The organism is Dawidia cretensis, from assembly GCF_018598175.1.
GTDB classification, from domain to species: domain Bacteria; phylum Bacteroidota; class Bacteroidia; order Cytophagales; family Cyclobacteriaceae; genus Ohtaekwangia; species Ohtaekwangia cretensis.
Genome location: NZ_JAHESE010000034.1, coordinates 1 through 57,671 on the forward strand (window position 1 = coordinate 1; position 57,671 = coordinate 57,671).

Sequence of the window (57,671 nt, forward strand, 5' to 3'; positions counted from 1 at the left end):
CAACTCTCATCATTTGTGCAGTATCCAATAAACTTATGGTTCGTTCATACGCCTATCTACGTGACACTCAATAGCCATCATTCTGCCCCAAGTTGGAGTTCGTCTCCCGCTGCGGCTGGGGTATGGGATAGACCTCCCGAAACTTCGCGCTTGGCTTATGCGTCAACCACGACTTGGCGATGTACACAGATTTGCTCTCCTCCGTCGTCTTAAAGCGAATGAGGTCCTGCTTCCGGTGATGCTCTCCCACAAACTCCCACGCCAGCTCGTCCAGGAACCGGCCATAGATGATATCCTCGCCGCCTTCTTCCTCCGTGATGACACCCGCCTCGTACGGCCCGTAATTATACCGGCTTCCTTCGAGCAATTCCGCGCCCGTCACTACTGCTTTGTCAGGATCGTTCCGGAAAGCGCGGCGGCGGATCTCCGTCACGATGGCGGCGGCCTGATCCGCACCCGCGGCGCCACCACTGCGCAGCAAACATTCAGCCTGGATCATGAGTGCATCGGCGTAGCGGTAGAACGGAACGTCGTTGCCTTTTCCGTCAAGCCCGGCAATCTCATATTTAACAAACCGGAATCCCTCGTTATACTCCGCGCCGTCCGCGCTGGTGACGGAATTGACGTAGGTAAAATGCTCACCATTAAACATGATGGGCTCGCCACTGCTGGTATACTGCGGGCCACCAAGCCAACAGTCGGTGAAACGGCTGTCGTCTTCATCGTAGGTATCGATAAATTGGGGGATGCCGCAGCTGCCGCCCCAGGGGGACTCGCGCATGTTGTAGGTCGGCTGACTCAGGGCGTGCAGGGTTTTATACGGATAGTACGAGCCGGGGGCGTTGATATCGTCGAAGGGAATGGTAAAGATTTGCTCTTTGTTGCTGACCGCGTCGTTTGCGACTTTGAAGTTGTCGGCGTAGCTTCCCTGCAACGCGAAGTTGCCGCTGTTGATGACGTCTTCTACCTGTGTAAGGGCGTCGGCCCAGCGGGCAGTGCCGAAATATACTTCGGAGTTCAGATACAGCTTGGCCAGCGTCATCCTGGCGGCCCACCGGGTCACGCGGCCATACGTGGATCGATCAACCGTTTCGGTGAGCAGCGGCATAACCTCTGTCAGCTCGCTTTCGATAAAGTCGTATACTTCCTTTGCTGTGTTGTGTTCGGGCAGGTAGCCTTTGGGTAAATCAAACGTTGTCACCAGCGGTACACCGCGGAAATTATCGAACAAGATGTAGTAATAAATGGCCCGCAAGGCCCGCAGCTCCGCCAGCGCAAACTCTTTACCCTCTACATTGGGTATCGTCTCGATGGTCAGCATTGCTTTATTGGAATAGGTAATGCCATTGTATACCGCAATCCAAAGATTGTTGGCATGCTCGATGAAAGGTCCCCATTGATGTTTGTGCAGGTCGAGGTAAAGATCGCCCCAGCCGTTGCCGATGCGGTACGGCGTCACGATGAGGTCGGATGATTCTTCGTATACATCAAAGAGACCGTTCCAGCCCCAATATACGGCCTGAAAGCGCGTGAAGGCGGGGGCGATGATGGTGTTCAGGTCGTCGGCCGTGAGCTCGGTTTCTTCGGCTGTAATGAGATCATAGAGATTCTCGTCCAGGTTGGTACAGGAAAACATTCCGGCGGTAAATACCAACACGGAGAGATAGCGTTTTATCGTATGTGTCGTCATGTCTGTTGCTGTTAGAAGTTTACATTTACGCCTACCGTGTAGGTGCGAATCGACGGGAATTTGTCGCGGTTGTCGTTGCCCTGGAACATCAGGTCGTCGCGGCGGATCTCCGGGTCGACGCCTTTATACCCGGTAATGGTTGCCAGGTTGGAGCCTGAGACATACAGGCGCACGGCACGGATAAACTTGAGCTGTGCCACGTTGAAGTTGTAGCCCAGCGTCGCGTTGTCCAGCTTCAGATAATCGCCGTCTTCGATGTAGTAGCTCACATAGGCCTGGCGGGTGTAGGCCAGCAGCCGCTTGCCGTAGACATTGTCAAAGGCGGACTCCAGCACGTTGTAGTTGATGTTGGGGTTCTCGTAGAACATGCGCTGGAAATTCAGGATCTGGAACCCGAAGGCGCCGTTCATGACCACGCTCAGGTCGAAGCTTTTGTAGCGGAAGGTGTTTGTCCAGCCCAGCCGGAATTTGGGAATGCCATTGCCGAGGATCTGGCGGTTGGGGTCTTGTGACATGACGTTGTCGTCCATCACCTTACGCTCGCCGCCGGGCAACTCGATCACCCACAAACCATCGTCGCTGATGTCGATTGACTTTAAGCCCCAGAAATTACCGAGGGGTTGCCCCACCTCGACACGGTGCGTGGTCATGGAAATAGGATCGCCCGCATCGCCGGTGTTGATGTAGTCGCCGTCGATCTGGTATAGATCGTTGGACAAGCTCAGCAGCTCGTTCTTGTTACGTGACATTGTGACCATCGAGTTCCACTCGAAGTTGTTGGAGCGCACCGGTGTGCCGCGCAACAATACTTCGATGCCGCGGTTCTCCATTTTGCCGACGTTGGCCAGCGTGCGCTCGGCCAGGTTTGGCGGCTGCGGCACCCTGTACTGAAACAGCAAGTCTTTGGTCTTTTTTACATAGCCGTCTACACTCCCCGTGATGCGCCGGTTAAACAGCTCGAAGTCGACACCCACGTTAACCTCTTGCGACTTCTCCCACCGCAGGTCGGGATTGGGATTCCAGGCATTTTGCAAGGGCGGTACCCACTTGCCATTATTATAGAAAAAGCTGCCATCGTAATTCAGCGCCGTCTTCGATTGGTAGGAATCCCTCGGAATGACACCGGTCACACCGTAGCCCGCCCGTAGTTTCAGCAAGGTGAGCCCGTTTACATTGGCCAGAAAGGGTTCTTTGTTGATCAGCCAGCTGGCCGATGCCGAGGGGAATGTACCCCACTTGTAGTTGGCTCCAAACTTGGACGAGCCCTCGCGCCGTACGCTGGCCAGCACATTGAATTTGTCACGGAAGGTATACGCTGCCCGGCCAAAAAAGCCGATCAACGCGTTATCGTTCTTATAGCTGGCCATACGGGCCAGGCCGTCGCGCATGGCGTTGCCGGCCTCCAGGTTGCTGTAGGAGTATTTGTCGGTGGGAAAGTCGTAGTTGTTTACCCAACCCCCTTCGTTCACATTGTATTGATAGCTATAGCCGCCCAGCAAGGTGACATTGTGGTCACCCAGGGTGTGCGCATACTGGGAGGTCAGCTCCAGGTAGTTGGTTTTGTTGTGGTCGTCGCTGCGCGAGGCAAAGCCATTGCGACCGTTGCGGGTGGTGGAGTAATGTTTTTTGGTTTCCGCATAGCCCATAAGCTCCTCCTTTATTTCCTGCGCCAGCATCAGGTTTGTCTTCCAGCCGCCGATCGGCTCTACCGTGAGGTTAGACGTAAGGCGTGTCCACGAATTGTTGATGTCGCCCCCCGCCTCTTCGATCATCGCCAGCGGGTTGTAGTATTGGTACTTGGGAAAGTCGATCCAGTTGCCTTCTTCATCTTTTACATGGAGCAGCGGGTTCCGGATCAGGGCGTTGCGATAAATAAGCGTATTGAACGAATTGCCGTCGCCCATGGCTTCGCGTTTCTGAACACCCCGCAGCACGTTGATGTTTAGTGTAACTTTATCGTCGAGTAAATATTGATTCAGGTCCAGCGATACCCGGAACTCATCGTTGCCTGACTTCAGGAAGATGCCCTCTTGTGAGATATAGTTCACGGCCAGGGCATAGGTAGATGATGCTCCGCCGCCCTGCAGCGACAGGTTGTGGTTTTGCGTATACGCCGTGCGGGTGATCAGATCCAGCCAATCGGTGTCGCCGATGCCGCCATGCTGTTCCGCTTCATTTACGTAGTCACTCACGAAATTGAATGTCTCTGCACGCTGGAGGTATTCGCCGGCCGTGAGGAATTCGGGCTTGCGGGCGATGTTGGAAACAGCGGAGTAATGTGTATACGCCAGCGACGGCGCCCGGTCGCGCGCGCCACCGCGGGTCGTGATCAGGATCACCCCGTTGGCGCCCCGTGTACCGTAGATGGCTGCCGCCGATGCATCTTTTAATACCTCGATCGATACGATGTCTGCCGGCGCTGCGGTATTAAAATCACCGGGTACACCGTTGATCAGGATCAACGGTGTAGTCGACCCGCTGATGGTGGCGACACCGCGCAGGGAGATGTTGGGCATTTCGCCGGGGTCGCCGGAGCCGTTGTCAATCACCAGACCGGCCACCTTACCCTTGATGAGCTCGGAGGCATCGCGCATAGCCCCCGTCGTGAAATCCTTTTCCTTCACACTGGCTATGGCGGTGGTAACGTTCTCTTTCTTCTGCGTGCCATAGCCGATCACGACAACCTCTTGTAATGACTGCAGGTCGGGCACCAGCCGGATCTCCAGGGTGGTTTGATTGCCCACCGGTACTTCTTCGCTTACATAGCCGACAAAGCTGAGGATCAACACCGATTCGGATCCTGGTACCGCTATAGTAAAGCGTCCACCGGCATCTGTCGTCGTTCCCAGTAATGTTCCTTTCAACATCACACTCACGCCCGGCAGTGACTCGTTATCTTCGGAAACTACCTTTCCGGAAACGGTCACCTGTGCCATGGCCTGCTGATACAGCAACGCCGACGCCAAAAGCGCCAACGCCGCCACCAAGCGTTTGGTAAAATACTTTCTCATGCAATCTTGGGGTTTAATTAGGTCTGTTACGATGCATTGAAAGTAGAGAAATAGCACACGCACGTTTTTCCTGAAATTATCCTGACGTAATACGATTTATTCTGGATACAGGAAGTATACCCACGAACGTGGGAATATATACCTTACGTTGCGGGAGAATTCATAAGTATATACCACAAACCGATACCCGGCGGGTATACTTTTTCATGCCCGGAGATCGCCGGAAACGGGAGCCCGCGGGCGGCGAACGGATGAAAAAAGACAACCGGCGATGTAAATCGGGGGGTGTGACACTTACAAAAAAAGGTCCCTCCGGGCTAAATTGACCGAAACCCAACCCAAATCCATCTCCTTATGACGGTTGAGATGTTCACGCTTCAATCCCGAAGCCAAATATCTCAACCCGAAATTTTGTGATCTCCAGGTTATTTACGAGATTCAATAACGATTATGAGCCCATCACATAACCTCTTGGACAAAGAGTGTGTGATGGGCTTTTTCTATTGGCTTTACTCTAACTTCACTATGAGCTCCAAATACCCCCGGGGACGTCGTCGCCATGCTGACACACGGCCTCAACAACATATCCACAATGCCAATCAAAAAAGAGATTTGCGCCTCTCTTCTCTCCAGGAGAAGGTACACGGCGTCCTCAACGACAAGTTCGGCGACGTTCTGAAGCTGGTCGTACTGGGATTTATCTCGTTTGACTTTTTTCATCCGCTCACCTTCAAATTTATCGCCGAGCTCTTTAAGGACGCAAACGATCGTGCCAACCTTTTTGTCACCTTTAAAATCTGCTACCTTACGCTACCCCTTCTACTCTATGTTGTTTATCTCTACGCATCCAACAAAATCCAACTCCCAAGGAACATACTAAAGGGTGGGCTACGGATACGACCACCCAAAAGCAAGCCCATTCAAATCGTGATACTGCTTTTTATTCTTGTGATCGTGTGTATCGATGTCTGTGTTCCGTCTCAATTTCAACGATATCCATTCGTTATTACCATTGTGGCGCTTTGGATGCTATTGCTGCTGGTTCACTTTACAGATCAGCCAACGGTGGCATCGCAAGACGGAGATTCATCCCGATCACCCTTCGTCCAGCGTGTGATGATCACCCTCCGTGCAGTGGCGGGGGCAAAAGGGTTATCGTTTGTCACGTTGTGCATGGCTGTCGTCTTCGCCTGTGGGCTCTATGCTATGCATGCATTACCAAAACCGGAAAAGCCTGCGAAGGATCAGAAAGCGCCATCCAAGCGTAGCGGAGAAGTAGCGATGACAGTAAAAGCAAGTAATACGATAGCGCTTCCGGCTAAAAATATATCGACAAAAGATTCTGTAAAGATTGATTCATCCCCCTATTGGCGCCTCTATTTAAAACCCTTTGCTTTACAGAATTCGCTCAAAGAAGATGAGAAACACTATACAACATTGAAGGAGACCGACCAGCTGATCCATCAAGGCGCCCTTCGAACGGAATACCTACTGAATATAGCCATTGCCGATTCAGTGTCCAGGGGCGTAAATCCCTTCGAAAACTTTAACACGCAAAATCTTCAGGAAATCACGCCGGCTGTGGTGGCTTCGCTCAAACATGAATTTAGTGATACAACGCGGCGCATACACCGTCTCCGGGTCATCGGCCAGCAATTCCTGGCTACCCGTTCCTATACCTCTTATTACCGGGCAAACCTGGAACTCACCATCAGCAAACGGCAAAAAGAGTCCATCGATGCGGCCTCCAACCTGCTGAAACACGTACAGAAAATTGATCTCCTGACGATGTTCTCCATCACCTTTGCCTTACTCGTCTTATATCAGGCAACACCACAGCTGCAGAATGCCGGATTAAAATCGCTTATCCTCCTCTATTTCCTCATGTTTCTGCAGGGATTAAAACCGGTCGATCCGAATCATATCAACCTGAGTGACCCCGCATGGCCTTATACGTATGCCAACTGGTACATTCCGGGGTATATCAGCGAGATTGGAAGTATCGGCAGTATTGACAACTCCCGGACCGTTTATGGTAGCGACAATATAGACAACTCTACCCGCACAACAGAAACCGTCTATGGAGACGATGGGGATCTGGTCATTGGAGGCCCGGGGGATATCTATGTTACCACGATCCATGAAATTGAGGCAAATTTGCAGATCTTACTCATGAGAACCGACAGTATCAATCGACGAACACATAAGATGTATAACATGAACTACCAAACACCCCCATTATGATTCGCTTCACTTCCGTCCTACTCACCACGCTTTGTCTCTGCTACGTTCAAATGTCACATGCGCAAAGCCGCATTAAACGTCTACGCAACGCCTTAGAAGCTCTTCAGCAACGACAAGAAGTACCGCTGGACATGATCTACTCCCGGTCAACCGAGAGCTTGCTAAGAAACTACAATCAGGAGATTAAATTTCTTGATTCCTTAAAGGTGTTGAAGAAGGAAGGTTGCGTTCAGGCGGATCCGAATATCACGTTGGATATTGATTATCCATTGCGCAAAAATCCTGACCCTTGCAAAATGCCCATTTATACTGGCAAAAAAACACCCGCTTTCAAATCTTTAAGATTTCCCGATCTCAAATACGTCATGGAATCCTTTAACGATATGATTAAACACGTCGAAAATCTTACCACTGCGGCTCATTCATTCCAGTCACGTGTAAACGCCAACGACCTTGAATACAGGACGGCGATTTCCGACTATAACAAACGTTTCAGGCAATATGCAGAGAATGAGCTTACAAAGCAGATTCAGAAGAATTGCGAAAATCGTAACAAAAACGTTCAGATCCTGATCACGCAACAATATCAACACCTCGAAACGGCACGCATACAGGCAGCTACTGCATTACGCCCTAATTTCTTCCAGCGTTTTTTCTCGAAGAAGTGTAGCGCTGCTTACAGGAATGTCTGGAAAGAATATATACCGGATAAGAATCCCGCCATTCCTGTAAACAGCACACAAGTCACATCAAAATAGTCCGGTTACGCCATTTCGTGCTCCTGCTTTTTCACCAGGTGATCGATATATTCTTCCAGGGTAATATTACCACGTTTTGGTGCCTTGCCTATTTCAAAATCCTGCTCCAGTGTGACGGCCGTCATGTTGGCCATAGAGGTGGCGGACGCTTCGGAGAAGCCGGCTTTCATCAGGAACTCCTGCCATTTGGGACGCTCTACCGCGACCGCTTCTACCGGGCGACCGAGGGCTTTACTGAAAGCGTTGGCTACGTCACGCGGTGTATAATCCTGTGGACCTGTGATGTAGTGCAGGGCGGTATTTTCTTTGGCTTCCAGCAAGAGGTCGGCGGCGAAGTGCGCAATATCCGCAGGGGCAACCATCGGGATCTTAAAGTCGACGGGGAAAAGTGTATAGATCTTACCTTCGGAGCGGGCCGTGCCCAGGTCCATATCGAAGTTGCTCATGTAATACGAACCCCGCAGAATGGAAACGTAACGTGGAGTCATGGCCAACGCTTGTTCCATGCCGTATAATACATCGAGGTCACCGAGCTGATCGCCTGGCTGTGCGCCATAGGTCGATTCGGCTACGATCTTTTCAATAGGTGAATCTTTCAATGCCGACAGGATCGAGCTGATCGACTGCTTTTCCTCGGCAAACGAATCGGCCGCAAAGTTGCCCGGAGGATTGAGCAAGTAGAGACGCGTACCTTTTTTAAAAAGTGCGCGTAGCCCATTCGTATCCTGCACGTCGACGACCGCGGCTTTTGCGCCGGCGGCTTCGATCTGTGCTACATTACCACGGTTACGTGTCACGCCTGTGACCTGCTCGCCCCGTTCCGCCAGCAGTTTGATTAACACCGACCCAATGTGGCCGGTGGCTCCCAATATGATATGCATATGCGTTCGGTTTAATGTTCAACCGCATACATTAAAAAACCGTACCGCCAACCCCTATTAATGATGGTGTCCCTCCTCTTCGCTATTGTTCATTTTCGACAACAGGTCGTAGGCGCCTTTCAACACAATGTTGCGCGTGTTGCGGTCGAAACCTTCCGGCAAGAGGATTTCTGTAAAACCATCGTCGCTCACACCGGTACCCACCTCGACGGCCCGGAAGTGAATTTGCTCACGTTCCGCCTCATCCGTATGTTCTTCTGCAGGGTTTGTTGATGCACCTTTCTCTTCTACGGTCTGTAGAAAAATATAGTGCTTACCGGCTGCGCTCACGACTGCCTCGCCTGGCAACGCATCGGTCTGACCACCGGTAGTTTCAATGGTCGCTTTAACGTACATGCCCGGCAACAGGTCTTTGTCTTCTTTCAGCAGGTGACAATGCACACGCACCGTGCGCTCGGCGCTGATCTCGCGCCCAATGAGGTGCACTTCGGCTTCGCGCGATGTCGACTCATTGGCGAGTATAAACCGTACTTTCTGGTCTTCGCGTAGCTTGGGCACATCTTTCTCGAATACCATCAGCTCGACGTGCAGGTGACGTGTATCGACAATCTCGAAGATCACTTCGTTGGGCTGTACAAACTTGCCGATGTTAGCGTTGACCTCGGTTACGTAGCCGCTGATGGGCGAGATCACCGGGACAGACGATTGCAACGTCTCCGTTGTCAGGCTCGCCGCGCGAATGTTCAGCAAAGCCAATTTCTGACGCAGTGACTCTACGCGAACGCGCAAGGAGTGATAGTCGGCCGTAGTTTTTTCAAAGGTCTTGGCGGCGGTCACATTCTCGCGGCTCAGCTCCTCCTGGCGTTTATACTCTTTTTCCAGATACGACAGTTGGCTGGCGGCATCCAGGTATTCCTGCTGCATCTGAATGTAGTCGGGATGCTCCATACGGGCGATGACCTGCCCCTTATTAACCCACATGCCTTGTAACAGGTCGGTATATTTCAGAATGCCGCCGTAGGGAATGGATATGCTCACCTGGTTCTGCGGGGGCACATCGAGCACGCCGTTGACATGGAGCTGGCCGCTGAGCTGCCGGGATTCGATGCCACCCAGCACAACGCCCACGGATTTATACTGTAGCGTGGAAAGCCCGACCTTGCCTTCGGCCTCTTCATGCTCGTGCGCGGGTTCCTCGGCGGGCGCTTTGTCACGACAGCCGGTGAGGCTACCGGCGACGGCCGCGAGGATAAAAAGAAAATGATTGGTTCGTATGGTGAATGTCATGATGGTCTTGATCGTGTTACTCTATTGCCAGTAAATATTCCAGTTTGACAACCGCCTGGTTGTATTGATTGAGCGTGCCCAGGTAGCCGTGTTGCACGTCGGCCGCCGTTTGCAACGACTGCACCAACTCCACATAGCCGATCTCGCCGCTGCGAAAGGCCAGGTTGGCCTGCTTGAGAATGAGCTCCGCGTGCGGCAGCGCACCGCCCGTATAGTAGTCCAGCGCATCGCGCAGCTTGGTCACCTCTTGCGAAAGCGCCGTGAGCTCGCCGGTATAGTTGCGTTGTTCCTGCGTGTAGCGACTTTCGGCTGCCAGGCGGGTATATTCGGCTGCTTTCGCACGGGCCGCTTGCGGACGATACCATAGCGGCACGCTGATGCCGACCATAAAACCCTGAAAGCGATCACTTTTGGTCGTCAGCGCCGTGGTGTTCTCGCCTACGGGCATGCCGATCAGGGTCTGGTTGAAATACCCGACAAGCAGGTCCGGCGCCAACTGGTTCTTTTCGACGGCGCGTTCCTTTTCTGCAATGGCAACCTGCTGACGGTACCACTGCAGCTGCGGGTTGTTGCGCACCGTGGCGGTGTCGGCCAACGGTGTGGGCCGGGGCGCGAGTGCCGCCGGCGGTACATCCACCGGGGCGCTGCTGTTCAACAACATTTGTAAACGCTCGCGGTACACGGCGAGGTCTGCTTCGTTCTGACGCAGGGCCGTCTGCGATTGGCCGTAGCGGCTTTCCGCCGTCGCCTTTTCCAGCAGGTTCGCTTCGCCCGTGCGTTGCCGTACGTTGCTGGCGTCGGCCAGTTTTTTATACAGGCTATCCTGGCGGATATACCACGTATGCAGTGCGTGTAGGTACGCCAGGTGGCACCACGTTGATTTTACCTGAAATACCAATTCATCTTCTGTTGCCGCCAGCTTCAGCTCGCTGCCTTTCACCTGTGCTTGTCCCAGGGACGCACGTGCGCCAAAGACCGTCGGAAACGGAATGGATTGAGAAACCGTTATGTTGTTATCAGACCGTACATAACTGTTGTATTGCCCCACCATGCCTGTTACCGATAGCTTGCCGATATCCGACGCGGTGCGTTTTAAGGTTTGCCGGGCCTCTACGTCATACCGGGCGGCCTGTACGTACTGGTTTTGCTGCAGGCTCTGATGTACGGCTTGCTCGAGGGTGATCGTCGTTGTCTGCGCCTGCGTTACCAGGGGCAGCCATACCACCCACGCCAGCATTATTATTCTTTGCGAGAATCTCATATCGATGATTTCGTTTGCTTTCGTTCTACATAACTATATAACACAGGCAACACTACCAGCGTGAGCAAGGTAGAGGTGACCAATCCGCCAATGACGACGGTCGCCAATGGCTTTTGTACTTCCGCGCCGGCAGATCCCGACAGCGCCATGGGCAGGAAACCCAGTGAGGCCACCAGCGCCGTCATCAACACCGGCCGCAGGCGTTCAGCCGTACCGTGCAATACGATCTCGCGCAAGTCCGTCATGCCCTCCTGGCGTGAACGGTTAAACTGCGCAATGAGTACGATGCCGTTTAACACCGCCACACCAAACAAGGCGATGAAGCCGATGCCGGCCGAGATGCTAAAGGGCATGCCCCGCACTACCAGCGCAAAGACCCCGCCGATCGCCGCCAGGGGTATAGCCGTAAAGATGAGCAGCGACTGCCGCACCGAGCCGAAGGTGAAGTATAACAACAGAAAGATCAGCAGCAGCGCCACCGGCACCGCGACCGACAGTCTGCGTTGCGCTTCCTGAAGATTCTCAAACTGGCCACCATACGTTACGTAGTAGTTCGGCGGAAACTTCACGTTTGCGGCAATCTTTTCCTGTACCTCTTTTACCACGCTCGCGATGTCGCGGCCGCGCACGTTAAAGCCGACGATGATGCGGCGTTTGGCATCTTCGCGCTGAATTTGGTTTGGACCTTCTTCAAAGCGCACGTCGGCAAGCTGCTGCAGCGGCACCTGGAGACCGTTGGGACCGCTGACGTACAGGTCCTGCACATCTTCAATGCGTTGCCGGCTTTGCTCGGCTAGGCGCACCACCAGGTCAAACCGTCGCTCATTCTCGTATACCAACCCCGCCGCCTTCCCCGCGAATGCCGCACTGACCGTTTCGTTTACCGCCTCCACGCTGATACCAAAACGCGCCAGCGCGTCGCGGTTGATCTTGACAACGATCTGCGGCAGGCCGGTGATCTTTTCCAGGTAGGGATCCACCGCGCCATCGACGGTCCCCACGATGCCGCCGATCTCCTGCGACAGGCGCGTGAGCTGATCGAGTTCTTCGCCAAAGATCTTGATCCCGACATCCTGACGCACACCCGAGATCAGCTCGTTAAAGCGTAGCTGAATGGGTTGCGAGAACCCGAAGTTTACACCCGGTACCGCCTCCAGGGCTTCGGCCATCTTCGCCGCCAGCTCCTCGCGCGTGGCCGCCGAGGTCCATTCACTTTTGTCGCGCAGGATGATCGTCAGGTCGCACGCTTCCATGGGCATGGGATCGGTTGGGATTTCGGCAGCACCGATCTTGCCCACCACGCGTTTGACCTCCGGAAACTGCTTCAAGAGTATATCGGAGGCTTGTGTTACTTTATCCACGGTATGGGTAAGCGAGCTGCCTGTCAGCAACCGGGTCTCCAGGGCGAAATCGCCTTCCTCCAGGGTGGGTATAAATTCACCCCCCAGGCGCAAAAAGGCGATGACCGATACGATCAACATCCCCGCGGCCACCGCGACCACCAGGCGCTTTCGATCAAGCGCGCCGCGGATGACGGGCGCATAAATCCGCTGGAAAAAATCCATGATGCGGTCGGCCACGGTACGCTTGTGCGATACTTCCTTGCTGAGGCACAAGGCCGACATCATGGGCACATACGTAAGCGATAGGATCAAAGCCCCCAGGATAGCAAAGCTTACCGTCTGGGCCATGGGCCGGAACATCTTGCCTTCAATGCCTACCAGCGCCAGGATGGGCAGGTATACGATCAGGATGATGATCTCCCCAAACGCCGCCGCACTGCGGATCTTGCGGGCGGATGTATATACCTCTTCGTCCAGTTGAGTTTGTGTCAGGCGGCCGGTGGTGCGCAGGGCCAGGTGGTGCAGCGTCGCTTCGACAATGATGACAGCACCGTCGACGATGATTCCGAAGTCGATCGCGCCCAGGCTCATGAGGTTGCCCGACACCCCAAAAGCATACATCAGCGCAATGGCAAACAGCATGGCCAGTGGAATGACCGACGCGACGATCAATCCAGCCCGCAGGTTGCCCAGGAAAAGCACCAGTACAAAGATGACGATCAACGCCCCCTCTATCAGGTTCTTGGTCACGGTGTGTACCGCACGCCCAACAAACTCGCTGCGATCGAGGAATACTTCAATCTCCACACCTTCGGGGAGTGTCTTACGGATCTGCTCCATTTTTGCGCGCACGCGCTTGACGACGGTGTTGGAGTTCTCGCCTTTCAGCATCATCACAATGGCCCCTACCCTTTCACCCTCGGCATCCCATGTCAGGGCGCCATAGCGACTGGCCGCTCCGAGGCGTACTTCTGCTACGTCGCGAATCAGCACCGGCAGGTTTGCCGAGGTGGTGGTGACGACAATCTTGCCGATGTCTTCCTGTGATCCGATGAGGCCTTCGCTTCGGATGAAATAGGCGTATGGTTTTTTATCGATATAGGCCCCACCGGTGTTCTGGTTGTTGCGCGCCAGCGCCTCGAGTATATCGCCGATGCTGATGTTATGGCTGCGCAGCTTGTCGGGGTTGAGGGCGATCTCGTATTGTTTGAGCAGGCCACCAAAGCTGTTGACTTCGGCAACCCCCGGTGTGCCGAGCAGCTGGCGACGTACGATCCAATCCTGAATGCTGCGCAGCTCCATGGCATCGTACTTCTCTTCATAGCCCGGCCTGGCATGCAGCACGTACTGGTATATTTCGCCCAGGCCGGTCGACACCGGCGCCATTTCGGGCACACCGATCTCTTCGGGAATGTCGGTGCGGGCTTCGACCAGCTTCTCGCCGACCTGTTGCCGGCCCCAGTATATATCCACATCGTCGTGGAAGACGATTGTTACCACCGACAGGCCAAAGCGTGACATGGACCGAACTTCGGCGATGTTGGGGATAACCGACATGCTTTGCTCGATGGGAAAGGTGATGAGCCGCTCTACTTCTTGCGCCGCCAGCGACGGCGACAGGGTGATAACCTGCACCTGGTTATTGGTAATGTCCGGCACGGCGTCTACGGGCAGCCGCGAGAGCGCATAGACGCCCCAGGCCACCAGCCCGAGCGTGAGCAGGCCGATGATAAGCTTATTGCGAATGGAAAAATAGATGATCTTGTCTATCATAACGTTTTACAAGGCACGATATAAAGCATGGTATAGATATCCCCGTCGCCTGTGTACAGCGAAATACATACGATCCTGCCGTTGCGTTGCAACGGTATACCGGAAAGTGATATAGGGATTAGTAAGACAGGCAGTATGAACGAGCTGCCGTGTAGATGATTTAGGCTACCCTGGGCGGCTGCCAGATGGCATAGTCAATGGCCTGCACAAAAGGCAGGTTGACGCTCGACCGATGTGCCATCAACAATGGCGTATGGGACTCAAAAGAAAAAGCAACCGGCAATTGTACGTGGGTGCTGCAGCAGCTACAGGCACACAAAGGCGAGCAGATGTCGGCTGCGCCGGCATCGGTGTGATGCTCGGAAATGGTAACGGCGTGAGCGTCGGGAGCGTCATGCGCGCAAAGATCGCCGTCTGAGCATGGGAAGCATGTCAGCACGGCAAACAGTAAGGCGACGATATAACAGCCGAATTTCACGGAACGAAGGTAGGGGTAAAACTTATGCAACAGGTTGTCAAAAAGGCTTTTTTCTACAAAATGCACTTTAAATCGATTCCACACCATTCCAGTGGCCGGCCACGGACCGTGCGGTTGCCGGACCGTGTCTGAATAATGCCCATCTGCCCCACCCTCTCCCTTCCCGAGATCTACGAATGATCCACGGATGTTCTACTTCTTTAAAGGGTAAGGACATCCGTGGGTCATCCGTAGGACATCTATAGAACATCTATGTGGATCACTCGAAGTATACTGGGCAAAGAGTGGCTCTTACCGGGGCCGGTTTCGCATTCCGGCCGACTTCCGTCGCCACGCTCGAACGCCTCCTGGCAAAATTTTCGAACCCTGTGAAACAAACTAACGGAATTTATTTCAATACAATCAAACAAAAGTGATACTACAGGTGGTTAACATGTGATACAGTAGAGGCTTTCCGTTTCTGCACAGACCCTTCGGATTCCGAAGGGTCTGTATCCCCTATCCAAAACCAAAATGCTGGCTTTCAAATAATTGCAAATCTCGCACAATCTTTGGCGTAAGGGCACTCGAGTGTAAATAACTACGACTGCGCCAGCTGTATGCCCCCGGTGAGTAACAACGTAACCATAAACCATAACTATACAGATATGATCACGATCATCCTTTTATTGGCGGGCCTGGTGTGCTTCGCTTTGTTCTACAAATCGGTCGATTACTTCGAAAACATTTAACCTATGATGATGTTCCTGTTTTTCATCGCCATTACCGTGTTCTGCTATTTGCTGTATGCATTGGTGAACCCGGAAAAATTTTAATGTATAACTATCATGAATACTGAAATCTTGGGTGTGATCGTCACCTTTCTTATCACGGTCCTGCTGGCATACCCGCTGGCAGTATATATTGCCCGGGTATTTAGCGGCGAAAAAACGTTCTCCGACTTTCTATTGCCGATAGAGCGATTTATATATCGCCTCTGTGGTATTAACCCCCAGGAGCCTATGAACTGGAAACAATTCCTCAAAGCCATGCTGACCATCAACCTGGTATGGTTCGTCTATGGCTTCTTCCTGTTACTCTTCCAGGATCGCCTGCCACTGAACCCCGACGGCAATCCGGGACAGACGCCTGATCTGGCTTTTAACACAGCCATCAGCTTCCTGGTAAACTGCAACCTGCAGCATTACTCCGGTGAATCGGGCCTTACTTATTTTACGCAATTGTTTGTGATCACCTTCCTGCAGTTTGTAAGCGCTGCCACCGGCATCGCGATGCTGGTCGGCGTACTCAACAGCCTACGTGAGAAGACCACCAACAACCTGGGCAACTTCTGGGAGATCTTCCTGAAGACCAACACCCGCATCCTGCTGCCGTTGTGCATCGTGGTGGCGGCGCTGCTGGCCTTTAACGGAACACCCACCAGCTTCGACGGCAAGGACACCATCACCACGCTGCAAGGCGACGAGGTACAGGTGTCACGTGGCCCGGCCGCGGGTATGATCGCTATCAAACACATCGGCACCAACGGCGGTGGCTGGTTTGGCGTCAACTCGGCACATCCACTCGAAAACCCCACCTACTTCACCAACATGCTCGAGCTGATCATGCAAATGATCATTCCCATCGCGGTGATCTTTGCGCTGGGCCTCTATATCCGCCAGAAGAAGTTTGCGTATGTGATCTTTGGTGTGATGACGATCGGCATGCTCTTGCTGCTGATCCCGACGATGGTCTATGAGATCAACGGCAGCACGGCCATTGCCAACCTGGGGGTGTCGCAAACCGCCGGTGCGATGGAAGGGAAGGAAGTACGCTTCGGTCCCGCGTCTTCGGCATACTGGAGTATTGTCACGACCATTATTTCTACCGGTTCTGTGAATTCCATGCACGATAGCTCCATGCCCTTGTCGGGTATGATGCAAATGCTGGGCATGATGGTGAACGCTTTCTATGGCGGCTGCGGCGTGGGGATTCTGAATTATTACATCTACATCATCATCGCCGTCTTTATCTCCGGGCTGATGGTCGGCCGTACACCCGAGTTTATGGGGCACAAGGTGGAAGCACGCGAAGTAAAGATCGCGATGACGGTAACATTGCTATCGGCCTTCCTGGTAAAAGGCATGACGGGTATAGCAGCTTATTTTGTCGCGAACCAACCGGACATTGCCTGGGCGGTGAAGCCGTCGGCCTGGTTAAACAACCCGAGCTTCCACGGCTTCTCGGAGATGCTGTACGAGTATACTTCGGCCAATGCCAATAACGGCAGTGGTTTTGAAGGGCTTGGCGACAACAATATCTTCTGGAATGTGACTTCGGGCGTTGTGCTGATCTTTGCCCGCTTCCTGCCCATCATCGGCCCCGTGGCGATTGCCGGTCTGCTGGCCCGCAAAAAGTATATACCCGAAGCGGCCGGCACCCTGCGCACCGACTCCTTTACCTTCGGCATGATGACCTTTGCAGTGATCGTGATCGTTACGGCCCTGTCCTTTTTCCCGCCGCTGGCCCTGGGTCCGCTGGCCGAATATTTCTCTCTTAAATAACCTGAGTCATGTCACGTAAACGCACTATAAAATTATTTGAGCCGGCGTTAGTCGGCACCGCCCTGCGGCAGTCGTTTGTCAAGCTGGACCCACGACTGATGTGGAAGAATCCCGTGATGTTTGCCGTCGAAATCTGTACGGTAGTCATGCTGGTGGTTGTACTGAACCAGATGATTACCGGCGACGCCACCCAGGGTGCGCTGTGGTATAACATTACCATCTTTATCATCCTGCTGATCACCGTGCTCTTCGCCAACTTTGCCGAAGGACTGGCCGAAGCCCGCGGTAAAGCGCAGGCTGAGAGCTTACGCAAGACACGCGAAGAGACCCGCGCGAAAAAGATTACCGACGGCACGGGCCATATACAGGTCGTGGCTTCGTCGCAGTTGAAAAAAGGCGACCTCTTCGTCTGCGAAGTCGGCGATATTATCCCGATCGACGGTGAGATCGTAGAGGGTATTGCCACCGTGGACGAATCGGCCATTACCGGTGAGTCGGCCCCTGTGATCCGCGAGGCAGGTGGTGACAAATCGTCGGTAACGGGTGGTACAAAAGTACTCTCCGACCGCATCCAGGTGCGCGTAACGACCGCGCCAGGCGAAACCTTCCTCGACAAGATGATCGCGCTGGTAGAAGGCGCTTCGCGTCAGAAGACACCGAATGAAATCGCGCTGACAATCCTGCTGGCGGCCTTTACCATGATCTTTCTGATCGTGTGTGTGGCGCTGAAGCCTTATGCCGACTATGCCGGCACACCGATTACCATTGCCGCCTTTATTTCGCTCTTTGTGTGTCTGATCCCGACCACTATCGGTGGTCTTTTATCCGCCATCGGCATTGCCGGTATGGACCGTGCGCTGGGCGCAAACGTGATTGCCAAAAGCGGTAAAGCCGTAGAGACAGCGGGCGACGTAGACGTGCTGCTGCTGGACAAGACCGGTACTATTACCATCGGTAACCGCCGCGCCACGAAGTTTCACCCGGCCAAAGGCATTACCGAAGACGACCTGATCGAATGCGCTACGATCGCTTCGCTGGCAGACGAAACGCCCGAAGGTAAATCCATCGTAGAGCTGGCTGCTGCGCGTGGGTATAAACATCCTGCACTGGTGGGTAGCAGCAGCGACCTGACCTATGGTGTGCCGAATGCCCGCATTATCAAGTTCTCGGCCGAGACGCGTACATCCGGCATCGACCTCGACGGCCGCACGATCCGCAAGGGCGCGTATGATGCGATCCGCAAACTGGTGGAGAAAGCCGGTAACCGGGTGCCCGATGATATACACGCGGCCGTAGAGAAAATCGCTGCAAACGGCGGTACACCGCTCGTAGTCGCGCAGAACGACATCGTATACGGCGCCATCGAGCTGCAAGACGTGATCAAGCCCGGCATTACCGAGCGCTTTGAGCGCCTTCGCAAAATGGGTGTAAAAACGGTGATGGTTACGGGCGACAATCCGCTAACGGCAAAGTATATCGCCGAGAAAGCTGGTGTCGACGACTTCATTGCTGAGGCAAAGCCCGAGGACAAGATGGAGTATATTAAAAAAGAACAAGCTTCCGGTAAGCTGGTTGCCATGATGGGCGACGGTACCAACGACGCTCCCGCCCTGGCACAAGCCGACGTAGGCGTATCGATGAACAGCGGTACACAGGCGGCGAAAGAAGCCGGTAACATGGTGGACCTGGACAACGATCCGACCAAGCTGATTGAAGTGGTGGAGATCGGTAAGCAGCTGCTCATTACCCGTGGTACGCTGACAACCTTCTCGGTCGCCAACGACGTAGCGAAATATTTTGCCATCGTGCCGGCGTTGTTCATTACCTCGATCCCGGCCTTGCAGGCACTAAACATCATGGGCCTGAAGAGCCCGGAGTCAGCGATCCTGTCGGCGATCATTTTCAACGCCTTCATCATTCCGCTGCTGATACCCCTGGCGTTGCGCGGCGTGGCGTATAAGCCGATCGGCGCGTCGGCGCTGTTGCGCCGCAACCTGCTGATCTACGGCTTTGGTGGTATCGTGGTGCCTTTTATCGGCATCAAACTAATCGACCTGGTCCTGGGAGTGTTCATTTAACCACAAAAAATATTGGTATGAAAAAGAATCTGTTAATATCCCTGAAGCTGACGGCGGCCCTGATCATTGTGCTGGCCGTGCTTTATCCACTCTTTATTGCTGCCGTGGGCCGGTTGACCCCGGGTGGTGGCCGCGGTGAGACGCTGTCTACCAACGGTAAGGTTGTGGGCTATGCCCGCATTGGCCAGAAGTTTACCGACGATAAATATTTCTGGGGCCGTCCCTCTGCCGTGGACTATCATGCGGCAGGCTCTGCCGGTAGTAACAAGGGCCCGAGTAACCCTGACTACCTGTCGGTAGTAGCGGCGCGCATCGATACCTTCCTGGTGCATAACCCGGCTGTCACGAAGGAACAAATTCCCGCCGACCTCGTGACGGCTTCCGGCAGCGGCCTTGATCCACACATCTCGCCACAAGCAGCGCGGGTACAGATTGCCCGTATCGCACACGTGCGGGGCATGACACCGCAGATACTCGAATCCCTGGTGGACACCTATACCGAGTCACCGCTGCTGGGTTTGTTTGGACCGGCACGTGTGCACGTACTGCGCCTGAATATTGCCCTGGATCAATTAAAACCATAATTCATCACACGTATGAAAAAATCGTTCGTTATTGCCCTTCTATGTATTACCACAGCGGCTGGTGCGCAAGAAGCACAGGATACACTCAAGCCTTCGCCCTTTACAGTAAGCGGTTACGTAGAAGCCTACTACTTATATGATTTCAACCAACCCGGTAACAATACGCAGCCACCGTTCGTATACTCGCACAACCGGCACAACGAAGTAAACATCAACCTGGGTTTTATACGGGGTGCCTATACAACCGAAAACGTACGCGCCAACCTGGCCATCATGAGCGGCACGTATGCCAACGCCAACCTGGCCGCCGAACCGGGTGTACTCAAGAATATCTACGAAGCCAATGCCGGTGTCAAACTGTCGTCTACCCGAAACCTATGGGTCGATGCCGGTATCTTTGGCTCGCACATCGGCTTTGAAAGTGCCGTCGGTAAAGACTGCTGGGCGCTGACGCGCAGCATCATGGCCGACAATACGCCCTACTACGAGGCGGGTGCGAAGGTTTCGTACACCACCGACAACGGTAAATGGTTTCTGTCGGGACTGATCTTAAACGGCTGGCAGCGCATCCAACGGGTGGAAGGAAACTCACTGCCTTCCTTCGGCACGCAGATCACCTTTAAACCTTCTGATAAGATCACGCTAAACAGCAGCAGCTTTATTGGTACCGACAAACCCGACAGCGCCCGCCAGATGCGGTATTTCCATAACTTCTATGCTATCTTCCAGGTATCGAAAGCAGTAGGCATTACTGTGGGGCTCGACTACGGGATGGAAGAAAAGAACCCGGAGACCAGTTCGACCAACTTCTGGATTTCACCCATCGTTATCGCCAGGTTTGCCCTAAGCGAAAAGCTGGCGCTTGCGGTGCGCGGTGAATATTACCAGGATACGAACGGGGTGATCATTGCCACGGGCACGCCGAACGGCTTTAAGACTACGGGTGTCTCCGCCAACTTCGACTATCAGCTGAACGCCCAGGCCGTGTGGCGGGTCGAAGTCCGTCACCTTACCGGTACAGATGCAATTTTCGAAGATGGCAACGATGTTTCAAAAAACAATACCTTTGTGACTACCGCGCTGGCGATAAGTTTTTAGCACATGATATACCCGGCATGAATAACCATTATACTACTGACTCCATCATGCGCGAAAAAGAAGAATCCGTTCAGCATTTTCTGGGTCTGATCCGAAAGTCGCGGCGGGGCAAGTTCAAGATATACATTGGCATGAGCGCCGGTGTCGGGAAAACGTATCGCATGTTGCAAGAAGCCCATAGCCTGATGCGCAACGGCGTCGATGTGCAGATCGGATATGTCGAGACGCATAACCGACGCGAGACGCATGGGCTGGTCGATGGGCTGCCGATCATCGCGCGCAAGACCCTTTTCTATAAGGGTAAGGAGCTGGACGAGATGGACCTGCAAGCTATCGTAAACCTCCACCCTGAGCTCGTCATTGTCGACGAGCTGGCGCACACGAACATTCCCGGTAGCAAGCATGAAAAGCGCTGGCAGGATGTGTTGGAAATTCTCGAGGCCGGCATCAGTGTCATCAGTGCGGTAAACATTCAGCACATTGAAAGCATTAACGAAGAAGTCCGGTCGATCACGGGCATTGCGGTTACCGAGCGTGTACCGGATAAAGTATTGCAGCTGGCCGACGAGGTTGTCAATATCGACCTGACGGCCGACGAGCTGATCGCCCGTCTGAAAGAAGGCAAGATCTATGAAGCTTCGAAGATCGAGACGGCGTTACGCAATTTTTTCCAGTCCGATAAGATCTTACAGCTGCGCGAGCTGGCGCTGAAAGAAGTAGCCTCACAGGTCGAGCGCAAGGTAGACTCGGAAGTTACCATCAACGCGCGGCTACGGCATGAACGCTTTCTGGCCTGTATCAGCAGCAATGCCGACAATGCCCGGATGATTATTCGCAAGACAGCGCGCCTGGCCAGTTACTATAATTCGAAGTGGTGTGTACTCTATGTTCAGACCAGCGCCGAAGATGTAAACCGCATCAAGCTGTCGGTGCAGCGGCACCTGATCAACAACTTTAAGATGGCGACGGAAATGGGCGCGGAAGTGATCCAGGTAAAAAGCGACAATATACCATCGTCTATCATCGACGTGGCGGAGCAACGAAAGATCACCACGATATGCATGGGCATGCCCCGGCTGCGGCTATGGAAGATTCTGACGCGTACCTCGTCGTTTACCCGACTGGTCAAAAAACTTTCCGGTTCGGATATAGATTTAGTGATACTATCATGAGCATTAAAACCAAAGTAGCCTGGGGTGTTACCTTCCTCTTTGCGCTGATCCTGACGATTGGCGGACTGGGCCTGTATTACCTGCACAACCTGGCGCGGTCATCGCAGCAAATCCTGGTGGACAACTATGAGTCGATGGAGTATGCGCACCAGATTCTCGCGGCGTGTGAGTCGTTGCGTACGGACTCAGCAGTCGCCATGAAAAGTATCGAGACCAGCCTGACCCTGCAAGAGACTAACGTGACCGAGCCGGGCGAACGTGAAGCAAGCCTGGCCCTGCGGTCGGCCTTTGAGAAGCTGCGTAACACCGGATTATCCGACAGCGTGGTGGCGCGCATCCGCCATGCATCGCTCGCATTGGAGAACATCAACATGAAAGCGATCGTGCGCAAGAATGGAACCACGCAAGAGACGGCACACGATGCTTCTACGTATCTTATTATCATTTGTACATTGTGTAGCCTGGCGGCCTTCACCTTTATTGTAAACTTTCCAGGCTATATCGCCAACCCCGTTATTCAGCTGACGAATAGTATCAAATCTATTGCGGGCAAGAATTACGAAGAGCGGTTGCACTTTGATCGTCGCGACGAGTTTGAAGAGCTGGCTGAAGCGTTTAACCAGATGGCGGAGAAGCTGGACGAGTACGAGCACAGCAACCTGGCGCGGATCCTCTTCGAGAAAAAACGCATCGAGGCCATTATTCACCGGGTGAGCGACCCCGTCATTGGTCTTGACGAAAAGAGCCGCATCATCTTTGCCAATGAGCGGGCACTCGATATCCTCAACCTCTCGCGTGCCGAGCTACTGGACCACTATGCGCCCGACGTAGCGGTCAACAACGATTTGTTCCGCAGCCTGATCAAAAGCGCTGCGAGCGACAACCAGGAGAAGACGTTGATCAAAGCCATGGTGGGGCATAAAGAAAACTTCTTTACCCAGGAGAGCGTTCGCGTGCGCTACTCGCCTACCGGCGAAAAAGAACGCGTCGATATTGGCACCGTTATTTTGCTTAAGAACGTTACGACTTATAAAGAGCAGGATCTGGCGAAGACCAACTTTATTGCGACCGTATCACACGAGCTTAAGACACCGATCGCTGCTTTGCAGATGGGTGTGAAGTTATTACAGGATACGCGCGTGGGTGCATTGAATGATGAGCAGGCGAATATTACCCGTACGTTACACGACGAAATTTTACGGCTGTCTAAGATCACCCATGAGCTGTTGGATTTATCGCAGGTAGAGACGGGTAATATTAAGCTCGACATTCGTAAGACTGCGCCCTTCGATATTGTACGAATGGCTACCGAGGCTGTACAACTGCAAGCGGAGCGCAAGCCGGTATACCTGGCGCACGAGCTTGCGGCAGACTTGCCTCCCCTCCTGGCGGATGCGGATAAGACCACGTGGGTGTTGGTGAACTTCCTGACGAATGCTATTCGCTATAGTCCGGAGCGGGGGACTATCCTGATCCGTGCAGCACGTGTGGGAAATCATGTGCGGCTGTCGGTGCAAGACAACGGCCCGGGTATCGAGGCGCGGTATAAAGCGCGGATCTTTGAGAAATATTTTCAGGTGCCGGGTACGCCGATGGGTACGGGGTTGGGACTTGCTATTTCGAAGGAGTTTATTGAAGCGCAGGGCGGTGGTGTGCAGGTGGAAAGTGAACCCGGTAAAGGGAGTACGTTTTCTTTTCATCTGCCGGTAGCGGTGGGATAACGTTTAATGGAAATTCCTTCCCTTTGGAAATATACTGCCTTGTATAAGGGCTTGCTTGTCTTTGGTCACACCGGCAGGTTCTGTCGTTTCATCAGCGCGTGAGCGCGGTCCGATTTCCATCGTCTCGCGGGAGCCGACCAATCCCTGTAACAAGGTCGACACATTAAAGCAGCGTTGCACGACTACGTGTATCACTTCGCCTTCGCGTTGCACTTTGCCTTCTACCATCAGCAGTTTGGCTTGAATGATTTCTTTGCGGTATTTGTCAAATAAGCGCTGGAAGACAACCAGGTTGCCGGGGCCTGTCTCGTCTTCGAGGGTTATAAAACAAATTCCTGTTGCTGTGCCTGGCCGTTGACGGACCAATACCAGGCCGGCTACTTTTACCAGGTCACCATCTTTCGCGGCCGCCAGGCTGCCCAGGGGTGTGACGCGGAGTTGATCCAATGAAGCGCGGACAAAGCTGACGGGGTGGGCTTTGAGCGACAGCGACGTGGCGGCGTAGTCTTGTACTACATGCTCGGACAGGGCCATCGGTGGCAGCGTGATCTTTTCTTCGATGGCCTCGCGGGCGTGCTGCCCGGGGAACAGTGCTTTCGGGCCGTCTTTCACGGATACTTCCCATAACGCCTGGCGGCGGTCGAGGCCTACGGAGCGAAAGGCATCGGCATCGGCTAAAGCTTCGAGTGCTGCCTGGGGCACCCCTACTTCACGCAGGGTATGAATGGACGTATACCCACCGTTACGCTGCTTGATAAGATCCTCCATATCCTCTTGCCGAAGCCCGTTCGCTTGCCGGAAGCCCAGGCGCAGGGCGCAAAATTTACCGACGCGTTCTTCGAGTGTGTTATCCCACTGGGAGTGGTTGATGTCGACGGGGCGGACTTCTACGCCGTGTTTGCGCGCGTCGATGATGAGCTGCGCGGGCTGGTAAAAGCCCATGGGCATGCTGTTGAGTAGTGCGCAGGCAAAGACGTCGGGGTAATAACACTTGAGCCACGACGATACATATACCAGCAACGCAAAACTTGCAGCATGGCTCTCGGGAAAACCATAACTGCCAAACCCCTCCAACTGCCGGAACACCCGCTCGGCATATTCCTGCTGATACCCTTTTTTTATCATGCCACTGATGAGCTTCTCGCGAAAATACGAGACCTTACCTTTGGCCTTGAAAGTAGCCATGCTGCGGCGCAGCTCATCGGCTTCGGCCGGCGTAAAGTCCGCCGCCACGATGGCGATCTTCATAGCCTGCTCCTGGAATAACGGCACGCCCAGGGTACGGTTTAAAATTGATTTTAATTCTTCCGAGGGATATTCTACCAGTTCTTCTCCATTGCGGCGGCGCAGGTAGGGATGCACCATGTCGCCCTGTATGGGACCGGGGCGTACGATGGCTACCTCAATCACGAGATCATAAAAACATTGGGGTTTCAAGCGTGGGAGCATCGACATCTGTGCCCGGCTTTCGATTTGAAAGACACCAATGGTATCGGCATGACTGATCATTTTATATACTTCCGGATCGTCTTGCGGAATGTTCGCCAACGTAAGATTGAGATCATGGTGTTTCTCCGCCAGAACAAACGCTTTACGAATACAGGTGAGCATGCCGAGTGCGAGCACATCGATCTTCAAAAACCCCAGCGCTTCGATATCATCTTTGTTCCACTCTATACACGTGCGGTTTTCCATGCGCGCATTTAATACCGGGCACAAGTCGGAAAGCTTACCCTGCGTAATAATAAAGCCTCCGGTATGCTGCCCCAGCTGGCGGGGAAAGCCGATGAATTGAGTGGTTAGCTCCAACACCTTTCGCAGTGTTGGCTCATCCGGGTTGAGGCCCTGACTGATGATACGGTCACGATCAAATCCTTCTTCCCGAAAGCTCCAGATCAGGCCGGCCAGACGGTTGATGGTATCCACCGACAGCCCCATAGCTTTTCCCACGTCGCGGATAGCCCCCCGGTGATGTTGCTGCGTCACGGTGGCAACAATGGCGGCACGATGGCGACCGTATTTGCTATAGATGTATTGCATGACTTCCTCGCGCCGTTCATGTTCAAAGTCCACATCGATGTCGGGAGGCTCGTTGCGCGCCGAAGAAATAAACCGCTCGAACAGCAGGTCGAACTTGGAAGGGTCTACCGAGGTAATGCCCAAACAATAACATACCGTGGAGTTGGCGGCGGAACCACGCCCCTGGCAAAGTATTTTCTGCTGACGGGCATACCGTACAATGTCGTATACCGTGAGAAAATACGGAGCATAGCTCATCTGCTCCATAAACGCCAGCTCATACCGAATAGCCTGCTGAACTTTGTCGGGAATGGTTTCGCCGAAGATTTCCCGGGCTCCTTTCCAGGCAAGGTGCGTCAGCTCTTCCTGGGGCGTGCGCCCCTCTTCGGTGAGCTCTTGCGGATAATGATATTTCAGCTCGTCGAGCGAGAAAGTGCAGGCAGCGGTAATCTCCTGCGTGCGCTGCAACGCGTCGGGATATTGGCGAAACAGCCGCGCCATTTCGTCTACGGTCTTGAGATAACGCTCGGCATTCGGGTGCAGCCGAAAGCCTGCCGTATGAATGGTACATTTCTCCCGCGCACAGGTGACGATGTCTTGCAGCTCGCGCCGTTCGGGTGCGTGGTAATGCACGTCGTTGGTCGCCACCATGGGGATATTCAGTTTCCGCGCCAGCTGGTCAATCCGAAAAAGACGTTTGGCATCGTCCCCCCGGTAGGTACGGCTGGCGGCGATGTAGAGCACATCGCCCAGCGCTTCGCGGTATTCCTGCACATCTTGCAGAAAGGTGGCATCCAGCTCGAAGCGTTCGTTGAGCGGCGACGGCAACACGATGAGCTTGCAATCTTGCAGTTGGGTATAGACATCATGTTTATAAAGATGGCAATCACCCTTTTCGGCCCGTAGGTTTCCCGTGGTGAGCAGGCCCGACAGGCTGGCATAGGCTTGTATAGTAGTGGGAAATGCCAGTAACGACGGACCGTCCTGCAGGTCGAGGCGGCATGCTGGTATGTACCGGATGTTGGCCTTCTTCGCGGCTACATGTCCGCGGACAATACCCGCCAGTGTGTTGCGATCGGTGACAGCAATCGCAGTATATCCCAGCGCTGCAGCTTGCTGTACCATCTCCTCGGGATGTGACGCCCCGCGCAGGAAACTGAAGTTCGTTGTTACCTGTAGCTCGGTGTAAGACATGTTTCCTCCTCTTTTTATATCAGGCCAGGAAGCCGTGAATGAACCATTGGTAGATCTTTTCGTGGTAGTGTCCCAGGCGGAACAGCCAGTAGCGGCGCCCCGCATTGTCTTCCACACGGTAATAGTCGCGGTGCTGACCTTGTTGCAGCCACCACTCCTGCTCGATGCGCTCCGGGCCATCGGCGCGCACAATGGTATGCAGTTGTCCTTTGTAGCGAAACAGCATGGGGGGATGGTCGGGCGTGAGCGCCGTGACCTCGATACGCTCCGGCACGGGCAGCAATTGCAGCGGGCGCAAGTGCCCGATACACCAGGGTGCCGTGGACTGCTCTTGCAGCGAGGTAGCCCGGCGGAAGGAGCGCTCCGGCCAATAGTGCTCGTCGGGCAGGTACCGGTGTATAACCTCTGTGCCCAGGCGACTGGCCAGGCGATCCACCAACTCCGACAGGCGCTGGTCGTCGAGCCCACCATAACCTTCCCACAGCTTTTCCTGGTGGTCATACTGTTCTTCTATCTTGGGCGCTTCCAATATAAACAGCTCGATGCCGAGCGCCGGCTCGATCGTGGGCAGCGACGTTTCGAATAACTTAAACAAGTGCCGCGGGTTGTGCGAAGGGCGATGGGTACCAATGGCAACCTGCTCTACTTTGCCATCCACACGATACCCTTTCAAGACTGCGGTGCGTAAACCTTTTTGCTCCTGCTGCAGGCGTTGACACAAGGTCTGTAACAGTTGCTCCAGGGCGATGGCGATGCCTGTAGCCGTCACGATCGGCTCCAGGCAGGGCAAGCGTTCCTGGTACGCTTCGACAGGTTGTACGGATTCCAGTATTTCGTCTTCGTGACCCAGTGCCTGTCCCAGCCGTTGTAAAAAATGCTCGCCAAAGCGGCGGCGCAGCGATGCGCGCTGTACATGCATAAACTGACCGATCTGATGCAGTCCCAGCTTGTGCATGCGGGCGACAGCGTCGGCTTCCAGCCGCAACGCTTCGGGCGGCAGTACGAGCAGCCTGTCGGCGTGGCGGCGAGGCTCGATCACCCACGGCGCACAACCATAACGTGCCACGCCCCAGGCAACGCCTGCGGTATCGGCCATGGCGGCCTGTACGTCGTAGTGACGGGCTTGCAGCTTTTTGACGATCGTTTCCAGGTACGGCGTTTCTCCACCCCACAGGTGGGCACAGCCCGAGACGTCTAAGAGTAATCCATCGGGAGGGTCTACGGCTACGACGGGCGTAAACCGGATGCACCATTCGGCCAGGCGGTGCAGCAGCTTGTTTGCGAGCTCCGGCTTTTCGGGCAATGCCTGTAACGTGGGTTCTACTGCGCGGGCGTCGGCCAGTACCATGCCGGCATGGATGCCGCGGGCTTCTGCTACGATATTGGCCGCTACGATCGTGACCCGGCCGTGTATTGGGGCGGTGAGCACAAAAGGTTGCTTACGTCGTTCGGGTTCCCGGAGCGAGAACCAATCCGTCATTAAGTGCCGGAACCAAATCGATACATACCTGCCCGCCATATCATCCCACTTGCTGTTGCTTTTCGTGTATCTGTACCGTTGTATATACGGGTGTGAACGTGCCGTCTTCCCACCGTATATTCCACACGCCGGTTTTGCCATTGCGCATGCGCAACAACTCGACTTTCCATTGTGGGAAACCCAATCCGGGTAAACCCTCTTCCGGTTCACTCGCCAGGGATGTGATGCGCCACCGTGACACACATGCAGTAGTACCCACGTTGCGTTGCGCATGCCGTAGCACAAAACCCGTTACGCGACTCTGCTCTACGGCCAGTTGCAACCGACGGGAGGCGGTAAAGCTTATTTCGCGCACCTCGCCCACGACGGCCGCCAGGGCACCACACTTGAGGGCCTCTTCCATGGCCCACAATACATCACGTTCTTTTTTCAGATCCAGAAAGATGAAGCGGTCGGGTGAGACCCCAAACCCTTGCAAGGCCGGAGGAAAAAGCCTGCGCGCAGCGCTGACCCAGATAGCGACACCTTTATCGCCCATCAGCGGCGCCAGCAGGCCGGCCATGAAGCCGCTGGTAGCAGCACCTTGTTCCATACTGGCAGTCAGAAACTCGTGCACGGCACCGACTGGAAATGTGCCATTGGGGAATGCTTCCTGAAAAGGCCCTAAACTAACATCTACTGCCGCATGGCTGCCCGGCCGGAATCCTTCGAGGCGAAGAATCTCGCGTTGCAATGCTGCAATGATATCGGCTTTTTCCGCAGACATGCTGGGCTCTTTTCATTTTGTTTGGGAAGAGCAAAGCTAGATAAAAACTAACATTATTAGCTATAATATCTAATAATATTAGTTGATCGCTAGACTTTAGGCAGAATTGGCCTGGAAAATCGATTACAGCGCCTCGGCTACGGGAAAGTCAACCGGCACGTCGGTCAGGGCATAGACATAATTGGTAAAAATTCGCATGGTGACGAGCCCTGTCAACTCCACCAGGGCAGCTTGCGGATATCCCGCCGCAAAGAAGTTGTCTACCAGGACCTCCCCGGCATGACCGTGGTTTTCAACGATGGATTTTGCCAGGCGAAGGATGGTGTTTAGCCGTGCATCGCTTGTTTCACCGCGACGAATGTCAAGCGTCTGCGCCTTCGTGAAACCTTTGGATGTGGCGAGAATCGTGTGGGCCGCGAGACAGTATGCACATTGGTTTACTTCCGACACGATCAGGGCGACGGCCTCACGTTCTTTTGGCGTGAACATACCGGTGTTGAGCGATGCTTCAAAATCGAGAAAGCCTTTTAAGGTCGGAGCAGAATAGCCAATGGTGGCGTACAGATTGGGGAGCTTGCCTACTTTCTTTTTGATTTGATCAAAGAGTACTTGGGATGTGGGGCTTACCTCTTCGGTAATAGGTACTTGAATGGTTTTCATACATAATTCGAAATTGTTACTGGAGTATACGTGATGACGATCAAAAACGGATACATGAAATGCAGGACAAAAGGGACCGTGTATAGGACAATTTCGACGTAATGAAAATTATTATGACACCTGGAACTTTGCTGATATATACTCTGTTATAAAGAATATAAGTGTACGACTTTACATAATCCACTCCTACTAATCTTGGATCTATAAAAAAGAAGAGACCGTCACATATGAAGAGACGGCCTCTTCTGTTATGCTATCCTTATTTACTGGTTATAATATACTTCCCAACCGTATATTGTTCGCAATGCTTCCAGTTTATAAACAACATCTTGAGGAAGCGTCTCGTGAGGCACTACGCGCGAGTGCCAGAAATAACCGTTCCGAATATTTTTAGCAACAGTGTTTGCATAGATATTATCAACAAGCGCATGGTAATTATCGTCCCAATAGCTGAACCGAACGTCGCGCAGATTGTGCTCGGCAGGCAATATCGTCGGCGTTTCCGTACTTACCCCTTGAATGATCAGCGTCTCGAGCTTAGTTTGGTAGGAAAGGTCCAGATAATCCAATTTAACGTCCATCAACTTTAAGCTTTTCAGATTCACGGCCTCGCGTATATCGATCGCTTGCATGCCATCCGGATAGGACACTCCCGTACCGGCTTCTATCGCTATGATCTTATCCAGATCATTACGCACGGAAATAGTTCGCCAGGGTTTAATCGCATAGTAATTCTTTACAAGCCTTCCACCGTCGAATGTCTCTTTCTCTGTATAACCATCTCCCCAATCGATAAACACTGTGCCAGCGCCTTCAAAGCTCAGGTCTACCGGCGCACCTGGGAACATCCAGTGACCATAAAAAGAAATCGACGGGCTATCCAGTGGCATCGCTTCTTCCAATATGACCTCCAACGGTATATCCTTGTATTGCGGTGCATTTTCCGGCAACGCCATGGGGCTGACGTACGAAACATACCCAGGCTTGTGGATATACAATTCAAATCCACGACCGAAAATATTATCATGCGCCACGGTATTGATCTTTGCTTCCAGTGTAATGGTCTGATTATAATCCATAGACCCTATCAGGAATGCTGTGGCATCGGTCAGTACCAGTCCGCTGCCACTCCGCACAAAGACGGCTATACGGAAAGACTTCAGCGCGGGCGCATCGACAACGGAGAGATCAAACGATACATAACCAAAGTCCTCCGGATCGTGGTTTTGCGCGGAAATAACCTGCACCGAAATATTGGTGACACCATTGGCATCGACGGAAAAAACAAACGGCACAGGTTTGGATACATAGTGACCCAGCTGCGATTCGATCTTTGGAATCAGGAACAATATTTCCGACGAGTCCTGTACCACCCAAAAGTCGGTGACCTTGTAATTGCCCGGCTCCAGCCGTATGGGCGCCGTGACGAGGCCTTCGCCCATACGCAAAATGTTGATCCGCGCTTGTGTCAGTACGGGTGTGCCGTCGGCTTTTGTCACTGTAATCAATACAGCGGCACCATCGGGTATCTCGGCCGTTGCGCGGCCGGAGGCATCGCCGCCCCGCAATAGCCCGAGAGAAAAGCTCACATCGCGCGGTGTAGCCACGCGCTGTTGTTCATCGTTACAAGATTGTGTGACCCACAACAGTGTCACGAACATCGTAAAAAGCAAAAAGAATTTTTTCATAGACAGTGATATTTAAGGTTGAAAAAGAATAAAGCACAGCCATCCGGGATGTATAAATCATCCTGTTAGAAATACTAAGAAAAAATGTAATGGTCCAGACAGAAGATACTGCCTGTTGTATCCACTGCTGGTTTGCAAAAAGACTCTATAAATACCCTGCTAACCCTTCCATACTAGCCCGTCAACAAATTACCGGACTAAAATTAAAATATATTTGATGGCATTCGGAAGAAGTGTTGAGAAGATTTTAATACTCTAATGCAATTCTAATATGAATCCAACAAAAAGAGCGCCCCGATATCCGAGACGCTCTTCTTTATTCTAACCTTTCCCCAATTCTTACTTCCAGGGATCGAGTACTACTTTTACGCAGTCTTCCTCTCTTTCTTTAAATATCTTGTAGGCATGTGATACCTCGGAAAGTGGAAGACGGTGAGTAATGATGTCGTCTAGTTTTACCTTACCCTCTACGACATACTTCAGTAATAGATCTATGTGTTTATGCGCGGGGGCCTGGCCACCTTTAAGGGTAATGCCCTTGTCAAAGAACTGCCCTATCGGAAAATTATCATAATGTACGGGATATACACCCAATACAGGTACAATGCCTCCCCGACGAACGGCACTCATACAGGCTTCCAATACTTTAGGCGAGCCTTTCTCCAGGTTAATGACAGCTTTGGCCCGATCAATCAGGTTACGATCCGGTTCAAAACCGACAGCCTCGATACAGACATCGGCTCCACGCCCCTGGGTCATTGCACGAATCTTTTCCACTACTTCTTTGGCGCCGTCTTCCCAGAGAATTGTTTCACAGGCCGCGGTCGCTTCCGCCTTGGCCAGGCGATACGGCAATGTGTCGACTACGATCACGCGGCCGGCCCCACGCAGCCAGGCGCTTTTAGCCGCCATAATACCTACGGGACCGGCACCAAAGATAGCTACGGTCTCCCCGCCCTTTACTTCACCCCAGTCCACACCGCTATAGCCTGTCGGGAATATATCAGTCAGGAAAAGCACTTGCTCGTCCGTCAGGTTATCGGGCACAATCCGGGGGCCAACGTCGGCGTAAGGCACGCGTACATACTCGGCCTGGCCACCATCATATCCACCATACAGGTCGGTATAGCCAAAAAGCGCACCGCCTTTTTCTTTTAGAATACCACCTTCCGGGCCATAGTGCTCAGGATTGCTGTTCTCACAATGTCCAGGCAAGTGATTGCTGCAAAAGAAACAGTGGCCGCAGGCAATGGGAAATGGCACCACAACCCGATCGCCGCGTTTTAGCTTTGTGACCGTCGACCCCACTTCCTCGACAATGCCCATGAACTCATGTCCGAGCACCATGGGGCGGGGCTGTGGTAAGCCACCCGAATATATATGCAGGTCCGACCCACAGATAGCCGTGGCGGTAACTTTCAGAATCACATCGCTGTTTTCCTTAATAACAGGATCGTCAACAGTATCATATGTAACGGACCGGGGTCCATGGATGCGTGCTGCTTTCATTCGTGTCGGAAGATTAGTGAACTTGTTTTTCTTTCTTCTCCCGTGCAGGACCTTGCTGCTTTTTCATTTTGTCGGCCAGTGCGCCATCGGGCGTTACGTTGCTCATGGCAACCTGCATTTTGTTCTTCATGCCCGATACCACCATATCATCGCCGTTCATCATGGCTTCATAACCATCCTTCGCGGCGTCGGCAGCGTTATCAAGCTTGCCCTCTTGTACAATCTTAGAATCGTTCATGTCGGCTTTATTAAAGAAGTCGGTGTCGGTAGCGCCCGGTAGCAGGGCTGTAATCGTGACACCCTTGTCTTTTACCTCACTGCGCACAGCTTCGGTAAACGACTGCACAAATGCCTTGGTACCATGGTATACTGATTGCCAGGGGCCGGGCATTTTGCTGGCGATGGAAGAAAGGTTCATGATGCGGCCATGTCCCTGGGCTACCATGTCACGCAGGAAAAGCTTCGTGAGGATCACCAGACTGGAGATATTGAGGTTAATGATATCCAGCTCACGTTGCAGGTCGGTGTCGAGGAATTCGCCATATTGACCTTGTCCCGCATCGTTGATCAGTATTTCGATGCCCAGATTTTTTGTTTTGACGTCATTGTACAGCTCAAAGGCGTTAGCCGGTACAAAAAGATCTTTCGAAATAGAGATCACGTCTATACCAAATTCGGTTTTAAGCTCGTTTGAGACGCGGATCAAGTCTTGCTCATGGCGTGCTGCCAGAATCAGGTTATAGCCATCCTTTGCCAGCAGCCGGGCCAGTTCGTAGCCAATGCCGCTGGTGCCGCCAGTCACGACAGCATATTGATTTTTAGATTCCATAGTGTACAGGGTTTATTTTTATAATTGTTTATGCCGGCACCCGTCTGGGTTTTTCACGCTCCCAGAAGCGGTGCTGTTTCATAGCGAGTATAAATTTGTCAGACAGCGCCTTCAAATCCTGCAGGACGACTATGCCTTCGCGCAGCACGGTATCCTCCTCGGCATCTGGCGGCAACTTTTTATGGAAGTATGTCGCCTCGAGCACCTGCCGGGCAGCTTCATCGGCTGCAATGGGCTTGCAATGTTTAAAGGCTTCGTTGAGAAAATGTACAGCATTAGCCTCTGCCGCCAGTGTGGCGACGCTGTTTACTCCACCGGGTACATATACAGCATCGTATAGTACAGATGCTCCCGTGAGAAAACTATGGTGTACCTCGAGCTGCTTTTGGTCTTCGCTCAGGATAAAACCTTGTTTCGGAGCGATGATCTCCACGATGGCGCCTTCTTTTTCCAGGGCTGTCCGGACAAGAGAAACGGCGGCATCGTCAAATCCATCGGCCGCCAGGAAGGCCACCTTGCGCGTGCGAATGCTGTTCTTGACCGTGTTGGCCATGCTAAGCGCTTCTGAACGGGCAAGCTTTCCTTCCGGGTTGACCGATTCATAGGATTGTGGATCGGCATCGGCGGGAATGCTCTGGTTAACTGTTCCGGGCAGCTCTTTGGGAATGGAAAGGCCCAACCCATAGGCTACCTCATTGGCGAGGCCGTTGTCGATATTCGCCAGGATCACCAGCATGCGCTCGCGGATCGCCACCGTCTTGACTTTGCCCAACTCAAAACGGAGCGCATCGATAATGTGGTTCTTCTCGGGCTCGGACTGGCTACTAAAAAACAATCTGGCCTGGCTAAAGTGATCGCGGAAACTGGGACTGCGCTCGCGTACCTTGTGCGCGTCGATGCGCTCGGCATGCGAGGTAAATCCACCCTCTGCGAATTTGGCCTGGAAGGGGCAGCCGCCGCCCAGCGTGTTAGGACTGTAGCTGGATTTGCCACGGTTGATCATCTGCCGTCCGTAGCCATCACGCTGGTTATTATGCAGCGGGGCGATGGTGCGGTTGATCGGCAGCTCGTGGAAATTCGGTCCGCCCAGGCGGATTAGTTGGGTATCGGTATAGGAGAACAAACGGCCTTGCAACAGCGGATCGTTTGTAAAGTCAATACCGGGCACCACGTGGCCGATGTGAAACGCCACCTGCTCGGTCTCGGCAAAGAAGTTGTCGGGATTACGGTTGAGCGTCAGTTTGCCCACCCGTTGTACCGGCACTAATTCTTCCGGAATGATCTTGGTAGGGTCAAGCAAGTCGAAGTCGAACTTGTGCTCATCCGCTTCGGGCACGATCTGCAACCCCAGCTCCCATTCGGGAAAGTTGCCACTGGCAATGGCATCCCACAGGTCGCGGCGGTGGAAGTCAGGGTCTTTGCCCGAGATGTTCTGGGCTTCATCCCACGCTACGGAATGTACACCCAACAGCGGCTTCCAATGGAACTTGACGAAATGTGATTCGTTCTTGTCGTTGACAAGCCGGAAGGTGTGCACACCAAATCCCTCCATCATACGGTAGCTGCGGGGAATGGCACGGTCGCTCATCGCCCACATGATCATGTGCGCAGACTCCGGCATGAGGGATATAAAATCCCAGAAGGTATCGTGCGCCGAGGCGGCTTGTGGTATTTCGTTATCGGGCTCAGGCTTGACTGCGTGGATGAGGTCGGGGAACTTCATGGCGTCTTGTATAAAGAAGACGGGCATATTGTTGCCGACGAGGTCAAAGTTTCCTTCTTGTGTATAAAACTTCACGGCAAAACCCCGCACGTCACGTGCGAGGTCTGTAGAGCCGCGGGAGCCTGCTACCGTAGAGAACCGGACAAATACCGGCGTCTCTCTGGTAGGGTCCTGTAGAAATCCGGCACGCGTGTAGGGTGCCAGTGACTTATATACTTTAAAGACACCGTGGGCAGCAGACCCACGGGCGTGTACGATACGTTCCGGTATGCGCTCGTGATCGAAGTGAGTGATCTTTTCACGCATGATGAAATCCTCCAGCAGCGTGGGACCTCGGTCACCGGCCTTCAACGAATTTTGATCATCGTTTATCCGAACGCCCTGGTTGGTGGTCATGAACTCGCCGGTGCTTACTTCAATATCCGGTGCGAGGTCTTTTGCTTTGTCGTTTTCGTTCGGCAAAGCTGGATTGTCTGTTGTGTTTTTGCTCATAGGCTATTCTTCGTCCTCTTGTGCTGCCTCGTAATTGATATCGTTCTCCGCAATTCCTGTCAACAGTTCATCCGTTTCTTTTTCTTCTTCCAGTGTCTCTGCGAGAATGTCAGCAATTTCGTCGTGGCCGAGGGTACGGGCCAGTTGTGCCAGACCACCATATGTGGCAATTTCATAGTGCTCTACTTTCTGCGCAGCGAGGATCAGACCGACGTCACGCGTTGCAGTACCTTTTTCAGTGTCTTCGATAATGCTTTCGGCTTCTTGTACCAAGCCTTCCATCGCATCGCACTTCTTAGCTTGTGCTTTGGTTTCCAGCAGCTCAAACACTTGTTCCAGACGTGCTACATGTTCCTGTGTCTGCTCCAAGTGGGTCTCAAAGGCCTCTTGCAGCTCGGGAGAAGTGGCCGCCTTTCTCATTTTCGGCAATGCCTTAGTCAAGTGCTTTTCCGCCCAGTAAATGTCTTTGATGCTGTCTTTAAAGAGTACGAGCAGTGCTGATTTCGGGTCACTCTCAGTTGCAACGGATGCGTTTGCCCGGGTAGATCCGGCTGATTTTTTTGCTGTCTTTGCCATACGGTTTTTTGTTTATTGGGTTGTTTGCAAGGAGTAGCGAAAAAATAATGCCGCTTGAAAACGTTAAAAGTGTGTGTCACAACCGAAACACCGGGGGCATGTATTACTCATTCACTTGTATAGCTTCCCCAGCATTCCGGGAATTTCCGGAGGAATGTTATTTTTTAAATGGGAAGTTTTCACCCCAGGGAAATACGCATCCACTATATGCTTTTCACAGCGCTTAGCTGTATACCTTTTCCTACTACCGGTTTAAATAAATCGCCCACCTCACGCAACCGCTGAACAGCATTGTGGATGGTGAAGTCTTTCATCTGGAGATTCGGTGTCACTTCGTCCCATGTCAACGGCATCGAGACCGTGGCGCCCGGCTTGGGACGCAAGGAATAGGGCGCCGCGAGCGTAGCCTTCGGACGGTTCTGTAAAAAGTCGAGGTACATCTTACCTCCCCGGTTCCCCACCAGACGCTCGATGCTGGTGTATTTCGGTATCTCGTGGTGTACATGGGTGACGATCACGCGGGCAAATTCCTTCGACTGCTCGTATGTGTATTTTGCGCCGAGCGGAATATAAATGTGCAGGCCGGTAGAGCCGCTCGTCTTACAATACGATGGTATGTCTACACTCTCGAGCACCTGCCGGGTAACGAGGGCAGCTTCGATAACCTGTTTAAAGGTATTGGTCGGCCCCGGGTCGAGGTCAATGATACACCAGTCCGGATGGTCGGGTTTATCTATGCGACTACTCCACGGGTTAAGCTCAATACACCCCAGGGACGCCATGAGCAATATATCGGCCTCACTTTTGGGAACAAGAAAGTGTTTGTCAACGTCCAGTTCGTCACTGCTGTGGTACCGGTAGGTCGCTACCCAGTCCGGCACTTTGCCCGTAACGTCCTTTTGGTAAAAGCTTTTGCCGCGGATGCCGTTGGGGAAACGGTTAAGGGATTGCGGCCTGTCCTTTAGGTACGGCAGGATGAACGGTGCTACCTGGTAGTAATAATTGAGCATGTCGCGTTTTGTCACACCGTCGTCCGGCCAATATACCTTGCTCAGGTTGCTAAACTTCAGCGAATGACCGGCCACTTCGCGGACCTGTGTCTCATCTTTTGGATTCAGTAAAGTATTGCGCTCGCGTTTTCGGGCAGGTTTAACCAGAATTTTGTTTTCTTCTTCGGCTGCTTGTTTTACAGCCTTTTTTGCAGACTGAGGCTTTTCTCGCACAACCTCATCCGCCTTTTTATCAACACGCATACCTTCAAACGAGGGATGACGCATAACGCCCTCGGTCGTCATCTCGGCAAAGCTCACCTCGCATACCAGCACGGGCTTGAGCCATGTGGCCGTAGCCTTTGCCGGACGGGGATTAAAACGTGAGGGTTTGTTATAGTCGGGCTCTTTGGCAAACGGTGCGCTGTTAATGATCAGTGATTTGAATTGCGCCAGCATTTCACGTTGCTGCTTTTGGTTAAAGCCCGTGCCAACCTTACCCGTATAAACCAACTCCTTCCCTTGCCATACGCCGACCAATAAAGAAGAGAAAGGCTTGCTGGAACCTTCATTGTTGGTGAAGCCGCCGATAACCATCTCCTGGCGTTTGTTGGCTTTGATCTTCAACCACTGGGTTGTGCGTTCGCCGGACATATATTCACTATCGGCTTTTTTTGCAATAATACCTTCCAGGTTCATGGACTGCGCCGCCTGAAAGAACTCCGTGCCGGTTGCATCAAAAGCATCGCTGAGGCGAATAATCCCCTCCTGCGGGACGATATTTTTTAGGATCTCCCGTCGCTCGGACAGCGGCAGACTACACAGGTTGCGGCCGTCCAGCCAGAGTATATCAAATACATAGTACATGAGATCGCCGTCGGCTTCGCTTCGCCAGTTCTGCAACTCGCCAAAGTCGGAGACCCCGCTTTCTTTTAACACGATGATCTCACCATCGACAACGGCATTGACATTCCAATCGAGTAACGCCCGGTGGACAGGATAAAACTTATCGTTAAAGGATTTGTCGTTGCGTGACTTGAGCATTACCTCACCTTTGTTCATGCAGGCCAACGCGCGATAGCCATCCCATTTAATTTCATAGAGCCATCCCGGTTCATCGAACGGTTTGTCGACAAGTGTTGCGAGCATCGGCTTAAGCCGCTCGTCAAACGCCGCCTTCGGGGCGCTCTTGATCAAGCGCTCAACTGATGCGGCTTTTTTTTTACCGGCGCCAGGAGTCGGGCGTTTTACTTTTTTAGGATGTGTTGCCCGCGTTACTTTCTCGAGGGTTTTCTTCTTTGCGGAGGGTGCTTTCTTTGCGGTAGCAGTCTTCTTTTTTACGGGTTTGCCTGCAGCGACCTCTTCTACCGTTTTACCGGAGGCTACAGATTTATCGTGCTCCAGTATATCGTCGTGTGTTGCATGGTCGTCGGCGAGCTTCATCAGCAGCCAGGCATTATCGCTTTTGCCTTTTGCCTTTACCAGCGCAAATTCTCCTTTGAGCTTTTTGCCTTGCAGTACGAACTTCAGCTTGCCGCTGTATAGTTGGTGGCGAAGCGCTTTATCTGCGTCGGCTTTCGTTTTGAAGGTGCCTTCGGCAGGTTTATAGTAGCCTTCATCCCACACGATCACCGTACCCGCGCCGTAGTTGCCCTCGGGGATGGTCCCTTCAAAGCTGCGATAGTCATAGGGATGATCTTCTACCATCATGGCCAACCGCTTGACGGCTGTGCTCATGCTAGGGCCTTTCGGCACGGCCCAGCTTTTTAGTACGCCGTCCATTTCGAGGCGGAAGTCATAGTGCAGGTGTGAGGCCTGGTGCTTTTGCACGACAAACCGCAGTCGCGCACCCGCGGCCTTGCCGCCGGCCGGCTCGGGTGTTGTGTCGAAGGTTCTTTTCTGTTTGTAGCGTGTGAGGGTCATACACCCGATGGCAAAAATTCCATGCCCGGATGTTATTCAATATACCGGCTACTGATGTGCCTGCTGCGTTCCCGCCGGCATGGAAAATTCGAGGAAGAGCGCGTAGGGTTGTAGCAACGCATAAAGCTTGTCGTCTTTGCGCAACGTGAGCATGCCGCGTTTCGAAAGGGTGCGAAGTCTTTTTTCCAACACGTCCAATGATGATACGGCGATGGAGATGCCACAAATGCCGGTGTATCCGCGGCTGCTAAAGGCGTCGGCCATACGGCCCGGCTCGGACGCGTCGAGAATCAGCAGCCGGCTGCGGCCAATGGTCATGGCCCGGGCAGGTGCCTGCAGCGACGTCGTGGGGCCTGCGTCCATAAAGCCGAGGTCTTTAAAATGCTTTGTGGCGTTGTTTAGGTCGGTCGCCAGGTAGTAGACCGGCCCAAGCCCGGTGGCGTTGTTGATGTGGGTGGTATATTCGGGTTTGTCACGCCAGTTTTTGTCGGCGTATTCGGTATAAAAGATGCCGGCGCCCGGCTGTGTGGGCGTGACATTTTTCCAGACGCGGTTATGGTCCCGGGCAAAGAGAATCCGCCTGCGCTGCAGGTACTGCGCCACGCTGTCGGCCGACTCCACCTCTATCGCCAGCTCCGAGGCGCCCAGACGCGTTTTGAGAAAGTCATGGTAAAAGCGGCCGATCTCCTGGGTGGAATCCAACGGCTGAACAAACTCCAGGTACGTGCCATCCGAGAATTTCACAAAGCAGTTGGTGATCCCGGCGTGTACACGACCTTCTTTGATCGTAAATCCCAGCGAAGAAAAGACCTTTTTTACGGCGGCCAAATCGGTCACCGCCACGGGCACGTGGTTGATGGCCACCGCTGTAATGGCATTTTTCGGAAGCTGCGCCAGCGTACAGAGCGGCAGGCAAAACAATAGAAGGTATACAATGCGACGAAGCATGTCGCCAAGGTAGAATCTATATGCTGGAAAAGCGATATACCACACAACCTTTCGTTTACATTTTTAAGTCTTTTGGCAAATACCCGAAGGTGCGTTTGAACGCCGCTGTAAAATGCTGCGGGTTCTTATAGCCAATGCGGGAAGCTACTTCAGCAATGGAGGCATATTTACCATCCACGATCATGTCCTTGGCCTGCTCCATGCGCGCCTGAGTGATATAGGCAAACACCGTGGTGCCAAAAACTTCTTTAAAGCCTTCCTGCAATTTGGTGCGGTTGAGGCCTGCCATACGCGACAACTGCTCAATGGAGTACGGTGTGACCAGGTTTTGCAAGATCCGGTCGCGCACCTCGTGCAGCTTGTCGATGTCTTCGCGCTTGAGCGACGTAACAGGATTGTCCAGGCCCGTGTTGATCTGATCGATCTGGAGGGTGAGCAGCTCGATGACCTTGGCTTCGACAAAAATCTTTTTGAGTGAGCCGGTATAGGCGCAACGGCGGATCTCAAAGATCACCTCCTTCATGCGCGGAGTAATGGGATGGCTGCGGTTGCCCATGATGGACGGTTGCAGCTTCTCAATACTTTCACCAAAGGTCCGCAGTACGCCCAGGTCGTTGTTAAAGATGCGGCGCAGAAAGTCGATCGTCAGCTCGATCTCGACACTAAAGGCGTTGGCCATCGGCAGGTATTTCAGCTGGCCTTTGAGCGCGGGGTAGAATAGTAAGGCATGTTGCCCGGTATAGATGAGCGTTTCGGGCTCGGTCCCGGCTTTAGGAAAGTACTCACAGCCATTGGTCGAGATCTCGAAGTGCATCTGCATATAAGGAAAGTCGCTCTCCAGGCCGTACTCATACCCCGTGGAGCGGATGCCCTCGAACATGGAGACGATCACGCCGGGCAGATAGATGCGGTGGCTATTCGATTCAACGCCTTTATACGCGAAAGACGACTTGATCTCCTTCATGCCGATGCTGGTATCCACGCCGAACCCCTCCGCATATTCGCGCACGAAGTTCAGCTCCTGCATGTCGTTGGACGAGAACCTGAGTTTCACCAGATAATGTGTTTTGCGGTATTCATTCTGCCTTTCGCGTTATCCACCCTCCTTAAATTCAGCCCACTTTTGGGCGCCCTATTTTTATTCAGTCTAAACAAAGGTAGTTAATTCATGCCTTGCCTTAAAATGCCCGCCTGCAAGTGCCTTTTTCTGCTCATTTTGAGCGTTTCCGTATTCCTGTCGTTGACACAGTCGTCTGCTCAGCAGCGCTCGCCTACTAGTATAGAGGGCTCTATCAAAAATTCAAACCGGGAGGCCCTGGTGGGTGCGACTGTGGGAATTGCCGCGTTAAACAAGTTTACGCTGACCGACGCGCAGGGGGAATTCCGGCTAACAGCTATCCCTGCCGGATCTTACACGCTCACGGTACGATACATTGGCCATCAGGATGCAAAGCAAACCGTTGCGGTGAGCAGCCGGACTGTACATGTCTCTATCGTATTGGAAGAAAGTACAAGCGAGCTGTCGGAAGTCGAAGTCGTCGGCAAGACAGACACACAGTTGGCGAAGGAACAGCCTATCAAGGCCGAAGTTATCAATACCCGGGCTTTTGCCATGCAGCCTACTACCATGACGGACCTCATGAACCGGGCATCGGGTGTACGGGTGCGGCAAACGGGGGGGCTGGGCTCAAATGCCAACCTCATGCTGAACGGGTTTCAGGGCCAGGCCATCAAATACTTTCGCGACGATATTCCCATGGACTACCTGGGCGCGGGCTACAACTTCGCCCTGGTGCCGGTGAATATGCTGGAGCGGCTTGAAATATACAAAGGCGTGCTACCGGTGCGGCTGGGCGCCGATGCGCTGGGCGGTGCTGTCAACATGGTCTCCAAACGCTCGTACGACAAATACGCAGAGTCTTCGTACGAGATTGGCTCGTTCAATACGCACCGTGCCTCCGCCAACCTGTATTACCAGGACACGACCCGCAAACTCTTTGTTGGTGCCGACATGTTTGTCAACTATTCAGACAACAACTACGATGTAACGGTAGATGTGACCGATGAGGAGACTTCTACTCAGCACAAGGAAAAGATCAAGCTGTTTCACAACACCTTTAAGCATTACTATGGCGAGCTCTACGGAGGCGTGATCGGTACCCGGTGGGCAGATGAGCTCCGGCTAAGCCTTACCGGTTTCTGGATCCACCGCGACAATCAATATGGCGCCACAATGGATCAGGCCTTCGGCGCTTCCACCAGTCGGCAGTATTCGGTGATCCCGACGCTCCGCTACAAGAAAAGCTTCCTGAACAAACGGCTGCAACTGGACCAGTTTCTGGTAAATAATACCATCCATACCGAGCAGGTCGACACCGTGCGCGGCACCTATACCTGGTATGGGACATTTAAACCCAATCCCGCACGCCGGGGAGAAATGACACCGCAAGGCTCACTGGCCGATACCGAGTTCTCGTACTTCACCTCGCGCACAAACCTGTCATACCGTATCCATGATCGGCACCGTGTAGAATTGAATGTTGTCTACACCACATTGGGCCGCGTAGGCAAAGATCCACTGGGATTAACCTTTGCCGCATCCGGTCGCGACATACTCTCTGTGCCGGCAGAGTATGACAAGCTGGTGGCTGCCGCAGGGTGGGAGTCGCGTTTTCTTGACGGCCGTATGACAAACGAGCTCTCCGGCAAATTTTACCGCTATGAAACGCGTGCCATGGACGCCGACTATGAAGGCGACGAAATAAACCGTTCGCTCACACGCGAGCGGTGGGGTGTTGCCGAGGCCATCCGGTATACCTTCCGTGGCAATTCGTTTATACGTTTTTCCGGCGAAGTATCGACACGGCTACCCGAGCAAGGCGAGCTCTTTGGCGACGGCAACCTGCGTGTTTCAAACTTTGCCCTGAAGCCCGAGCGCAGTACCAACGTCAACCTGGGCTACCGATATCAAAACAGCAAGCGTTATACGCTCGAGATTAACTCCTTCTATCGCATCACCCACGACCTCATTCTAAACGTGCCGTATAACCTGCTGTTGAACCGGTTCGAGAACGTCAACGATGTACGCGGCCTGGGCTTTGAGGCCGACGCTACCGTATCCATCCTGCCCTGGCTGAAGGCCAACGGCAATTTCACCTACCAGGACTTCCGCATGTTTGACACCAACAACAAACTGACGGAAGATGCACGCCTGCGCAATACTCCCTTCTTCTTTGCCAACCTGGGTCTGACAACAGCCCATACCAACGTATTTCGTTCGGGAGACAAGTTGCAGGGATTCTGGTATTTCAGTTTTGTGCGAGAGTATTACCTGGACTATGTACCGAAGGACCGCGAGCCCGACGGCTTGCTTGGACTGTGGGGCAAGGCGAAGTTTGATACCGACAACATCATTCCCGATCAAAGTGTGCACACGGCAGGCCTCTCCTACTTCCCCGTGAAAAAGCTATCGGTGAGTGCGCAGGTGCGAAATCTCCTGGATGCCGGTATCTACGACAACTTTCGGATACAGAACGCCGGGCGTAGCCTGCACCTGAAACTAACCTATATATTCTTATAAGCGAACTATTAAATTTTACTGTATATGACTAAATCTTTTCTTAGGCTAAGCGCAGGCTTCCTGGCTGCGGTGTTGTTGTTCACTGCGTGTAGCGACGATGATGCATCGGACGGTGGCGGCCAATATGTACTGCTGACGGCAATTGAAAAATTCGATGCCGGCTATATCACCTCTTTTAAAGATCTGCCTTCGGGTACCGTTTCGAGCGTATCCAGCCAATCGAAGAGCGTTAGTGCTTCCTTCGGCTTCCGCGCCTATAAGAATTGGCTCTTTACCCGAACAAGCTCGACCGGCGCAGCTGGCCTGCAGCGATATTCCATTGCCACCGACGGCAGCATTCAGGAAGACGGCTTTATTGCCAACGCCGCACAGTTCCTGATCATAGATGATACGCATGGTTATTACCAGGACGAGATTCGAGGCACCATGAAGTTGCAGCTCTTCAACCCTACAACCATGCAACGCACCGGTGAGCTCGACTTCGCCGATCTGCGCAACCAAGAGATTGCTGAATACCAGGCAATTGGTAAACATATTCTGGCCGCCAAGGAAGGCAAGCTGTATGCCAGCATCACCTACGGCACAACACAGGGCCAGGGTTATGGTGATGACCAGATTGATCACATTGAGCTGGCCGTTATCAACATCGCCGACAACAACCTGGATAAGGTTATTACCTATGACGGTGTAAACTCCATCGGCTGGGGCTCCTCGGCGAATAAGATGTGGACACTTGGCGACGACGGATCTTTGTATATCTATAGCCCCGGTCTGGCCGGCGACTTCTCGAAGTCAGCGGTTATCCGCATTAAGCAAGGTGCTACCGAAGTGGATAAAGACTGGATTGTTCATGTGACCGACTACGATGTAAACTCATCCATCGCTATTGGCCTTGTACGCAATGGCAAACTCTATATCGAGCTACCCTCTACTTCGCTGCAGAATGACTTCAGTAATTTCGAAGCCCTTGTCTTTGACTACTATGCCATCGACATCGCCACAGGCGAGGCTACCAAGATCACCGGTATGCCGCAACACCACTATGTGTGGGCGAATGAGCAAGCTATTACCGAAATAGACGGTCGCATTTATTTCTGGGTACACAATCACGACGAAGGCGTGGAAGGTTATTATACGCTTGATGATAACGGCGCCAGCGCTACGCAAGCGTTCAACATAGACCACGACGGTTTTACCTGGGGCTTTGTGAAACTGCAAAATTAACTTAGTTCCCGGTGTTACATGGCGAGGTCCCAGTCATAGCACATCAGGGCCTCGCCCTATTTTTATTTCTTATCTAGATAGTGTATGCGTCTGTCAAATACCGCGGTTCGTGTCTGGTTTTCGATCCACAAGTGGACGAGCCTGATCTGCACGCTCTTTCTGTTTATGCTTTGCCTCACGGGGCTGCCGTTGATCTTTCACGAAGAGATCGATCACCTCCTGGGCAAGGAGCCAGAAGCGCCGGCCATGCCTGCCGACACACCCAAGATGAATCTTGACAAGATCCTCGCAGCCGGGCAGGCGCAACGCCCGAACGACGTGGTGCGATATGTCTTTTGGGCTGAAGAGCATCCCAATATTGTGACCATGAGCCTGGCGGATTCTATCGATGCGCCGCCCGATGTGGCATACTTCGTCACGCTCGACGAGCGCACCGCCCAGGTGCTGGACCAACCCCGCTTTGACGAGGGCTTTATGTACATTGTATACAAGCTACACGTAGACATGTTTGCCGGTATTGGCGGTAAGCTGTTCCTCGGGCTGATGGGACTATTGTTTGTGTTCTCTATTGTTTCTGGGCTACTATTATATGGGCCTATTATGCGTAAGTACGACTTTGGTATGGTACGTACCGAAAAGTCGCGCCGGCTGAAGTGGCTCGACCTGCACAACCTGTTGGGCGTAGTAACAGTGGTCTGGGCGTTGGTGGTAGGCATTACGGGTGTTATCAATACGTTATCGGAGCCGGTACTGGCGCTGTGGCAAATGGGCCAGTTAGCCGAGATGACGGCCCCCTATAAAAACGCAGCGCCCATCGCGGGTCCGCTCAGCTCGTTTGATGACGCCATTGCCGTATCACGTGAAGCAGCTCCCGGGATGAATGTTTCGATTGTAGCTTTTCCGGGTACTATGTTTACCAGCCAGCACCACTATGCAGTTTTTATGCGTGGCAATACGCCCTTGACGTCGCGCCTGATCAAGCCGGCGCTGATCGATGCGCAGACGGGCAAGCTGACCGACATGCGCGACATGCCCTGGTTTGTCAACACATTGTTTGTATCACAGCCGCTGCACTTCGGCGACTATGGCGGCTTACCGCTCAAACTCATCTGGACGGTGTTCGACATCATCACGCTGGTTGTATTGGGCAGCGGTCTATACTTGTGGTTTGCCCGTCGTAAAGCCCTGGGCGAACAGCTTACGCGACGAGAAGCCGTAGCCGATGAAATGGCCTCTATCTCTTAATCATCGCCCCCATGCGTTCTACTTTTTTACATATCTGGAAAATTCCCATGCTGTTGGGAGCACTGACATTGTTTGGTTTGCTGGCTGCACTGCTTGGAACAGAGTTCTGGCACGTGGCCTCCTGGTTAACGCTGAGTGTTCCGCTGGTGGTGGGACTCTGGTGCCTGATCAAGGTAGCGGTGATGGAACGGCTTCAGTAGAAGCCATTCGCCCACGCGTTAGATCCTATACGCTATCACTGACCGCATCCGCTGATACGTCCCGACACGGTGCGGAAGTATCCTCCGTAGCCGTAGACAAGTTCGATGTCACAGAACTCGACCGTGATCTTCTTATCTTTTGTAACCGTGACGTATACCTCGTCACCGTAGTTGGTGAAGGCCCCATCATAGCCATCTTCCTCATAGTAAATGCACGCGCTCCCCGACGGAACAGAATAAATAGTTTGTACCAGCGAGTATGTATCGCTTTTGGTCGGTTTGCCCGAGCCCCCGAGATGGAGAACAAAGCTATCGATGCCATCGATCAGAATGGCAATGGTATAGCCTGCCGTGCTTATGTCGCAGGAATAATCGCGCATGGCGGCCACCACTTTCCGTCCGTCAATCACGAGCGTGTTATCCTGTAACGTGGCCTTACAAGGCGGCTCGTCCGCAGGCAGCTCCGGCTCGGAATCCCCACACTCAGAACAATGGCCGCCGCAGTCGATCGCTGTTTCATCCTGGTTACGGATGCGATCATAGCACGTGGGACCGATGAACGGATTGTCCTGTTCCGCAGTGATACAGGCGCCGGTGGCAAGCGCCAACAAGATGTAGTGTAAAATTTTGCGCATATAGAATTAAAACAAAACGTATCCTACACCGAGGGTGAGGTTAAAGAAATAGTATCCCCAGAGTCCGCCATGTACTTTGTAGCCCGAGAACTCCTCGGCATTCCATTCTCCACTGTTGTCCTCGGTCAAAAAGTTGCTCGGAACAAAGGTCCAGCCAAACTCGAAGCCGGCGCGCACCAGCAGATTTTTCAACGGCATGCTCTGACGGCCCAGTTGCATGGTCACCGTGGGATATTTAAAGTCGTCGCGAAATTGTTTGGTGCTGGACTTTTTATCATCGAAGGTATTGACACGACTATAGTACACCGACAGTGTCTGATAGTAGCCTATAGGCGCTACGGTGGTGCTGTAGTAAAACTTCATGTGAAGTCCTATCGCATCCCCTCTAACGACATCCGAATCTAATTCATAGGCGTACTCTTGCCCTTCTACCGGTGCCGATTTGTAGTATCCCCGTGTCGTGCCAAAGGCGATCCTGCTATAGGAAATACCGATGCTGTGACGTTTAAAAAACTGGTATTCGGCCGTTACCTGCGGACGGGTATTGAAGGCAAACTGATTCGTGGTCGCCAGGTTTACGGTTTCGCCCAGATCGACAAGCAATTTGTTGCTCGGATTCTGCGCAAATACTGCAGGTGACGGGTTGGCATCGAGGAATATCGTAAAGCGTTTGCCCACGAAGCCGGGAACCTGGGCCTGGCTGGTGAGCGCGCCCAGGAGAAATAAGATCAGACAACCGAGCCTCATACTTTTACTTTGGTTTTTTTAAGTTTCAGGAGTGTGTAATAGATGTTGGACTGGAGGATGTTGGCATTGTCGCGCACCGACATGGAACGCACGTCAACAACTTCCAGGGCCTGTGTCCGTACGTTGAACACCAGGCTGAAATACAGATTCCGGCCTTTCGGCGTAAACACCAGTGGTATCAGCAACGGCGCCGCGGGCGGCACTGCCGCGCTGGCCAATACTAACCACATCTTACCACGGCGTTTGCGGGTAACGGTAACGCCGCCCATCCACACAAAGTGATCGGTCTTATAGGAATCTGCCAGCGTGGTGATCTCATTGTAGATCGAGCTGACCTGCAATTTTTCCGAACGCATCTGCTCATCGATCCAGTCGTTGAGGATACTGTTGGATTGCATCGTCCGAATACTGCCCGACGTCAGGTTGTTGGGGTTAATCACTTCCGAGCTCAAGTCGAGTTTGCCTGCGGCTACGCCAATCTTTTCATCAATATTCAGCAATACCTCTTCGGCTTCGATGTGGCGCACGCGTTGTTTTTTGCGTGCATCGATCTTTTTATAGATCGGGTTTACTACCACCACTTTGTTTACCTCCAGGGGCTTCTCTTTGACTTTTACTTTCTTTTTCTTTCGGCTGATCTTTTTATCTTCGGCAATCTCCTTGCGGACGATCGCAATCTGGTTGTCGAACCGGTCAAAGAATTTGTCGCTGTCTTTGAAATCCAGGAACGCATATTGTGTATAGGGATACTCCAGCTCGGGAACATCCTTCTCGCTCGCCGTACGCACGAAGCTTTCTTCCAGGTCCTCTTGTTCGGCAGCCAACGAACGGATAAGATCATTGAGCATCAGCGCTATCTCCTTATTGTCGGGCGCTGCCTCCAGACATTTGTTCAGCTCGCGCATAGCGGTAACGCTTGTTTCATAGGCCGTCTGGCGATTGAAGAATTCGGCCAGGTATGCTTCGGTGCCGGCCCAGTTCTCCTGGCGCTGATATTCGTCTTCCGCCAGCTTGGCTTTGGCCAGGCCGTACAACGCTTTTGCTACTGTTTCTTTCAGGAATACCGAAGTGGGGTCCTGTTCTTGCAGACTGGTGGCCAGGGCCAACGCATCAAAGTACAAGTGTTCGAGCAGGTACAGGCGGCAAAGCTCAAAACGTGCCATCTTGCGCACCTTTTCAAAGCCTGTTTTAGAAACGCGATACAGATCGCCCGGGCCGCCGTCGCGAAATTTGCGGGCCACAACACGCTTGCGTTTGCGCACGTCGGGGTGTGTGTTTAGTGCATCGTCGTCTTCCTGCGGATAGGTGCTCTTAACAGACCTGGCTACCAGCGTGTCGGGGAATATATAGCGACCCGACTCAAAGGTGCGTTTGTCAAACCGTGTCCAGAAGATCGGGTGATCGCCGTTGCGCAACACGTCAAAGATAGACCCGACGGAGTCTTTGCTGTATGCCGACCTGGTATAGATGTCGATAGCACCCAGATCGGCTTCCGTTTCCAACTCGCGCGAATACGAGCTTTTGGCATACTCTTTATCCGACGAAGACACCTTGCGGTAGTCACGTGATTCTTCGATCACGACGTTATTCACATAGCTATTGATAACGTGTTTCTTTTCGTAGTGAGTGGCCTCGTGACCGAGTACAAACGCCAGCTGCGCTTCGTTCTCCAACCGCGCCAGCAAGCCCAGGTTAATGAATATAATACCGTTGTTGGTAGTGAAGGCATTGGTCACGGGCGACTTTACCGTATAGACGCGCAACTTACTTTGTAGGGCAGGGTAAGGTTTTAACACCTCCTGTAATACGCCGCTGGTGTACACCGAGATCTCGTCGTTAAACAGAACGTTCCCGCTTCCGAGAAACTCGTCCAGGTTAAAGGTACTTTCGAGGTAAAACTTTTTCCGCCCCCGGTGTTCGCGACGCGTCTCCTCCTTGTCGCGGCTCAGGTTCGTAAGCTCCTGGGCGTATTTGGCGGCCGAGCGGTCGGTGAAGTCTTTCGGCACGGGTCCCTGTGACTGGACCGTTTTGTAATGGTTAAAGTCTTGTAGGAAGGCCGGCGTACAACATAATGCTACGAGGGCAACCGTTAGTATACATCTCATGGTAGGCTATTGGGCTGCAAATCTGTCTAGTATTCGGGGAATTCCCGAGGACATGTATGAAATTCCATTACTCTACAGAATCCGTTTATCTATTTCTTCGGGCATTCCGTCGCATATTTTGTCTCGCTTGTAGAAATCGGAAGCAGCGATGCGTGTAGCAGGCTACCCAGCTACCGTGCTCCACCGGAACATGCCCCGTGATCGGCTATCTTACGAAGTACGAAATGATACAGGAATGGTAAATTTTGCCCGTTTATGGTGTCGGTCCGTACTGTTTCCGGTCGGGTACAGTTTTTGAAAACGCTGTTTCGGCGTTTCCCTGTATGCACAAAACCCCCGGCACTCTATATATCGGCACGAGCAACATTGTATTGCCAGGACCGAAGGTAACCTTTCCGGAGGCTTACCGGTCGGGCAGCCGGCTACATTATTATAGCAGCCTGTTCAACAGCCTGGAAGTTAACAGCACCTTTTACAAATTGCCGCTGGCGTCCACGTTAGCGAAGTGGGCCGCCGATGTACCCGACGATTTTACCTTTACCCTCAAGCTGTGGCGCGAAATCACCCACACCCGTCACCTTACATTTACCCCCGAGCATATCGAGCGCTTTATGGAGATCGCCGAAGGTATCGGCGGGAAGAAGGGTTGTCTGCTGATTCAATTTCCCGCGAGTGTGACCACGACCAGCTTCGCGTGGGTAAAGGATATTCTGGAACATGTAACGACGCTTAACACCATTCCGACCTGGCGCGTGTGTGTCGAGTTCCGTCATGCCGGCTGGTATGAACACGAGGCTGTCGCCCGGCTATTGCATCGACTACGTATCTCGATCGTGCTGCACGATATGCCCCGGTCGAAGCCTCCCCTCGACACCGTACCCGGCCCGGCAGTGTACTTGCGCTTTCACGGCCCCGCGGGAGACTATAAAGGTGGCTATAACACTCCCACGCTTCACGAGCATGCTGCCTATATCGCCGCCAGCCTGAAGGCCGGCCAGGATGTGTATGTATACTTCAACAATACCCTGGGCGACGCGCTGCAAAATGCCCAATGTCTACAGGCATTGACCGGCTACCCCGCCGTGAACGATGCTCATCTTCTTAATCGCCATTAGATTGGCATCATCACCAACGCACTCTGACTGAACGTCTTAGTCGTTTTCCAGGCATCTTATTTCTAGATTTTTCCCCGACAAATTGATTCCGGCGGTGTGATGGACGTGCTTTGATTATGCGCACGCAAACGTTTGTACATGGCCATTCAAACGTTAATTCCAGATTCTATAAAACTAAACACCACGCTTTATGAAAGTACGTTTCCCCCTGTTTTATGCACCCTTTCGGGCATGGGTCCGCGGGTTGGCGGCACTCCTGATGCTGCTGAGCCAGTCGCTGTACGCCCAGGATCCGCCCCAGTATGGCACCCCGTTTTCGGGCGTACCCGATGCCCGCGATGTAAACATGTACCAGGTACACATTCGTCCCTACAGTGCGGCCGGCAACCTACCCGGTGTCATCAGCCGCCTGGATCAGATCAAGGCCCTTGGCACCAACGTCATTTACCTTATGCCGATCTATCCGCATGGTACGGACGCGCGCAGCTCACAGTCGCCCTATTGTATAAAAGACTTTAAGGCCGTCGCCTCGGAGTATGGTTCGTTGACCGACCTGCGTACCCTCGTAGATGGTGCGCATGCCCGCGGCATGGCCGTGATGCTCGACTTCGTCGTCAACCAAACCTCGTGGGACCACCCATGGATCACCCAACACCCCGACTGGTATGTACGGGTAAATGGCGTCATTCAACAACTCGCGGAGTTCACCGACGTCGCCGCGCTCGACATGAACAATACCGCCCTGCGCGCCGCCATGATCGACGCCATGCGTTACTGGATTCTGGCCGCCAACATCGACGGCTACCGTTGCGACTTTGCCAACAATGCGCCGCTGTCATTCTGGACGGCCGTCATCAACAACCTGCGCGGCATCACCTCACACAAGCTGCTGATGTTTGCCGAAGGCGACCGGCTGGAGAATTTCCAGGCCGGCTTTGACCTGAACTTCGGCGACAAATGGTTTTACGATGCCCTGGAAGATGTCGCCAAAGGCGGATCGGTATCATTGTTTCAAAGCGTCACCAATACTGAATATACCTATGCCGGCGCCACCCAACAAGTAGTACGCTATACCGCGAACCACGACACGGAAACCCGTACCGATGGGTTCCTTCCGTTCCAGCTGTTTCAAAACCACGCGGGCGTTGTTGTCAACTTCCTGGTCTCGGCCTATATGCGCGGCGTTCCTTTTCTGACCAGTGGTCAGGAGGTCGATTTTAACCAGGCCATTCCCTGGCCGTACACCACCGTCAAGATCAACTGGAGCGCCAACCCCACGGCAGCCGCGGACTTCACGAAGATCCTGACCTTCCGCACCAACAGTACGGCCATACGCCGGGGCACGCTGACGAACTATTCTAACAACGACGTTTGCGCATTTACTAAAATATCGGGCAGCGACAAGGTTGTCGTAATGGCCAACCTGCGGAACAACAGCACAAGCTTCGTTATACCGGCCGCGCTGGCCGGCAGCTACGTCGATGCGTATACCGGTGCTGCCGTTACGCTCACGGCGGGCGCCACACAGTCGCTGTCAAACTTTCAATACCGGGTGCTGACCAATGCCAATGTGCCAAACGTACCCGTAGCATCAGTGGCCGTTAGTCCGGCCAGCGCCAGCTTCAAGGTAGGGCTTACCCAACAGCTTACGGCAACAATAAGTCCGGCGAATGCCACGAACCAGGCCATTACGTGGTCATCGGGTAACACCGCCGTCGCGACGGTCAACAGCAGCGGGTTGGTCACTGGTGTGTCGGCCGGCAATGCCACGATCACAGCCACTACGGTAGACGGCGGTAAGACTGCCACCGCCGCCATTACGGTGACACCGGCTACGTCGTTCACCGTATACTTCTACAAGCCGGCCAGCTGGGGCACCAACATCCGCCTCTACTATTGGAACACGCTGCCCACCGGATCGATCCCCACGGTCACCTGGCCGGGTGTGAGCATGACCTACGCCAGCAGCGGCTGGTATAGCTATACGTTTACCAACGTTACCTCCACGAACCTCATCTTCAACGATGGCACCAGCCAGACGGCCGACCTGACGCGCAGCACCACGGGCTGGTACCAAAACAACACGTGGTATAATTCAAACCCGGGCACACCGCCCGTTACCGAAACATACTACACTATCCGAAACCGCTGGAAAAACACCTATTTGTACGATGCCGGCGGTAACGTAGGCTATGGCACCACGGCCGCCAACAACAACTACCAATGGCAGAAGGTGGCCGTCGATGCCAACTACTTCTGGCTCAAGAACCGTGGCACGGGCGAGTATATGCACATCGAAAACCAGACCGGCTCCGTACAATGCACCGCCGTGACACTCGACTGGTGGAGCGCCCAATGGTCGCAAGACAACGTAGACGGCACGTACGCGCGCCTGCGCAACCGCTGGCAAACCGGCAGCATCGTACACGTGGAAGGCCAAACCGGCTCCGCGCAATATGCCGGCGCACAAGATGGCTGGTATAGTGCTCAATGGCAATTGATACCCGTCAGCAGCGGTGGGCGTACGGCGGCACCGGAAATACCGGTATATGAAGAAGCTACATCGTCGGCTGTGATGGTGTATCCTAATCCTGCCAAGGGAAATCAGTTGTTTGTGCAGCTGCCCGAATTACCGGAGACTTCAGAAGCCGCCGTGTTGATCCAGAATGTACAGGGACAGTCTGTGCTGGAAACGAAAGTGAAGCACTCGGGGATGATTACGCATGACCTGCCGGGAGGACTCTATTTTGTGAGGGTAAGGACAGCAAATGCCGTAGTGATAGAGAAGGTTGTTATTGAGCGGTAAGAGATTTAGAAAGATTTAAATGAAAAGGAGGCATTAACGCCTCCTTTTCTGTTTACTATTTCAATTCCAACACTACGACCGAAAACGGCGGTACCGTCACATTCAACGCTCCGCCTTTCAACTTCGCGGCATTAAACGCCACTGGCTTTATATTCTCCGGTTTATCAAATGTATTATGATCCGTTAGCGTCTTCGCCGTCAACACACGTCCCGACACCGTCTTGTATGTCGTGCCGCCAAACAAATCAACACTAACCTCCTGCGCATTTTTCGCATCGATGTTCACCAACGAGATATGCGTGCGTCCTTGCGCATCGACGGAAGCCGATGCGGATACTGCCGGCAGCTTATCATTACCGAACGCATAATCTTTCGTCTGTAGTGCAAGCGGTAGCAGCTTGGCATCCTGGTGCACTTTGTACATTTCCATGACATGATAGGTGGGCGTCAGGATCATCTTTTCTTCGTCCGTGAGTATCACGGCTTGCAATACGTTGATGGTTTGGGCGAGGTTGGCCATGCGCACGCGGTCGGCGTGGTTGTTGAAGATGTTCAGGGTCATGCCGGCGATCATAGCGTCGCGCATGGTGTTTTGTTGGTATAAGAAGCCAGGGTTGGTGCCTGGCTCGACGTCATACCAGCCGCCCCACTCGTCCACGACCAGGGCTACACGTTTCGCAGGATCGTATTTGTCCATGATCGTGCTGTGTCGCTGCACCAGCTCTTCCATGCGCCAGGCTTGTTTCATCGTTTTGAAGTATTGCTCTTCGCTGAAACCCGTGGCGGGGCCTTTGCTGTTCCATTCTATGACGGAGTAATGGTGCAGGGCCAATCCGCCGAGCATGTGGTGTGGGATATCGCGCATGAGTACTTCCGTCCAGTTATAGTCGGCGCCGTTCGCGCCGGAGGCGATGCGGAACAGTTTGTTGCTGTTGCTCCAGTCTGTCATGAAGGTGGCATACTGGCGGTATATATTGGCATAGTGCTCGGGTTTCATGTTGCCGCCACAGCCCCATGCTTCGTTGCCCACGCCCCAGTAGCTTACCTTCCAGGGGTTTTCGCGACCATTCTCCTTTCGCCATGCCGACATGGGACTAACCCCACCAAAGTTTACATACTGCAGCCACTCCGTAAGCTCCTGCACCGTACCACTGCCGACGTTGGCGGCCAGGTATGGCTCGGTGCCCAGCAGCTCGCACATGTCGAGGAAGTCGTGCGTGCCAAAGCTGTTGTCTTCCGTCACGCCGCCCCACCATACGTTGACGATCTTCGGACGTTTGTCTTTCGCGCCTACGCCGTCCTTCCAATGATAGGTATCGGCAAAGCATCCGCCGGGCCACCGCAGGTTTGGAATATTCAATTGCTTAAGCGCCTCGATGACATCTTTGCGAATCCCCTTTACGTGCGGAACTTTCGTATTGCTTTCGCCGACGTAAAAACCGCCATATATACACCGCCCCAGGTGCTCGGCAAAATGACCATAGATATGTTTGCTGATGGTGGTTTGCGGAGAGCTTGTTTGTATCGAGATTCTATTCGCAGTGCCCTGCGCAAAAACAGAGGCTGCCGCGAAGCATGCCACAAACAGGCATGCAAGTCTTGTCGTAAATGTGTGAAGAAAGGAAAACATGGGTTTGTCTGGTTTTAATTGTACAAATTACAATTTAATATAAACAATCGTCCCTGAATCATATAAACAGGAACGCAAAATATTTTAGTCATTCAGGCCGGCGCTGACGGGTGGGTATACCGGCGGCGGGCGTTATATAAACTTCAGCACGTTTGATTCCAACTTGCGGTATTTGACGGTGTCAAACACATAATAAAAGGCACCTTTCTTCGAAGACTCCCGTTCCTTTTCATCGAGCTTTTTTAAAATGCCCAGCGAAAGCATCTTCTTGGCAAAGTTGCGTTTGTCGAGCTCCGTCTCGTAGATCGCTTCGTACAGGTTCTGCAGCTGCGGCAGGGTAAACTTCTTTGCCAGCAGCTCGAATCCCACCGGATGCGTCGCTACCTTCTGCCGCAGCATGCCCTTTGCTTTCTCTACCATCTTTTTATGGTCGAAGATCAACGCCGGCATTTTGTTGAGCGGGAACCAGTGCGACTCGTGCTCCTGCTCCAGCTGTTTATTATACCCGGCAATGTTGATCAAAGCAAAGTATGCAATCGAGATAACCCGTCCGGCGGTATCCCGGTTTATATCGGTGAACGTATGCAGCTGCTCGACATAAACGTCCTTCATGCCCGTGAGCTGGTGGAGTACGCGTAGCGCGGCCTTGTCGGCATTCTCATCCTCCCCTACAAAACCTCCCATCAGCGACCATTTACCACGTTCCGGCTCGAAACCGCGTTTGATGAGCAACGCCTTTAGCGCACTACCGTCAAACCCAAAGATGATACAGTCGACCGCTACGAGGATCTTCTTGTGATGTTTATAGTTCTGGATGTCCATATCCACGAAGGTACCCTATCCTTCGAACTTTCACCACAATTTTCCATTACCGGTCTGTCAAAATAAATGTGCTGGTCCCGGAGTTAAGGCCGGTAGTACAGCTCATTCCAGCGCAGCTCGTTCCGGAACTGGCGCAGGTCGGTATTTTTGCCAATGAGGGTATACTCTATACCGGCCATGTCGGCAAAGTCCTGCAGGTGCTCGGCTGTGAGGTTTTGGCTATAGCAGGTGTGGTGCGCACCGCCGGCCAGGATCCACGCCGCGCAACCTTCGTGCATTGTCGGGTAGGGCTTCCATAACACCCGGGCTACAGGCAGCCGGGGCAGATCTTGTACAGGCGTGACTGCCTCCACCTCGTTCACCAAAAGCCGGAAGCGATTGCCCATGTCGATAACCGATGCATTGAGGGCCGGACCCGCAGCCGCGTTGAACACCAGGCGTACCGGGTCGGCCTTGCCGCCGATGCCCAGCGGATGAATCTCGCACGAGGGTTTGCCGTCAGCTATAGACGCACAAATTTCCAGCATGTGCGCGCCCAGCACCAGCGGGTTGGTGGGATCAAAATGATAGGTATAGTCTTCCATGAAAGAGTTTCCCCCTGGCAGGCCGCTGCCCATGGTCTTCATGGCGCGCACCAGCGCGGCCGTCTTCCAGTCGCCTTCCGCACCGAAACCATAACCATCGGCCATGATACGTTGTACCGCGAGACCCGGCAGCTGCACCAGGCCGTGCAGGTCTTCGAACGTATCGGTAAAACCCTTGAAGTTTCCGGCCGTCAGGAATTCCCGTAAGCCCAATTCAATCCGGGCGGCTTCTTGCAGCGAACCCTGCTGTGCACCACCCT

40 protein-coding genes (1 of these 40 running past the window's edge) are annotated in these 57,671 nt (G+C 53.2%); 15 read left to right on the forward strand and 25 right to left on the reverse strand.

Features of this window, described 5'->3' with window-relative positions:
- Positions 1 to 67: 67 nt before the first annotated feature.
- Positions 68 to 1,690 (reverse strand): RagB/SusD family nutrient uptake outer membrane protein, encoded by a 1,623-nt coding sequence (locus KK062_RS24485; protein WP_254087007.1) that lies wholly within the window; start codon positions 1,688 to 1,690, stop codon positions 68 to 70.
- A gap of 11 nt (positions 1,691 to 1,701) precedes the next feature.
- Complete coding sequence (locus tag KK062_RS24490) at positions 1,702 to 4,701, reverse strand: SusC/RagA family TonB-linked outer membrane protein (protein ID WP_254087008.1); 3,000 nt, start codon at positions 4,699 to 4,701, stop codon at positions 1,702 to 1,704.
- 525 nt (positions 4,702 to 5,226) lie between these two features.
- Here KK062_RS24490 and KK062_RS24495 point away from each other — a divergent pair.
- Entirely contained in the window at positions 5,227 to 6,945 is a 1,719-nt protein-coding gene (locus tag KK062_RS24495) for a hypothetical protein (protein ID WP_254087009.1), read from the forward strand.
- Positions 6,942 to 7,703 (forward strand): hypothetical protein, encoded by a 762-nt coding sequence (locus KK062_RS24500; protein WP_254087010.1) that lies wholly within the window; start codon positions 6,942 to 6,944, stop codon positions 7,701 to 7,703. Before KK062_RS24495 ends, KK062_RS24500 begins: the two co-directional genes overlap by 4 nt.
- Before the next feature lie 5 nt (positions 7,704 to 7,708).
- Here KK062_RS24500 and KK062_RS24505 read toward each other — a convergent pair whose 3' ends face one another.
- From KK062_RS24505 to KK062_RS24520, 5 genes are all read right to left on the reverse strand, one after another.
- Entirely contained in the window at positions 7,709 to 8,584 is an 876-nt protein-coding gene (locus tag KK062_RS24505) for an NmrA family NAD(P)-binding protein (protein WP_254087011.1), read from the reverse strand.
- Positions 8,585 to 8,641: 57 nt separating this feature from the next.
- Positions 8,642 to 9,871: an efflux RND transporter periplasmic adaptor subunit gene (locus tag KK062_RS24510; protein WP_254087012.1), complete on the reverse strand. Its 1,230-nt coding sequence runs from the start codon at positions 9,869 to 9,871 to the stop codon at positions 8,642 to 8,644.
- A gap of 16 nt (positions 9,872 to 9,887) precedes the next feature.
- Positions 9,888 to 11,132 (reverse strand): TolC family protein, encoded by a 1,245-nt coding sequence (locus tag KK062_RS30995; protein WP_317195809.1) that lies wholly within the window; start codon positions 11,130 to 11,132, stop codon positions 9,888 to 9,890.
- A complete protein-coding gene (locus KK062_RS24515) occupies positions 11,129 to 14,248 on the reverse strand; it encodes an efflux RND transporter permease subunit (RefSeq protein WP_317195810.1) in 3,120 nt (1,039 codons plus the stop codon). The genes KK062_RS30995 and KK062_RS24515 overlap by 4 nt, the downstream gene beginning before the upstream one ends.
- A gap of 160 nt (positions 14,249 to 14,408) precedes the next feature.
- The gene (locus KK062_RS24520) at positions 14,409 to 14,726 is read right to left on the reverse strand and encodes a DUF6660 family protein (protein ID WP_254087013.1); all 318 of its coding nucleotides are present in this window, start codon (positions 14,724 to 14,726) and stop codon (positions 14,409 to 14,411) included.
- Between the two features lie 740 nt (positions 14,727 to 15,466).
- Between KK062_RS24520 and KK062_RS31120 the strand changes: the two genes are divergently transcribed.
- The 7 genes from KK062_RS31120 to KK062_RS24550 are packed head-to-tail and all read left to right on the forward strand — an operon-like array spanning position 15,467 to position 23,922.
- The gene (locus KK062_RS31120; RefSeq protein ID WP_369075187.1) at positions 15,467 to 15,541 is read left to right on the forward strand and encodes a potassium-transporting ATPase subunit F; all 75 of its coding nucleotides are present in this window, start codon (positions 15,467 to 15,469) and stop codon (positions 15,539 to 15,541) included.
- Between the two features lie 12 nt (positions 15,542 to 15,553).
- The gene (gene kdpA / locus KK062_RS24525; RefSeq protein ID WP_254087014.1) at positions 15,554 to 17,269 is read left to right on the forward strand and encodes a potassium-transporting ATPase subunit KdpA; all 1,716 of its coding nucleotides are present in this window, start codon (positions 15,554 to 15,556) and stop codon (positions 17,267 to 17,269) included.
- 8 nt (positions 17,270 to 17,277) lie between these two features.
- Entirely contained in the window at positions 17,278 to 19,347 is a 2,070-nt protein-coding gene (kdpB, locus tag KK062_RS24530) for a potassium-transporting ATPase subunit KdpB (protein ID WP_254087015.1), read from the forward strand.
- Positions 19,348 to 19,364: 17 nt separating this feature from the next.
- Complete coding sequence (locus KK062_RS24535; RefSeq protein ID WP_254087016.1) at positions 19,365 to 19,931, forward strand: K(+)-transporting ATPase subunit C; 567 nt, start codon at positions 19,365 to 19,367, stop codon at positions 19,929 to 19,931.
- A 12-nt stretch (positions 19,932 to 19,943) separates the two neighbouring features.
- The gene (locus KK062_RS24540; RefSeq protein WP_254087017.1) at positions 19,944 to 21,029 is read left to right on the forward strand and encodes a porin; all 1,086 of its coding nucleotides are present in this window, start codon (positions 19,944 to 19,946) and stop codon (positions 21,027 to 21,029) included.
- Between the two features lie 47 nt (positions 21,030 to 21,076).
- Positions 21,077 to 22,201 carry a sensor protein KdpD gene (locus tag KK062_RS24545; protein WP_254087056.1) on the forward strand — a complete coding sequence of 375 codons (1,125 nt, stop codon included), beginning with the start codon at positions 21,077 to 21,079 and terminating at the stop codon, positions 22,199 to 22,201.
- Positions 22,198 to 23,922, forward strand: a complete 1,725-nt coding sequence (locus tag KK062_RS24550) for a sensor histidine kinase (protein WP_254087018.1) — start codon at positions 22,198 to 22,200, stop codon at positions 23,920 to 23,922. Before KK062_RS24545 ends, KK062_RS24550 begins: the two co-directional genes overlap by 4 nt.
- 3 nt (positions 23,923 to 23,925) lie before the next feature.
- Here the strand turns inward: KK062_RS24550 and KK062_RS24555 are convergent, their stop codons facing one another.
- The 12 genes from KK062_RS24555 to KK062_RS31000 form a co-directional block, all read right to left on the reverse strand.
- Entirely contained in the window at positions 23,926 to 27,135 is a 3,210-nt protein-coding gene (locus KK062_RS24555) for an error-prone DNA polymerase (protein WP_254087019.1), read from the reverse strand.
- Between the two features lie 19 nt (positions 27,136 to 27,154).
- Complete coding sequence (locus tag KK062_RS24560) at positions 27,155 to 28,615, reverse strand: Y-family DNA polymerase (RefSeq protein ID WP_254087020.1); 1,461 nt, start codon at positions 28,613 to 28,615, stop codon at positions 27,155 to 27,157.
- A 40-nt stretch (positions 28,616 to 28,655) separates the two neighbouring features.
- Positions 28,656 to 29,381, reverse strand: coding sequence for an ImuA family protein (locus tag KK062_RS24565; RefSeq protein ID WP_254087021.1), 726 nt, complete (start codon positions 29,379 to 29,381; stop codon positions 28,656 to 28,658).
- A 123-nt stretch (positions 29,382 to 29,504) separates the two neighbouring features.
- Positions 29,505 to 30,041 carry a carboxymuconolactone decarboxylase family protein gene (locus KK062_RS24570; RefSeq protein WP_254087022.1) on the reverse strand — a complete coding sequence of 179 codons (537 nt, stop codon included), beginning with the start codon at positions 30,039 to 30,041 and terminating at the stop codon, positions 29,505 to 29,507.
- 263 nt (positions 30,042 to 30,304) lie between these two features.
- The gene (locus KK062_RS24575) at positions 30,305 to 31,729 is read right to left on the reverse strand and encodes a hypothetical protein (RefSeq protein ID WP_254087023.1); all 1,425 of its coding nucleotides are present in this window, start codon (positions 31,727 to 31,729) and stop codon (positions 30,305 to 30,307) included.
- A gap of 339 nt (positions 31,730 to 32,068) precedes the next feature.
- On the reverse strand, positions 32,069 to 33,238 hold the full coding sequence (locus KK062_RS24580; RefSeq protein WP_254087024.1) for a zinc-dependent alcohol dehydrogenase: 1,170 nt from the start codon (positions 33,236 to 33,238) through the stop codon (positions 32,069 to 32,071).
- Between the two features lie 13 nt (positions 33,239 to 33,251).
- Positions 33,252 to 34,067, reverse strand: a complete 816-nt coding sequence (locus KK062_RS24585; protein ID WP_254087025.1) for an SDR family NAD(P)-dependent oxidoreductase — start codon at positions 34,065 to 34,067, stop codon at positions 33,252 to 33,254.
- A gap of 28 nt (positions 34,068 to 34,095) precedes the next feature.
- Positions 34,096 to 36,282: a catalase gene (locus KK062_RS24590; protein ID WP_254087026.1), complete on the reverse strand. Its 2,187-nt coding sequence runs from the start codon at positions 36,280 to 36,282 to the stop codon at positions 34,096 to 34,098.
- A 3-nt stretch (positions 36,283 to 36,285) separates the two neighbouring features.
- Positions 36,286 to 36,858, reverse strand: coding sequence for a YciE/YciF ferroxidase family protein (locus KK062_RS24595; protein ID WP_254087027.1), 573 nt, complete (start codon positions 36,856 to 36,858; stop codon positions 36,286 to 36,288).
- Positions 36,859 to 37,061: 203 nt separating this feature from the next.
- Positions 37,062 to 39,770 carry a DNA ligase D gene (gene ligD / locus KK062_RS24600; RefSeq protein WP_254087028.1) on the reverse strand — a complete coding sequence of 903 codons (2,709 nt, stop codon included), beginning with the start codon at positions 39,768 to 39,770 and terminating at the stop codon, positions 37,062 to 37,064.
- Between the two features lie 48 nt (positions 39,771 to 39,818).
- Complete coding sequence (locus KK062_RS24605; protein WP_254087029.1) at positions 39,819 to 40,718, reverse strand: VOC family protein; 900 nt, start codon at positions 40,716 to 40,718, stop codon at positions 39,819 to 39,821.
- A 55-nt stretch (positions 40,719 to 40,773) separates the two neighbouring features.
- Positions 40,774 to 41,772 carry a helix-turn-helix domain-containing protein gene (locus tag KK062_RS31000; protein WP_254087030.1) on the reverse strand — a complete coding sequence of 333 codons (999 nt, stop codon included), beginning with the start codon at positions 41,770 to 41,772 and terminating at the stop codon, positions 40,774 to 40,776.
- A 114-nt stretch (positions 41,773 to 41,886) separates the two neighbouring features.
- On the opposite strand from KK062_RS31000, the gene KK062_RS24615 reads away from it, so the two are divergent.
- From KK062_RS24615 to KK062_RS24630, 4 genes are all read left to right on the forward strand, one after another.
- Positions 41,887 to 44,298, forward strand: coding sequence for a TonB-dependent receptor (locus tag KK062_RS24615; RefSeq protein ID WP_254087031.1), 2,412 nt, complete (start codon positions 41,887 to 41,889; stop codon positions 44,296 to 44,298).
- Positions 44,299 to 44,322: 24 nt separating this feature from the next.
- Entirely contained in the window at positions 44,323 to 45,522 is a 1,200-nt protein-coding gene (locus KK062_RS24620; RefSeq protein ID WP_254087032.1) for a DUF4374 domain-containing protein, read from the forward strand.
- Between the two features lie 84 nt (positions 45,523 to 45,606).
- Positions 45,607 to 46,767 (forward strand): PepSY-associated TM helix domain-containing protein, encoded by a 1,161-nt coding sequence (locus tag KK062_RS24625; RefSeq protein WP_254087033.1) that lies wholly within the window; start codon positions 45,607 to 45,609, stop codon positions 46,765 to 46,767.
- Between the two features lie 11 nt (positions 46,768 to 46,778).
- Complete coding sequence (locus KK062_RS24630; RefSeq protein ID WP_254087034.1) at positions 46,779 to 46,967, forward strand: hypothetical protein; 189 nt, start codon at positions 46,779 to 46,781, stop codon at positions 46,965 to 46,967.
- Positions 46,968 to 47,002: 35 nt separating this feature from the next.
- Here the strand turns inward: KK062_RS24630 and KK062_RS24635 are convergent, their stop codons facing one another.
- From KK062_RS24635 to KK062_RS24645, 3 genes are read right to left on the reverse strand one after another with little or no spacing between them, the layout of a single operon-like run.
- Positions 47,003 to 47,602, reverse strand: a complete 600-nt coding sequence (locus KK062_RS24635) for a hypothetical protein (RefSeq protein WP_254087035.1) — start codon at positions 47,600 to 47,602, stop codon at positions 47,003 to 47,005.
- 6 nt (positions 47,603 to 47,608) lie between these two features.
- Positions 47,609 to 48,349, reverse strand: a complete 741-nt coding sequence (locus KK062_RS24640) for a hypothetical protein (RefSeq protein ID WP_254087036.1) — start codon at positions 48,347 to 48,349, stop codon at positions 47,609 to 47,611.
- Positions 48,346 to 50,454 (reverse strand): M48 family metallopeptidase, encoded by a 2,109-nt coding sequence (locus KK062_RS24645; protein ID WP_254087037.1) that lies wholly within the window; start codon positions 50,452 to 50,454, stop codon positions 48,346 to 48,348. Before KK062_RS24645 ends, KK062_RS24640 begins: the two co-directional genes overlap by 4 nt.
- A 323-nt stretch (positions 50,455 to 50,777) precedes the next feature.
- Here KK062_RS24645 and KK062_RS24650 point away from each other — a divergent pair, with 323 nt between their 5' ends.
- On the forward strand, positions 50,778 to 51,569 hold the full coding sequence (locus KK062_RS24650) for a DUF72 domain-containing protein (protein WP_254087038.1): 792 nt from the start codon (positions 50,778 to 50,780) through the stop codon (positions 51,567 to 51,569).
- Between the two features lie 190 nt (positions 51,570 to 51,759).
- The gene (locus tag KK062_RS24655; RefSeq protein ID WP_254087039.1) at positions 51,760 to 54,375 is read left to right on the forward strand and encodes an alpha-amylase family glycosyl hydrolase; all 2,616 of its coding nucleotides are present in this window, start codon (positions 51,760 to 51,762) and stop codon (positions 54,373 to 54,375) included.
- A gap of 55 nt (positions 54,376 to 54,430) precedes the next feature.
- Here KK062_RS24655 and KK062_RS24660 read toward each other — a convergent pair whose 3' ends face one another.
- From KK062_RS24660 to araA, 3 genes are all read right to left on the reverse strand, one after another.
- Positions 54,431 to 56,005: an alpha-N-arabinofuranosidase gene (locus tag KK062_RS24660; protein WP_254087040.1), complete on the reverse strand. Its 1,575-nt coding sequence runs from the start codon at positions 56,003 to 56,005 to the stop codon at positions 54,431 to 54,433.
- A gap of 132 nt (positions 56,006 to 56,137) precedes the next feature.
- Entirely contained in the window at positions 56,138 to 56,827 is a 690-nt protein-coding gene (locus KK062_RS24665; protein WP_254087041.1) for an NUDIX hydrolase, read from the reverse strand.
- Between the two features lie 83 nt (positions 56,828 to 56,910).
- A protein-coding gene (araA, locus tag KK062_RS24670; protein ID WP_254087042.1) for an L-arabinose isomerase crosses the window boundary here: on the reverse strand, positions 56,911 to 57,671 show its 3' portion. Its footprint extends 733 nt past the window's final position; the window shows 761 of its 1,494 coding nt (coding positions 734–1,494); its start codon lies beyond the right edge, outside the window; its stop codon occupies positions 56,911 to 56,913.

Excerpts from the sequence above, each read along its gene's own strand:
- KK062_RS24485 (WP_254087007.1), bottom strand. The coding sequence starts at position 1,690 with ATGACGACACATACGATAAAACGCTATCTCTCCGTGTTGGTATTTACC.
- KK062_RS24490 (WP_254087008.1), bottom strand. The coding sequence starts at position 4,701 with ATGAGAAAGTATTTTACCAAACGCTTGGTGGCGGCGTTGGCGCTTTTG.
- KK062_RS24495 (WP_254087009.1), top strand. The coding sequence starts at position 5,227 with ATGAGCTCCAAATACCCCCGGGGACGTCGTCGCCATGCTGACACACGG.
- KK062_RS24500 (WP_254087010.1), top strand. The coding sequence starts at position 6,942 with ATGATTCGCTTCACTTCCGTCCTACTCACCACGCTTTGTCTCTGCTAC.
- KK062_RS24505 (WP_254087011.1), bottom strand. The coding sequence starts at position 8,584 with ATGCATATCATATTGGGAGCCACCGGCCACATTGGGTCGGTGTTAATC.
- KK062_RS24510 (WP_254087012.1), bottom strand. The coding sequence starts at position 9,871 with ATGACATTCACCATACGAACCAATCATTTTCTTTTTATCCTCGCGGCC.
- KK062_RS30995 (WP_317195809.1), bottom strand. The coding sequence starts at position 11,132 with ATGAGATTCTCGCAAAGAATAATAATGCTGGCGTGGGTGGTATGGCTG.
- KK062_RS24515 (WP_317195810.1), bottom strand. The coding sequence starts at position 14,248 with ATGATAGACAAGATCATCTATTTTTCCATTCGCAATAAGCTTATCATC.
- kdpA (WP_254087014.1), top strand. The coding sequence starts at position 15,554 with ATGAATACTGAAATCTTGGGTGTGATCGTCACCTTTCTTATCACGGTC.
- kdpB (WP_254087015.1), top strand. The coding sequence starts at position 17,278 with ATGTCACGTAAACGCACTATAAAATTATTTGAGCCGGCGTTAGTCGGC.
- KK062_RS24535 (WP_254087016.1), top strand. The coding sequence starts at position 19,365 with ATGAAAAAGAATCTGTTAATATCCCTGAAGCTGACGGCGGCCCTGATC.
- KK062_RS24540 (WP_254087017.1), top strand. The coding sequence starts at position 19,944 with ATGAAAAAATCGTTCGTTATTGCCCTTCTATGTATTACCACAGCGGCT.
- KK062_RS24545 (WP_254087056.1), top strand. The coding sequence starts at position 21,077 with ATGCGCGAAAAAGAAGAATCCGTTCAGCATTTTCTGGGTCTGATCCGA.
- KK062_RS24550 (WP_254087018.1), top strand. The coding sequence starts at position 22,198 with ATGAGCATTAAAACCAAAGTAGCCTGGGGTGTTACCTTCCTCTTTGCG.
- KK062_RS24555 (WP_254087019.1), bottom strand. The coding sequence starts at position 27,135 with ATGTCTTACACCGAGCTACAGGTAACAACGAACTTCAGTTTCCTGCGC.
- KK062_RS24560 (WP_254087020.1), bottom strand. The coding sequence starts at position 28,615 with ATGACGGATTGGTTCTCGCTCCGGGAACCCGAACGACGTAAGCAACCT.
- KK062_RS24565 (WP_254087021.1), bottom strand. The coding sequence starts at position 29,381 with ATGTCTGCGGAAAAAGCCGATATCATTGCAGCATTGCAACGCGAGATT.
- KK062_RS24570 (WP_254087022.1), bottom strand. The coding sequence starts at position 30,041 with ATGAAAACCATTCAAGTACCTATTACCGAAGAGGTAAGCCCCACATCC.
- KK062_RS24575 (WP_254087023.1), bottom strand. The coding sequence starts at position 31,729 with ATGAAAAAATTCTTTTTGCTTTTTACGATGTTCGTGACACTGTTGTGG.
- KK062_RS24580 (WP_254087024.1), bottom strand. The coding sequence starts at position 33,238 with ATGAAAGCAGCACGCATCCATGGACCCCGGTCCGTTACATATGATACT.
- KK062_RS24585 (WP_254087025.1), bottom strand. The coding sequence starts at position 34,067 with ATGGAATCTAAAAATCAATATGCTGTCGTGACTGGCGGCACCAGCGGC.
- KK062_RS24590 (WP_254087026.1), bottom strand. The coding sequence starts at position 36,282 with ATGAGCAAAAACACAACAGACAATCCAGCTTTGCCGAACGAAAACGAC.
- KK062_RS24595 (WP_254087027.1), bottom strand. The coding sequence starts at position 36,858 with ATGGCAAAGACAGCAAAAAAATCAGCCGGATCTACCCGGGCAAACGCA.
- ligD (WP_254087028.1), bottom strand. The coding sequence starts at position 39,770 with ATGACCCTCACACGCTACAAACAGAAAAGAACCTTCGACACAACACCC.
- KK062_RS24605 (WP_254087029.1), bottom strand. The coding sequence starts at position 40,718 with ATGCTTCGTCGCATTGTATACCTTCTATTGTTTTGCCTGCCGCTCTGT.
- KK062_RS24615 (WP_254087031.1), top strand. The coding sequence starts at position 41,887 with ATGCCTTGCCTTAAAATGCCCGCCTGCAAGTGCCTTTTTCTGCTCATT.
- KK062_RS24620 (WP_254087032.1), top strand. The coding sequence starts at position 44,323 with ATGACTAAATCTTTTCTTAGGCTAAGCGCAGGCTTCCTGGCTGCGGTG.
- KK062_RS24625 (WP_254087033.1), top strand. The coding sequence starts at position 45,607 with ATGCGTCTGTCAAATACCGCGGTTCGTGTCTGGTTTTCGATCCACAAG.
- KK062_RS24630 (WP_254087034.1), top strand. The coding sequence starts at position 46,779 with ATGCGTTCTACTTTTTTACATATCTGGAAAATTCCCATGCTGTTGGGA.
- KK062_RS24635 (WP_254087035.1), bottom strand. The coding sequence starts at position 47,602 with ATGCGCAAAATTTTACACTACATCTTGTTGGCGCTTGCCACCGGCGCC.
- KK062_RS24640 (WP_254087036.1), bottom strand. The coding sequence starts at position 48,349 with ATGAGGCTCGGTTGTCTGATCTTATTTCTCCTGGGCGCGCTCACCAGC.
- KK062_RS24645 (WP_254087037.1), bottom strand. The coding sequence starts at position 50,454 with ATGAGATGTATACTAACGGTTGCCCTCGTAGCATTATGTTGTACGCCG.
- KK062_RS24650 (WP_254087038.1), top strand. The coding sequence starts at position 50,778 with ATGCACAAAACCCCCGGCACTCTATATATCGGCACGAGCAACATTGTA.
- KK062_RS24655 (WP_254087039.1), top strand. The coding sequence starts at position 51,760 with ATGAAAGTACGTTTCCCCCTGTTTTATGCACCCTTTCGGGCATGGGTC.
- KK062_RS24660 (WP_254087040.1), bottom strand. The coding sequence starts at position 56,005 with ATGTTTTCCTTTCTTCACACATTTACGACAAGACTTGCATGCCTGTTT.
- KK062_RS24665 (WP_254087041.1), bottom strand. The coding sequence starts at position 56,827 with ATGGACATCCAGAACTATAAACATCACAAGAAGATCCTCGTAGCGGTC.